The organism is Helicobacter typhlonius (genome assembly GCF_001460635.1).
Classification (GTDB): Bacteria; Campylobacterota; Campylobacteria; order Campylobacterales; family Helicobacteraceae; genus Helicobacter_C; species Helicobacter_C typhlonius.
On sequence record NZ_LN907858.1, the window covers coordinates 1,727,764 to 1,784,611 of the forward strand.

Sequence of the window (56,848 nt, forward strand, 5' to 3'; positions counted from 1 at the left end):
AGAATGCGGGACGCCATATCGTTTTTATAGATATAAGTCTGCACAATAATGCTTTTTTCCGCCATACGAGCCAAATGCGCACGATGCAAAAATGCATCGAGTCCATCGGTTACAAGCATACCACCTGTGATATGAGGATTGTCTTTTAACTTTTGTGCATAAGGCAAACCAATTTTAGTTTGCAAAGGGTCAAAAATGGGTGCGGGATTTGAATGCAGGATTTGAGGATTCTTAATATCTTTGGTCGATGCCACAATAGAGGAACAACCAGCAAAAATAAACAAGCATAAAAGTGATAATATTGCAAAATTTGATGATGAAAAAAAAATGGATTGGATAAATTGCATACTTTACCTAGAGAATCTGCCCTCGCAGATTTACACAAGGGCAGAAAAAGGGGATTATTTCTTCATACCAACGCTTACCATTTTGCGGCGCAAATAAGCAATTTTGCTTTGCAAAGGAAGCTCTTTTGGACAAGTATCGTGGCACGCAATAAGGCTCATACAGCCAAACACACCATCATCATTGCCCACAAGCTCATAATAATCCTCATCGGTGCGCTCATCGTGTTTATCAATCATAAACCGCACTACACGATTCATACCCGCAGCACCTACAAAATCCTCACGCATAATCTTTGTCGCACAGCTTGCAATACAGCAACCACACTCAATACATCTATCAAGCTCAAATACCTCATCTGCCTCTTTGGGCTCAATAGGCATTTCGATTTTAGAAATATCTGGTTGATGTTGCGTATGAATCCAGCTCTCAACGCGTTTAGTCATACCTGCAAACCACTCGCCTGTATTAACGCTCAAATCTTTGATAAGCTTAAACGCAGGGAGCGGCATAAGTGTGATAACGCCATCTGGGAAATCTTGAGTGAGTGTTTTACACGCAAGTCGTGGGCGTCCATTAATCATCATAGCACAGCTTCCGCATATACCAGCACGGCACACGAAGTCAAAGCTCAAATCCGGGTCTTGCTGCTCTCTAATCATGCCAAGCGCAATGAAAACCGTCATAGAGTGAGCCTCTTGGACTTGATACTCACGGAAGTGTGGTTTTGAAACCGCACTTTGAGGGTCAAACTTTAATGCTCGAATGGTGATTGTCCTTCCTTGTTGTTGTGTTGCACTCATTTTTTATCTCCTAGTCGTTGATTTTTTGCTTTGTAATGTGGCTGGAGATTAAAAGGCATAAGAGCTTCTTGTAATGCGTATCTATCGCCACCTTTTGCTTGAATCTCTTGTGTGATTTTTTCAATCTCTGCTTGGCGAATGGCACTATTTGGGTGCTCAATAATCATACCCTTAGCCCCATATCCACGGAATCCCGGAGCAATCTCCATTTTCATAATATCCAAATCTTCATAGGTAACTGTTGGCAATGTTTGACTTGGATCTTCCCAGCTTGTAAGTGTGCGTTTTAACCAATTTGCATCATCGCGTTTTGGATAGTCTTCGCGTGTATGCGCACCGCGAGATTCTGTTCTATCAAGCGCACCTTTTGCTACACACAGCGCGATTTTAAGCATTTTTGGTGTGCGGTAAGCATCTTCAAGCTCTGGATTGTTATGAAGCTTTTTGTTTTGCACACGCACATTTTTACTGCGCTTATAAAGCTCTTCAAGCTTATCAACCGCTTCTTTCAAGCTATCGCCGTGGCGGAAAATACCCACATCATTATCCATAATATCTTTCATTGCATTCTTTAGCACATACACATCTTCGTTGCCTGTGCTATTGAGTAATGAAGCAATATAATCTTGCTCTTTTTGCACGAATTTTTCTAATGTAGCCGTTTGCACATCAATTTGCGCACCTTTGCAGTATTCTGTGAAATATTCACCGATAATCATACCAGATACCACAGCTTCGCTTACAGAGTTACCACCCAAACGATTGAATCCGTGTAAATCCCAGCACGCTACTTCGCCTGCCGCAAATAAGCCTTTGAGATAAGTCTCGCCTCTGTAATCTGTACGGACTCCACCCATAGAGTAGTGTTGCATTGGTCGCACAGGCGCCCAAACTCCCGGAGTAGCAGGGTCAATACCCGCAAAAGTCTTACAAATATCTTGCACATCGCGCAAGTTTCTCTCCACGTGAGCACGCCCTAGAATTGAAATATCAAGCCACAAGTGGTCGCCATAAGGAGATTTTACACCCTTACCCTTGCGGATATGTTCAAGCATTCTTCTTGAAACAACATCACGACTTGCAAGTTCTTTTTTTTCTGGCTCATAATCAGGCATAAAGCGATAGCCATCAACATCACGCAACACACCGCCATCACCACGACAACCTTCAGTAAGCAAGATTCCGCTAGGCACAATTGGAGTTGGGTGGAATTGCACCGCTTCCATATTGCCAAGTTTTGCAACGCCTGTTTCCATAGCGATTGCCGCACCTGTTCCCTCGCAAATTACGGCATTTGTAGTATTGCGATACACTCTACCATATCCACCAGTAGCAAGGAGAGTGCCTTTTGAGACATACGCGCTTAGCTCACCTGTTACTAAATCACGCACTACGGCACCATAGCATCTACCATCTTGGTGGATAAGAGAAATTGCCTCTTTTCTGTCTTGAATATCTACACCGAGCTTATAAGATTCATTTGCCACCGCGTAAAGCATTGTATGCCCTGTCGCGTCAGCAGTGTAGCAAGTTCTCCATTTCTTTGTGCCACCAAAGTCGCGAGAGTGAATGTAGCCGTGCCTAAAGTCATCTTCTGTGATTGTTACTTTTTCACCATTAATGACAGCAGGTCTATCACCTTTTTGAATCCTCGTCCAAGGCACACCATACCCAGCTAATTGACGAATCGCCTTAGGTGCGGTTGTAACAAACATTCTTGCCACATCTTGATCACAACCCCAGTCGCTCCCTTTTACCGTGTCTGCAAAGTGTAAATCTTCATTATCACCATCACTCTTTACCGAATTACCAAGACTCGCTTGCATTCCACCTTGAGCCGCTGCGGAGTGGCTGCGCTTGACAGGCACGAGAGATAGCACAATAGTATTCAATCCCGCTTGTTTTGCTGCAATAGAAGCACGAAGTCCTGCTAGTCCTCCGCCAATAATTAATGCGTCACTATAAATCACTTTCATTATTTACCCCCAAATTCAATTGCATCGTAATGCTTGTAGTTGATATCAGGATTTGTTTGACTGATACCATACATCATATAAGCAGCAAATGTCGCTAATCCTAAGATAATGAAAAATGCGCTCATAAGCCATTTGATTGTGCGGAGTGCCTTTAATCCTAATCCATCGAGCCAACCCCATTTAATGCAAAGACGATAAAGTCCAATAGAAGCGTGAAGCTCTACTGCAAAGAGAAGCACGATATATAGAATCCAAAAATGCTCACTCCAAAAACGATACGCAGAGCCATTTGGTCCAATTGTATCAGGCTGTGTAAGCATAATAAAGAGATGCACGGTCGCTGTAAAGAAAAGCACAAAACCAGTGAATGCCTGAATCGCCCAAAGCGATGTATCGCTATGTTTCATAAGACTCTTATGCACTTTCAAAGCCAAAAACTGCCTATAATTTATAGGGAATTTCCTCACAGCCAAAAATGCGTGTGCCACAAGCGCGATAATAATCACTACTGCGACTACACTTACGATGTAAGGATTCCCACCTTCTATGAGGAAGCTACCCTCAAAGAATTTCGCAACAGCATACATCGCATCACGACTAATAAGAATAGAAGCGACAAAAAACATATGCAGAATCATAAACAAAGCTAGGAATAATCCCGTTGCACTTTGCCAAAAATCAAGCTTGGCTGGATTTTTACTTTTCTTTCTTTGAGGTGTTACTCCTGCGTAACTCTCAATTACCTTATCCTCTCGCATGTATCCTCCTGTTTGTAGTTTGACCCATCAAGCTCACACAAGCACTCCAAAGAAAGCTAATAAAAGACTTTATAGGCTTACCTTAAACCCTTGTGAGACTCTCAAAAAAGGTTATGTTTTTATTATAGGCAAATAATTATTAAAGTTTTTTTATACTTCATATGCTTAATATTTCTCACATTACTTTATGTGATATATTTTGCTAAACAATAAAAATATGTATAAAAACGCATTGTGCTAGTTTGCAACATAAGAATGTGGGAGATAAAATCCCGTAAAATGAAGTTGTGCCTATTTAAAATCCTAAAAATATGTGTATTACAAAAAGAAGCACAAGGCAAGATTCTCATTTCCGCATAAAGCATTGCACCACAGAATCTTGCCCCTAATTTTATAGAATCTGTAAAACAGAATCTAGAGTTTGTTATTTCAATGGCGCTTCAAGGGCAATTTCTACCTGCGACCAAGTCAAGCCCTCGTGCAAATCCGCTACCGCCGCTTGCAAACTCGCTCTTGCGTTCTCCGCACCAAATGCACCTATATCAATCACGCCTTTTACGATAAGTTTCTTATTCTTATCGCTTGTTACCTCAAACTGCATAGGTACTTTGTTTGTTTTGCCATTCATACGCACATTTGCTAGAAGTGTGCCCTTGTTTTTACCCTCAATCACTTCTTTGAAAGTTACCTTAATGGGCTCTTTCTTTTGAAAATGCCCGAAAAAATGCGTGCGTATCGTATCGTCTCTGTCTTTGTCGGCGGTGTTGATTTTATTCACATCAATGGTCGCCGTGGCATTGTTGAGCTGGGATTCTAAACTTTGTGTCTTGTTTGGTGTGCCGAATTTAAACTGCACATCATCAAATTTGCCATTAACTCCTATTTTCGCTGGCGTTTTGAAAGCCGTCCATTTTACCTCTGCCTTTGAAGTATCAATGCTTGCACCATATACCAAACCACCTGCAAGAATCATACCCACAATAATCTTTTTCATTCCGTCTCCTTTAAGAAATATTAAAAACACATTCAAGTATAGGATAAAAAAACAAATAGTTTGCACAAATTCTAAACTTAACAGAATCTACATAAGGTTATAAAAACGATTTAAAAGGGGTTGCTATAATGCACCCATATCTTAGGGCTAAAAGGATAGCAAAATGAATATGTTGCAAAGCATTAATGACTTCAACGAGGCAAAGCAGGTAATTCCCGGTGGGGTAAATTCTCCTGTAAGGGCATTTGGCTCTGTGGGTGGCACACCGCCATTTATCGCTAGGGGCGAGGGAGCATACATATATGATGAGGATAATAATGCCTACATCGACTTCGTGCAGAGCTGGGGACCACTCATATTTGGACACACTGATAAAGATGTAGAATCTGCACTCGCAATGGCAATAAAGGACGGACTAAGCTTTGGCGCGCCCACGCAAAAGGAAACTACGCTTGTTAAGCAAATTATCTCCCTTACGCAAAGTGTGGAAAAAATGCGCCTTGTCAATTCCGGCACAGAGGCGACAATGAGCGCGTTGCGTTTAGCTCGAGCCTACACAAAAAAAGATGATATTATCAAGTTTGAAGGCTGCTATCACGGACATAGCGATTCGTTGCTTGTGAGTGCGGGAAGCGGCTGTGCTACATTTGGGACACCAAGCTCACCGGGTGTGCCAAGCGATATATCAAAGCACACGCTTGTAGCGCGATACAACGATATAGAATCTGTGCGCGCTTGCTTTGAGAGTAGTAAAAATGTAGCCTGTGTGATTATCGAGGCATTAGCTGGAAATATGGGCTTTGTCCCCGCCGATAAAGATTTTATGCAAGATTTAAGGGCAATATGCGACAAACACAACGCTCTTTTAATTATCGATGAAGTGATGAGTGGTTTTAGGGCTGGGTTTGATGGCGCGATTGGTATCTATGGTGTAGAGGCGGATTTAGTTACTTATGGTAAGGTGATTGGTGGGGGTATGCCTTTGGCTGCCTTTGGCAGTAGAGCGGATATTATGGATATGCTCTCCCCTGTGGGTGGCGTGTATCAAGCCGGAACACTAAGCGGAAACCCTATCGCAGTAAGCGCGGGAATTGCCACACTTGCTAAAATCAAGGCAAATCCGCATTTATATAAGAATCTCAACGCTCTTGCACAAAGACTCATCAATGGTTTGAAAGACGCTGCATTAAAGCATAAGATTCCATTACAGGTGGATTGTAGGGGCAGTATGTTTGGATTTTTCTTTAATGAAAATGTGGTGAAAAACTTTGATGACGCGAAAAAAAGCGATACTAAAATGTTTGCAAAATTTCATCAAAAAATGCTTGAAAAGGGTGTGTATTTCGCCTGCTCGCAGTTTGAAACAGGATTTATTTGTAGCGCAATGAATGAAGCAATGATTGATGAAGTCATAGCAAAAGCAAATGAAGCCTTTAATGAAATCGTATATGAGGGCTAAAAGAGGCAACAATGAGTGAAAAAAGCACATCTCCCAAGCAAGATTCGAATCTCTCCATAGAATCTCAAGCACAAGATTCTACAAACGCGCAGGAGCGCGGACATAGCACAAATGAGGACAAAGCTTTAGAATCTAAGCACAATGATGTTTTAGATTCAAAGCCGACTTTAGGTATTGTCGCAAGTGGAGCAAATGAATTAAGTGTAGGGATTTCTATCGTTGTGGCGGTGCTTTTGGGTATAGGTATTGGCATACTCTTAGAGCGAGTAAGCGGACAAAAATGGCTCTTTTGGCTTGGTGTTGTTTGGGGCATTGCCGCAGCGATTTTAAATCTTTACCGCGCGTATAAAAGAGCGCAAAAAGAGGCAGAAGAGTTAGCCGCACACCCTCGTTATAGCTACAAAGGCGCACAAAAAGATGATGAAGAAGATTCACAAAATGGCGTATATTACTAAAACATCGTGCAAATTTTTAGGCATACTCATTATTATCGCGTGTGTGGGTGGAGCAATCGCCTTGATGCAGAGCGTGGCATCTTTAGCGAGTTTTGAAGTAGGCTTTGTGGGCTTTTCACTTATCGTAGGGGGTTCATTTATCACTTTATTGAAGCGTCTAAAAAATCAAGATTCCACAAAAGACAATGACAGAAAAGAATCTAAAAAACAAGAGAGCAAGGAGCAAGAAACACAAGAAGCGCAGGAGAAAATGCCAAGCTTTTCAACGCGTTTTGTGATTGGTGCACAGATAAGCTTATCATTTTTACGACTTGTAAGCTATGTGCTTTTTGCCCTTATGCTGATAGCATTGTTTGAATATCAGCTTTTTGCCCTTAGTGCGTTTTTTGTTGGGTTGTGTATAGCGGTGGTTGTGTTTGTGGGGCTAGGGCTTTGGAGCATTAGACAAGCTAAGGTGCAATAGCTTTGGGATTATGTCATTTTTAGAAGCATATTTTTTGCTCCTATTAATGATGTAAATACACCACTTTCGCCTACATTTAATCCTATACCTAGCATAACAGAGCGCAAATACAAAGCCTCTTGCAAATGCGCTTGTTTTTGATGCACACTTGTGTTGCGGATTTTTTGGAGGATTCTAATATGTTGTGGCAAAGTAACACTAAGGTAGAATTTCAATGGATTTTTGCTAAAAAGATTCTCAATATGTGCTTTTATAGAATCATTTTTGAGTAATGTATTATAAGTGGCTAAATTTGGTTTAGACTTAAACATATCCTTTATGCGAAAGCTAACGCCCTGCACTTCATAGGGAATATCTAAAACACTCTCATCTTTTGTGCCAAGAAATGCAAAAAGCCTTTTAGCAAACTCCCACATTTCTTGCTCAAAACTTCGCGCATAAAAAATGATAATAGATGAGCAATCTGCACCATTTTGCTTCTCTAGCTTATCATTGTTGCAATTCTAGCTCGGCTTTTGTGAGGTTTTCTAATGTGCTTACAAGACAATGCTTCATAAAACTCTCGCCTAGATTCAAATCCACAAGTGCTTTTTTCATCTCTATAAATTCCTTGCTTTGCAAGGCGTCAATATAATATTTTTTTGATTCTATAAAGTAATTTTCAGGCTTTTTAAGCTCTATATGCAATGGATATTCATAAGGATTGCCATAAATGGTAAAAGTGCGGTTATTGTATGTGGGCGTGGTGAAGTTTGCCAAATATATATCACGCACTTTAGCAAAATCCCCGCGCACCAATTCACGCAAATCCTCTATGATAAACCACACTTCAACATCAAGCTTTTGATAATAATCTGGCGTAATGTGTGGATTCTCTAAGCTTTCACAAACGCGGGAAACCTTTGCGACAAAGAGATGCTCATAATCTGTGAGGAAAAGCTGCAAAGGACATATATAGTCATTAAGATGTGAGATTTGCTTAGAATCTGCATTGTCTGTGCGCAGTTTTGAACGCACTTTGCCAAAAGCTACCTGCCCTTGAGATTTGAGAATCTCCAAATGCTTACCAATCACATTTGATTCATAATATGGATTGTAAAGAATGAGGTAGTTTTGCATAGGGATTCCTTTACAAAATGAGAATCCAATCGCAGAATGCGGAGATTCTGCAGTATTGTATCAATATTATGGCTAATGCTTTAGAAAGATTTTCCCAGCAAGATTGCCTATGAAGCCAATTACGCCGCTAACTACTTTTGGGACAAGCATTGGCACTACCGCAGATGCCACATCTTTTATCACCTCTGCAATCGAACCCCAAAAAGATGATTCATTTTTACTACCATATTCTCCTTTATAGACTCCTTCAGTAGCACTTTGGTTAAGTACAGCTACTTTACGTGGGGGCAAACCCTTTTGGATATAATAAAATAGCTTATCTATATTGTATGATGGATAGTGTTTGTTTTCTTTCTCATCATAAAATCCTGCACTATAATAAATAGGCTCTGTTTTTAATCCAGTAGTCTCTAAGATTCTATATTGAATCTCCGCTACTTTTTTACCCAGCACCAGTTTTAGAAAATTATTAGGCTCTGCCTTTTCATAATCAAATTTGGCTTCTGGGTGAGAGCCTGCTTTATCACATTTATTAAGAGCTATAAGGATTCTCTCTTGTCTATCTTCTGTTTTAAGAACCTGATCTACGACTTTGATAGTTTCATAAACACTTCCCAAATCGCGCTCTGCTGAAGCATCAATAAGAATGAGTGCTAAGTCAATGAGTGCATCGCCGTTGTCATCTTCGGCGGTAAGAATATTTTGAATCTTGCGTTTATGTTCTTCGTCTTTTTGTCCATCACCTAGCCCCGGACTATCGTATATGGTGATATTATCACTTACTTTATATTCTTTTACCTCCATAGTTACGGGACTTCCACCACTTTTTATGGATATATCCATTTCTTTTTCTGGATTGCAGTGTTTAAATAATGCCTTGATAGTCGTGCTTTTGCCAACACCAGTGCCACCTACGATGAGTATATTAAGCCGAGTTTTTCTTATTTCTTTCTCAAATGCTTCTTTGAGTATAGAAACATTCTCTGCGCCAATATCTCCCAAATGCTTCCACAGATTATCATTACCTACATTTCTTGTTTTTATTTCATTTCCCATTTTCTCTCCTTTGATTTTGCTAGCATTCTCCTCACCAAATATGCTTGCCACGCTAGTCAAATTTTTAGTCAAATTTTTGATTACATTTTCCGTTTCGAGGAAACTTTTTATTTCATTAACGATTTTCTCTCCTTTAAGATAAATTTTGTATTACCCACAATAAAATGTGAGCACTATCAAATCTGTCTCCTATGGCATTTTAAAGCCACTCATTTATCCACCATCGCCCCATTCACCATTTTTACAACTCTCTAGGCTTTCTTTATCCTCTGTGATAATCTCGCAGCGCCCCATATCTCCAATAGTGATGTTGTTTTTATCTATGCCAATAGCATTTAAATCCAATGTATCAAAGTTGCTTTTAAGCCCACAAGCCTTACTTGCCCATATATCAAGCAGCATTTGTTGTTTTAGCATATAAACATCAACCCCTTGTTCGTTAGCCATTTGGGTAAAAAAGGTTTGTGCCACTTTTTTGCAATACCAATTATCTAAGCCCGTATTTGCTAGAGAGTGAAGTGTATGGACATATTCTTTAATAGCGTTACTTAATGCCTTTTCATCTTTATAGTTGCCTGATACATAGAGGTCTAAATCACTTGAAAGCCTAGAATTAAGCTCTGATTCGTCCTCAATGGCATTTGTTCTTAACAATAAATCAGCATACACTAAATCACAAATTTTAGCTCCCCTTGTCTCTAGACATTTATTTGAGATTCTTTCTATATCCTTTTGCTTTAACTCCTCATCTGCACCACAGATTGAGATAAACACAAAAGCTATTACCAACACTTTGCATATATTTTTCATAAGCATTTTGACTCCTTTTTAAGAAAATAAATCTTTTATGTTTTTGCGTAGCATATCAAGCCCATTAGGAGTTTGTTTCTCACTCATTATTTGCCCACATTTTGGGCAAATGGGCATATCTTGTGCAGTGAGTGCATCGCTTTTTGGCGAGACAATCTTGCTTGTGCCACATTTTGTGCATATTACTTTGTAGGGTTGGGGCTGCATCATAGAGAATCCTTATGCTTATTTGATTTGCTCATCTTTTTAGTCAAACTTGCGGTGAATCTATCCTCCATTTTCTGACTCCTTTATGCTTGTGATGAAAAAATACACTATCCCCACGCACACAAGGAATACGCCAAGTGGAGGAATAGCTATGGCAAGTATCAACGCGAGTGCAACAAAAAGTGTTTTTGCATTTGGCAAACTTGAGTGATAAAGCAAAAAGAGCAAAATCGCTGCTATAACACCGAGTATGAAGACACTCATACAAGACTCCTTATGATTTGAGATATATCTGCTTTTTTGTTTTTTGCCACGAAAAAGATAGAATCTAATACCTCTTCAAAATCTGCTCTATGGGTATCTCTATATGAACCTATGAGGTTGATGATTGCTAAGATATGCTCGTGTTGTTCATCTTGTGCGCCCAATCCTTGCAAATGAGGCTTTATTTTGAGCCATAAACAAACCAAAGGAAACATTTTGGTTACCTCCCAGATTTTAAAGCTTGAAGCTAAGCTAAAAATTGCCTTTAGTAACTCCATAAGTTCTCCCTCGCTCATATCTTTAAGATTCATCAACTCTCCTTAATCTAGTGCTTACTCTTTGATAATATGTCAAGAATCTCATCTATGTTTGATTCGTATTTATCAAATGCACGACCAAGATTTTCCAAATCATCTATTTCTCTGCCATCAATTGCTTGAGTGCAACTTGCAATATCTCCTTTAAACTGCTCCCATTTTTGAAACCATTCATTTGCTTTGCTTAGGGCTTCTTTGTCATCATAATTCCCTTCAGCAATCCCTCCCGCTACACTAAGGGCATAAGCTGACTTGTCTGAAGGGTCTAAAAATGAGCTTTTGGCTACAAACTTATCAACAGCATTAGAACCCGCATCTACAATCTCGCCCACACCTTCTAACATCTTAGTGATTTTCCCGCCAAGGATAGAATCTATCTTATCCAATGTGCTAAAGTCCGCATTTTCAAGATAGCCATCTACCTTTTTTGATATATTTTGGCATTTGCGTTCAACAGATTCAAGTAAATCCAAACCTTTTTCGCACACATAACTCGTGGTGTCTATACAACCTGCCTTTTCTGCCTTAGAATCTAAAAACTTCTTTGCTACCAAAGTAACTGCACCAATTGCGATACTGCCTAATATTACCTTTTTCATCGTTGCTCCTTAAGAGTGAAGTATTCGCTTTAAAAGCTTGTGGAATAATAAACAAGCCTTGCGACACATAATGTCGTTTCGATACAAACAAGTGCAATTTGTAAAATATATTGATATTTTGGGCATTTGTAGATTCATAGAATCTGCCTTTTAGCTTTTTGTAAGTAAGTTTTTAAAAGATTTTCAAGGTGTGTTTGCAATTCTTTTGGTTCTAAGATTCTTATTGCGGGTAGCCACATTTTTGCGAGATTAATCACCTCATCTTTAAAGGCATAGCTCACTTCAAATATCGCTCCACTCGAATTTGTACGTAATTGTTTGAGATTTTTTGGCATACCTTTGCGCGTGAAAAACTCTAGCGCACTGCTGGATATATGGATAGTTGCTTTGTATGAGCATTCATTGCGAAACTCTGTATTTTGAGAATCTATGAGGGCGAGGATTTCTTTCTTTGGTTTAAATTGTGTGCTGTTTTGACGCAAAGAGTGTATTTTGCTTAATGTAAAATGCTTTAATTTGTCTTTTTCCGCAGCTAAAAGATACCAAATACCTTTAATATGGATAATTTTGTAGGGTTCGACAAGTCGTGTTTTGTCTTTATAGGCAAAGCTTATTTTATGCGCAGTAAGAATGGCTATACTTAGCTTTTCAAATGTATCATAATCTGGCATTTGGCGATTTGGCGGAGTGATAATAAAAGATTGAGTGATGTTGGGATTGAGCAAATCCACAATAAAATCAGCATCTAGCTTTGGATAGAGATTTGCAAGTCCGCTTTGCTTGGCAAAATGCTTTAGGTCTTTATAGCTAAGTCTTCCTAAAGCGTAAGGTTCTAATGTATAGATTCCATTAGATTTTTGGATTGGTAGATGTTTGCACAGCTTTTCCATATCGCGCTGTATTGTGCGCAATGAGACATTAAATTCTTGAGATAATGCCTTAAGGTCTATACTTTGCCCAAGTAAAAAGAGCTTTAGAATCTCAACAATGCGCGTTGATGTATTGTCCTTGTGTGCCATTTACCAACTCTTAATTTTACCTTATGTATAAAAAATCATACTACAAAAAAAAAAAACGAGTCAAGCTTAAAACAATGAATGTTTTTGTTTTATTCTATTAAGGATAAATGATGTAAAATGTTAGCTTTTTATCAAAAAAGTGCAAAATCAAAAAGAATGAAAAAAGGAGAAAGTTATTATGGGCATTGAGAAATTTAAGTTATTTGTTGATGAATACCAAAAGTCAGCAACGTATAAAGAACCATTAGGTTTTGGTATTGCGCGTGTGGAGATTGGTAAAAAGTCTAAGGCAGTGTTGTGCGCAACTTATCCTACGATGAATTGGAAAGGAGAGAATCTCGGCACTTATGCCGTGCTATGTGAGAGTGCAAAAGCTGGTGAACTCATAGCTCAAAGTGATAATGAAGCGGTGTATGGCATTAATCAGGAATTTGTGCATAAGGCACTTGAGCTTTACACTCCTTTCTTAAATGAGGCATTAAGCGATTCTCAAACGCACAAAAATATTCAAGTGATTTTGGAGCTTCAAAAACAAGCAAATAAAGGCAAGCTAAAAACAAAGGGTGGTAGAGCTCGGTATAGATTCTGTGTTATCTATAAAGATGAAAAATGCGAAAGCGTAGAATCTGCATATCTTAAACTTTTGGCTTTATCTTTAGGCAAAGCGCCTTTGCGTTCTTTGCAACTTGATGGTATTTTTGGATTACTGCAAAATGTCGCTTGGAGCGGCAATAAACCCTATGAATTGGAATGGCTAAGAGAAAATGAGGTGCGATTAAAAATAGAGGGCGAGTTCCCCGCAATCGATTTTGTCGATAAATTCCCGCGCTACCTTATGCAAGTCATTCCACAATATGACAATATCCGCCTTTTAGATTCTGCTAAAACGCGCTTTGGTGCGTATCTTGGCACAGGTGGCTATACGCAAATGCCCGGCGCGAGTTATGTGAATTTTAATGCCGGAGCAATGGGAGCTTGTATGAATGAGGGGCGCATTAGCTCAAGCGTAGTAATAGGCGAAGGCACAGATATTGGTGGTGGTGCGAGTATTTTAGGTGTGCTAAGCGGTGGTAATAGCGATCCTATCAGCATTGGCAAAAACTGCCTACTTGGCGTCAATAGTGCCACCGGTATTAGCTTGGGCGATGGGTGCATTGTCGATGGTGGCATTGCTGTTTTAGCCGGAGGAGTATTCTATATCAAGCCCGAAGAGGCAGAGAAAATCGCCGAAATCAATGATACTTTTGTCGTCAAAGAAAGCAATCTCTACAAAGGTAGGGAGTTATCGGGCAAACACGGCATTCATTTTCGTTGTGATAGTCAAAGTGGCAAGATGATAGCTTTTAGGAGTAATAGAAAAATTGAGCTTAATACAGCTTTGCATTAAGAATCTAAAAGAGTGGTATTATTTTTGCTTCTAAAGCCTTGTCTTTAGTGCAAATTATAGATGAAGAGGGTATATGATGAGAACGATTTTTGTGCTTGTGTGGGCGGTGTGTGTCGCCGTGATAGGTTTTGGTGAGCCATTAGAAAGTGAGGGCGCACGCGCAAGTATTTCTAATGACTTTGATAATACCGCATCAAATCTCACAGATTCTAATACAATCCCACCTACGCAAAATGCCTCTCCCTCTGGGCTTTTAGGCTCTGCCCCCCTCACTCCCGCAAATCAAATTGGTAGCGAACCAATTGAAAATATGCTTGATAATGTAAATCAATCAAATACCTTACTTAAAGCCGCTATGGGCTTTGCAAAAGATGGTGATTATGAGAGTGCATTGGGACTATTCGCACAATCTTGTGAGCAAGGTAATGCCGCAGGTTGCTTTGGCACAGGACTCATCTATATGTATGGCGCAAATACCGGTATGCCTAATCCCCAAAAGGCAGTAACTTATTATTACAAAGCTTGTGTGGGCGGAGATGCGGTAGCTTGTGCAAATCTTGCAATGGCATATGATAATGGAAATGGCATCAAAGAGGATAAAGAACAAGCCGCACAACTCTACGAAGTAGCGTGTCAGGGCGGAGATTCTCTAGGTTGCACAAATGCTGGTTGGATGTATGCTAATGGTGTGGGAGTAAAAAAGGATTATCAAAAATCACTCGCTTATTATAGTAGTGCGTGTCAGCTCGGCAGCGATTTGGGCTGCTACAACTTGGGGCTAATGAGCAATACTTATAATGTCTATGGAATGACAAAGGATAAAATGAGTTATGTAGAGATGAACTATGTTGCTTGTCAGCAGGGAGATATTGTTGGTTGCGGGAATCTCGGCTGGATGTATGCCACAGGCTCAAATGGAGCGGAAAAAAGCTACTACAATGCTGCTAAATACTTTACTCTAGCGTGTGATAGCGGATATATCCAAAGCTGCAACAATCTCGGTGTGCTGTATGATGGCGGACTTGGTGTGAGACAAGATAAACGCAAGGCAATCGAACTTTTTGGGTTGGCGTGTGATTATGGATTAGAATCTGGTTGCAATAACTACTCACTAATGAAAACAAGAGGAAGTGTAAGCGCGGGTAACAATATATTCTCCGGCTTAAAATAATGCGCCTTAATCAATACATCGCTCATCACAGCACCTATTCGCGCAGAGAAGCGGACAAACTCATACAAGAAGGGCGCGTAAGAGTTGGGCGCGTAAGGGCAGATTCACACTATGTGCTAAAAGAGGGTGAAAATGTATTTATAGATAGTAAAAAGCTCGTGCCAAAGGAGCATTTTACCTGTATCGTGTATCATAAGCCAAAGGGCGAACTCGTCAGTAAAAGCGATACGCGTGGCAGACGCGTGATATACGAGAGCTTAGGGGAAAAATTTAAGCACTTTACTTATGTGGGGCGATTAGACTTTGCAAGTGAGGGTTTGCTTATTCTCACAGATAGTGTGCCTGTGGCAAAAGCCCTTATGGAATCTCCCCTAGAGCGAAGCTATATTGTTAAGATTAATGCCCCAATCACCCAAGAAATAATAAAGGCTATGGAAGAAGGTTTTTCGTGTGAGAATGCGCGCACTGGTGGGCATAGCAAAAGCAATATTACGAGTATGGACTTCGCACCCTTTTCATCTTATAAGATTCTAAAAAATAATCCCAAACATAGTCGCATTAAAGTGAGTATCACGGAGGGAAAAAACCGCGAGTTGCGACGATTTTTTGGTGCATTTGGCGTGGAGGTGCTAGACCTACGTCGCATAAGCTATGGCTTCGTGAATCTCAATGCACTCCCTTGTGGCAAGAAGCGATTTTTTACCAAAGATGAATATAAACATCTACATACATTTTTGCACGAGAATAATGTAAGCACTGCGGGTAAAAACTACAATAAAACTAAAACAAATCAAAGCTAAATTCTAATAAATGCAATTTTTTGGATATTTTTACATTTTTATAGAATCCCTTACGCATTTTTGTGCCTTTGTTTGCAAAAATATAAATTTACATATTGTATTTTAAAAATTTTGTGATATAATCTCGGCTCTTTGTGCTTAAATTTATATCAAACACATATAATTTAGCAAGAAGTGCAAATCTTTAAGGAACGCGAGTGATAAGCTTAAAAGGCATTCATAAAACTTACCCCAATGGATTTGTTGCCCTTAAAAATATTGATTTGGAAGTATCAAAGGGCGATATAATGGGGATTATCGGCTATTCTGGTGCGGGGAAAAGCACACTTATACGCATTATTAATCGCCTTGAAGAGCCTACAAGTGGAACATTATCTATTGATAGCGTAGATATGCTTACACTCAAAGAAAAAGAACTACAAAAACAAAGACAAAAGATAGGTATGATTTTTCAACATTTCAATCTTTTGAGTGCAAAAAATGTCTTTGATAATGTCGCTTTTGCTTTGCATATTGCCAAATGGGACAAAAAGGCTATAAAGCCGCGTGTTGATGAGCTTTTGGAGCTTGTGGGTTTAAGTGAGCGAGCCAACTTTTATCCGAGCCAATTAAGTGGTGGACAAAAACAGAGGGTAGCGATAGCAAGGGCATTAGCCAATCACCCTAAAGTGCTACTTTGTGATGAAGCTACAAGTGCACTTGATACAAAAACGACACAATCCATTCTCGCATTATTGCGTGAGATACAACAAAAACTAGGTTTGAGCGTGGTGCTTATTACGCATCAAATTGAAGTTGTGCGCGAAATTTGTAACAAAATGTGCGTAATGAGTGATGGTGAGATTGTAGAGAGGGGCAATGTGAGCGAGGTATTTGCTGCACCCAAACATCACATTACACGCGAACTCATTTCTTTTCTCCCTCAAGATGAAGAGCATATTATCTCGCATTTGGAGGATTTGCATAATGTGTATAGGGTAATTTTCACAGGTCCTTACGCGCAATCTCCGCTTGTGAGCCAAATGATACGCAAATTCGATATTGATGTGAATATCTTAAGCGGACATATTGATGAGTTTGCTACGAGTAAAATCGGGCATTTGGTGCTTAAAATCGTTGCTTCAGATTCTAAAAAAGATGAGGCACTAGCGTGGCTTAAAGGGCAAGGAGTGAGTATTATAGATATAGAATCTAGCAAAGATTCTAAGCACACTTTAGAATCCATTCTCATAAATACACAAGATTCTGTATCTGTGGCGCAACAAGGAGGGGGCAATGCTTGAGTTTTTGGATTTATTCGAACGGCATTTTCTACTTTTTTTACGCGATATTTTTACCAACCCAATCGCCTTTAGCCTCGCAAAAAGTGTGTGTGAAACTCTCTATATGGTGAGTTTTTCTGTATTTTTTGCTTGTGTGTTTGGGCTGCCTTTAGGCGTGTTTTTAAGCGCAATTAAACCTTCAGGCATTATGGCAAATCCTATGCTGTATAGAATCTTAGGCTCACTTGTGAATATCGTGCGTTCATTCCCTTTTATTGTGCTTATTTTCTTGCTTTTGCCTTTATCAAAAGCTCTCATTGGCACGAGTATTGGAAGCACAGCAGCGATTATCCCACTTGTAATTGCGGCTACGCCTTTTATTGCACGGCTTTTTGAGGGTGCATTTGATGAAGTAGATAAAGGACTCATCGAAGCTACAATAAGTATGGGTGCTAGTAAAATGCGCGTAGTTATGATGATGATTAGCGAGAGTTTGCCCTCACTCACAAATGCTATTACCATTACGGCAGTAAGCCTAGTAGGATTTTCAGCTATGGCAGGGGTTGTAGGTGCTGGAGGTTTGGGGGATTTAGCCTACCGCATAGGTTTTCAGTCTTTTAAACCTGATATTCTTACCTATGCGGTGATATGTATTATCATTTTGGTGCAGTGTATTCAGTCATCAGGCGATTTCATCGTCAAACGTTTGCGCGCACATCGTTAAATCTAATATAAAGGAGAAGTATGAAAAAATTTGTTAAGTTAGCTCTTTTAGGGGGCTTGATTGTGGGCTTTGTAGCCTGTGGTGAAAGTGGTGATAGTGCCAAAAATACTACACAAACAGAAAGTAAAGCAGAGGTAAAAACACTCAAAGTTGGTGCTACACCTGTGCCTGCTGCGGAGATTTTGGAATTTATTAAACCACAAATGTTAGCAAAAGGCGTGGATATGCAGATTCAAGCTTTTACAGACTATGTTGTGCCTAATGTGTCTTTAGCAGAGGGAAGCAGTGATACAAATATGTATCAGCATAAGCCATTTATGGATAAGACAAACGAGGAGAAGGGCTATAAGCTCGTGGCATTAGCACCTATTTATGTTGTGCCACTTGGATTTTACTCTCATAAAGTAAAACATATTGATGAGTTGCCAGAGGGTGCAAATATCGCAATTCCGGGTGATGCGTCAAATATGGCGAGGGCTTTTATATTGCTACACGATAATGGTGTGATTACACTTAAAGATTCACAAAATCTTAGTGCAACAGAAATGGATATTATAGAAAATCCTAAAAAACTTATCTTTAAGCCTATTGAAGCAGCTTCTTTGCCTATGGTGCTTGATAGTGTTGATGGTGCAGTGATTAATGCAAACTACGCACTTCAGGCAAATATGAGCATTAAAGAAGCACTTTTTCACGAAAATGATAAAAGTGCTTATGTAAATGTGCTTGTCGCGCGCGAAGACAATAAAGACGATGAGCGTATAGCCGTGCTTAAAGATGCGCTTTTGAGCGATGAAACAAGGGATTTTATCCTTGAAAAATATAAGGGTGAAATTATCCCTGCAAATACAAAGGAGTAAATAATGAAAAAACTAGCTGCATTATTATTAGTAGGATTGGCATTTGTTGGCTGCGGTGATGGAAAAAAAGATGGAGAATCCACCGCACAAGAACAAAATGTAGGGCAAGATTCAAAAGTTATTCTCAAGGTTGGTGCTACGCCTGTGCCTCACGCAGAGATTTTGGAAGTTATTAAGTCTGATTTGGAAAAAGAGGGCATTGACTTGCAAATCGTGCAATTCACGGATTATGTAACGCCAAATAGCGCACTTAATGATGGCTCACTTGATGCAAATTTTCATCAACATAAGCCTTTTTTGGATTCACTCAAAAGCGACAGAGGATACACACTAGAGCCGATTGCAAATATCCACATTGAGCCTATCGGGCTGTATGCAAGTAAGTTTAAAAATATTGATGAGTTGCCAAATGGCGCAGTTGTCGCTATTCCTAATGACCCAAGTAATGGTGGGAGGGCGCTTCTTTTGCTTGAAGCAGAGAATCTTATCAAATTAGCAGATTCTGCAAATCTTCAGGCTACCGAGCTTGATATTGTTGAGAATCCTAAGGAATTAAAGATTAAGCCTGTGGAAGCTGCACTTTTGCCACGCACATTAGATGATGTTGATGCAGCTGTAATAAATGGTAATTATGCCTTACAAGCAGGTTTAAGCAGTGCTAATGCGCTTATTTTGGAAGGTGCGCAATCCCCTTATGCAAATATTCTAGTTGTGCAAAGCACAAGAGTGAATGATGAGAATCTCCAAAAGCTTAAAAAAGCTTTGCAAAGCCAAAAGGTAAAAGATTTTATTCAGCAGCACTATCAAGGCGAGATTGTGCCTGTATTTTAATATTCTTAAGAGATATAGAATCCTTAAAGCTAGATTCTATATCTCAAGGCTAACTACACCTATTTTTTCTCTCGCATTTATGCACTTTATAAAGTCTTTAAAAATGCTTCTAAAGCTTCAATTTCATCACTTGTAAGGTTAAGTTTTTGTAAGAGTGGGTCAGTGTGAGGAAATGGCAAACTTTTAAGTGCCTTTGTGTTTTCTTGATTGTCTATATTTTTGGGTGGCTTAGGGTGAAACATACCTGCATTGTAGGCATTAAGCACCCCTATTAAATGTGGGAATAATCCGTTGTGCATATAAGGAGCTGTCCTTGATACACCTCGCAAACTTGGAGTTTTAAATTTGCCAATATCATCATTATTATGTGTTACTTCATATCTCCCTAAATCCTCATATTTACGCCCGATAAAATGTAATCCTAGATTATGATATGTCCCATCGCTAAAGCTTACTCCATTGTGGCAATTCATACATCTACCTTTTGTACGAAAAAGATGTAACCCCCAAATCTCCTTGTCTTTAAGGGCATCTTTTTTACCATTTAAGAATCTATCAAATCGCGTGGGATTTAGCATAGTGGAGCGTTCATAGGTAGCTATGGCTTGTGCCATAAGCTCGGGAGTGATTTTCTCACTCCCAAAGGCTTCTTTAAATTTTTGCTTGTAAGCTTTAATCTTGGCAATTTTTTTAGCAGCAGATTGTGGATTGTAAGCCATTTCTTTAGGGTCAGATATGGGAAAAAGGGTTTGAGATTCTAAAGTGTCTGCTCTGCCGTCCCAAAATAGCTCCTTGCTAAAGGCACTCATCGTTATACTTGGAGCATTGCGCTTACCACTCTGACGATTATGTCCATAGCTTACCTTTCTACCATCGCCAAAGCCTAATTCTTTCTCGTGGCAAGAAGCACAGGCAATTTGATTAGAAACAGAAAGTTTAGGGTCATTAAAAAGCATTTCGCCAAGTTCTACCTTGGCTTTTGAGTAGGGATTAGAATCTGGATAGGGTGGGGTTTTAGGCAATGGAGCAAGTTCTTGCCATTTTACTCCCTCATCAACAAAAGGCTTTTGCCATTGTGATGAGGGTTTGAGATACATTTGTCGCAAAGATTCTATATTTTTTGGCAGGGCATAGACATATGTTACCCACAGCATTAAAAGATAAATGCAGTATTTCATATTTGCTCCTTTATTAATACTTGTATCCTACTTGCATCCAAAATTGTCGTCCTATTTCATATACGGGCACAGCGGTGCTAGTTGAATATATGAGAGTATTTAAGGAACTTGTTGTGGTCATATTTTGTGTATTAAGCATATTATACACATCAAGATTCATAAAGAATATATTGCCTTTATAAACATTGACTTCAAAGCCTATACGCATGTCCCAAGTAAAAGCACCCTTAAAGTGCATTTTTCCATATTGATTACCACTAAAGCTAGGGTCTCTATCGGGGCTATTGTTAGGAATAAGCACCATTCTGTCATATCCTGCCCTGTATCTAAAAAAGTTATTCAATAGCCACTTAGTGCGTCCAATGCTAAAACTATGCGTAGTATTAAGACGCAGGGTGTATGGACGCGTGTAATTATCTGTGGGTCTATCGCGGTATTTTATAATCTGCCCATTATACATAATATCCGTATCATCATAATAAGCTTCATCAGCAGCAAAAAGATTGTAAGTGCGTTTGGTATTTGTCAAATCAAATGCTAAAAAATAATAATGTTTAATATTGAATATATTAATAGGGGCAATATTGTTGAATGTAAGAGTGATAATATCGCTTTTTGAACTGCCGTCATTGGTATAAAAATTATAGCTGTTGCTATATCCGGGAAGTGCAGGGGCATTGCCACTTGATGCGCTTCTTTGTCTGCGCATTATCTCATCTTTACCATTACGATGAATATACTTAAGTGTGGTGGTAAAATGATGTATATTTTGGGAGATTCCTACCATTAGCTCATCATCATAAGGCACATTGAGTTGGCTAAATTTTGTGCCTTGAGTGCTTGTGTAAGCTGTGTTGAGTTGCCAATCACTAAGGACATTGTTGTTTAAGCTTCTTGTATATCTGTTTTGTTGTGAAAGTGTAGAATCATAAAGACGATAAGAGAAAAGATTGCGTCCATAGTAGCGATTTACCCCAAATATAAAGGTGCTTTTATAGGCATTATCCCAAGGCGCAGTATAATTCAGCGAGAATCGAGGCGCTAGGGTATGCTTATCCATATAATTATCACCATCAAGCCTAAGCCCAAAGCGCGTATTTACCTCCCCATATCCTTGCAAATCAAGCTTTACATCATCTTCAGCATAAATGCCATAGGAGAGGTTATGGAGATTTACTTTACCACCATTGTATATTATGATGCCATTTATATATTGCCCTAGATATAAAACACCATTTCTTGAAAAAGGAGCGTTAGAGCAGGTATCCAAGCCAAAATTATCTATTCCACAATTTGAAATGTTTTGAGTAAAGCCTTGCGGTGCACCATTGCTTGAGTATGTATTGCCTAATCTATGCTGACTCACATCTTGGTAGATTAGCTCCCCACCTACGCGGAGGGTATGTGCGGTTTTCCATAACTCTAATGACTCAAAAGTCATATCACTTTTATAGTTTAGAGTGTTTTGTAATTGATCTATATTTCCATATCCACCCTCATATACGTATCCTGTATTCGTATTTGTAGGGATTGTCCAATTCTTATCTCCTGCACTATAATACCACCAACGATAAAAATCTGAATCACTGCGCCTTGAATTTTGCAGTCGTGAATAGCCTAAGCTATTTGTCCATAGCCCTCCTTTTGTATCCAACAAAGTTTTAACCCCAGCTTGATAGCCGCCCATTTGTATAGTATTATAACTATCCCTTGCAAGATTATTGTAGTAGGTATTAAATTGTGGCATATAGCCCAAATTTGCTTCTAAAGTAAAGTTTTCTGTGGGATTGTAATGTGCCTTGATATAGTAATTATCGCTAATGCGCTTTTGTTCGCGCTTACTATTTAGCTCTGTGCCACCTACAAAACGACTCACATTATAGCTATTAAGCGGAATATAACTTTGTATGGTTGAAAATGAGCCAATAAGCCCTAGATTCTTTGTTGCATATCCCTCTGCATTTGTCCTTATCAAATGCTTTATAAAATGGGGCTGATAATTTTCATCGCTTGAAGTGGCAAAGGCAGATTCCTCACTCTCTTGGATATGATATTGCGTGAGTTTATCACTTGTGTATTGATAGCTAATGTTCCCGTGAAATGAATCATTGCGAGGTTTTCGGATATTTGCTTCTACTACGCCACCAGTAAATCTCCCATAGGCAGCAGAGACATTAGAATCTTGCACAATGATGGATTCTAAGAGTGAGGTATCTATATTTATTCCTTGTGGGCGTGAGCTAGGCAGCCCGATTAAATTGTTTGAATCTGTCCCACCAATAGTATTCAAATCATTATTCATATTAAATCCATCAAGCATAAAGTTGTTTTGATAAAAAAGCCCTCCGCTGATGCTAATATTTGCGGGGTCTATTTCTCCAGGAGTTGTGCTTTTTAGCTGTGCATTATCATATTGCACATTAGGAAGGATTCTAAGGATTGAAGTTATATCGCCATTGCCACTAGGATTAGATTCTAAAATATTTTTTGAGAGAGAATTACTGCTTTGATAAGACTTTGTTTCATCTGTGGTAGTTATAATTGATGTGGGGAGTTCAACTTGTTTTGTCTGTTTATTTGTTTGTAAAAAGGTTGGAATCGTAAGACCATTGTCTGCATACATACTCACTTGAGCTATAAAAAGTATATTTATAGTATTTATTTTCATTACTTTTACCTTTATTAATAAAATATCGCATACTAATATATTATTCTTAAATATAAATAAAAATCATTCTTATTTTATATAATAGAATCTTATTTTTTACTTTATTATTATCTTTCATAGTGTAAAGTCAAAAAATATATTTATAAAAGGAGTTCATATTGAAAAAAATTGGTTTATTTTATGGAAGCGATGGTGGCACTACGCAAGAAGTTGCTCAAAAAATTGCTGATAAATTAGGCGATTGTCAAATATTTGATGTTGCTTCAAGTAAAGCTGATGATTTAAGTGCATTTGAGAATCTTATTTTTGCTACACCTACTTATGGTTCAGGTGATTTACAAGATGATTGGGATAGTTTTCTTTCTAGTATTGATGAAGCTGCTTTTTCAGGTAAAACTATCGCTCTTGTAGGGCTTGGCGACCAAGAAATTTATAGCGAAACTTTTTGTAATGGTATTGCACATATTTATGAAAAAGTATCAAAACAAGGAAAAATTATTGGACAAACAAGCACAGATGGCTACACTTTTGATGAGAGTTTGGCAGTTGTAAATGGAAAGTTTGTAGGCTTAGTCATTGATGAGGTTAATCAAGAAGATATGACAGATAGCAGAATTCAAGCGTGGGTAAAGACACTTAAAGGTGCTTTTGCTTAATATTTATTTATACCCTAGAGATTTTTGATTCTAGGGTATAAAATCTAAAATTGCATTTTGTATTAATATCATATAAGTGATAGTTCCACATACAATGCTTAAAACGGGAATCTTAAACACTATATGTATGTAGCTTACTACTAAGACAGCAATAATTTCATTAAGTCCATATGGAGAGTGCTCTAAATCCATATCTTTAAGGCAATATATAATAAGCATTGCAATAATTGCACTTGGCAGCACTTTACCTAAAGAGACAATGAATGTGGGTGTAGATTTAGCAAAGATAATAAAAGGCAAAAAGCAACTTAAGAGAGTATTAAGCGCAATAAGTGCAATAAGAAGGACCGAGTGCAAAATTTCAGGCGACAATGGGTTTTCTCCATAGGCTTAATATAACACAAATGCCCACAAGTGAGGGGATTAAAAATTGTTGTGCCCCAAAAATATATAAACATATTAAACTTATTATAATGCCAATGAGTGCAGGAATACGCATTGTTTTATTACGCCATTGTTCAATAAAAATCACAACAAAAATAGCACTCATCACAAAATCAAGTCCATTAGAATCAAACTCAAGCTTTCCACCAAGTGCTGCTCCAAGAGTGCAGCCTATAACCCAATAGCTTTGATTGAGCGCAGCGATAAAAAAATCAAACCATTGTTTATCTACTCCTGTTTTGGGAGACTTAAGATTAAGAAGTGCAAGGGTCTCATCAGTGAGGGAATAAATCATATAATAACGCTTTTTGCCCATACGTTTAAACCTCTCTAACATACTTATAGAGTAAAAAATTTGTCGTGCATTAATCATAGAAACAAGCACAAAGCTCTCCCATAAGCCAGCTCCACTTGCTATGAGCCCGACAGCAATAAATTGTGTCGTTCCCCCATAAATAGCCACTGCCATTATAGCTGCCCATATCGCACCATAACCTGTTTTTTGCAATAAGATACCAAATACTGCACCCATAAAAATATAACCAAGCATAATAGGAATTGTATGTGGAAAAGCATCTTTAAGAGCAATAAATGCTTTTGAGCTCTGGCACATATTACATTCTTGTTTTTGCTTTAATTCCAAGCAGAGATAATCCAAGTGTGAGGCTTTGGCTGACAATCATTAGCACATAAAGAATACTTGATTCATTTGGACTTTGCAAGATTTTGTGTGTATTATAAAAGCTGTGAAATGAAGCAGAGAGGCTTTTAAGATAATCACATATTTTTTGAATCTCTCTATCGCGAAAGCTAGATTCTATTTTTTAAATTTCTTAAATTATGAGGATTTTAAGGGCTTGAAAGATTTTTAAAAAAGATATAAAAGCCCCATTAATGCTATTTTATAAATCCTTTTAGAAACTCACATATTTCTTTATTCAAAAACTCAACATATTTTATCATCATCTCGTATGCGGTAGTGGAGACTTTGATACTTCGCATAAACTACCTGTGCGCCCGGTGCTGCCTTGACAAATTTCCTCCTCGTATAATCTACCACAAAATCCCCTACGCCCTTTCGTGCCGCATACAACCCTACTAAAACACTTCCGGCTTTGCGTAAAATAGCCTCACTCGGGGCTTTCTTGCCACAATGGATAATCATATGCGCACTTGGCACATCGCGTATATGCAGCCACATATCATCAGCCCGTGCAGATTCTAAAAGTCGCTGATTATCTTTGACATTGCGCCCCACACTCACTTTGAATCCCTCTATAAAAAAACTCTCTCCCTCTTTTGAATGCAAATCTTTTTGCTTTTTAGGCGGAGGCGCAAAGACTTCAGCCATCTCGTCAAAACGTTCTATACAGGCGATTTGATGTGCGATAAATTGTATCCGCTCTTCTAAATTTTCAACCTGTTTATGCAAATGTGCCGCCTTTTTTTGATATTTTTTGCTTTGATTAAAATACCAATTCCCCGCCTCTTGCAAATCTCGTAGCTCGGGGAGTGGCACACATACATTGTTTCCATTCACATCTTGCAAAGTAATAGAATCCGCAGTGATTTTATGTGTAGGCAAAAGATGAAGTGAGCTAAAAATAAGCCCACCATACTCGGCATATGTTTTTGCAGATTCTAAAAGCCCTTCCTGCTTAGGCAGCGTCTCTAAGCTCCGCATAAGCGCATTTTGCTTTGATTTGAGGGATTTTAGAATCTGCCCTCTTTTGCGCTCCTTTGCCTTAATATATGTCGCCTTGTAAGCTTCATAAAGCAGAGTCTCCACAGATTCTATTGCGATAGGCTCATAAGGCTTAGGATTTGTAGGCTGTGACAGAGGTTTTAGAATCTTACCCACGCGCACTTCACGACTTGACTTATGCTCGGGGATATGGCGCAGAGCCTCACACACGACAAAATTCTTATCGCACAAAACCACATTAGTATGCTTACCTGTAAATTCACATACAAGCCAAAAATACTGCTTTTTATACTGCTCCTTTTGCTCCAACAAAAAGCGCAGGATTCTATTCTCCCCATCAACACTGATAGATTCTATACGCGCCTTTGTCGTGCATTGCGCGAGTTTAGCATCAAATGGCGCACAAAAAACCTTTGGGCTTATAACTTCCTCATCACTCATAAATATGCCACTCTGTGAGCGCGTCATATCAAAACAAATTCTGCTTCGCGCGCCCTGCGCGTTTTCGCATACAAGCACAAAGAGATTATCACCCTTGCGCTTAAAGCTAATGATAGTTTTCATTTGCTGCATATAGTTGCAAAAGCCTTTGAGTAAGGCAATATTCACGATTTTGCACCCTTATTTAAATGCGCTCGTGCAAACTCGAGGGCTTCATCTGTGATATTTGAGCCACTAATAATACGAGCTACTTCGCGCACACGTCCTTCAAAATCAAGCTTGGTAATCACGCTATTGCCCTCTTTTTTCTCCACTAGATAATGCGTATCCGCAAGGGAGGGCATATGCGTTTGATGAGAGATAGCAAAGATTTGATAAGTGCGTGAAAGTGTTTTGAGAATCTGCGCCACCCCCTCGCTCTCCTCACCACTTAAATTCGCGTCAATCTCATCAAGCACCAAAATACCGCTTCGAGGTTCAATCTCCATTTGGATACACATCATCGCAAGGCGCAAACGATTGTATTCCCCAGAGGAGAGGACATTCGCATCGCTTTTTCCTAGCATAATCGCGCATTCACTTATGCCATTTTGGCTTAAAGGCACTTGCGTGAGATATAGCACACTCTCTTTAAGGCGCAACTTCGCGCAAAGCTCGTTAATACGCGTGTTAAGCTCTGCGAGGTGCTTTTGGCGATTTGTGTGTAATGTGAGTGCATTTACCTCACAAGATTTAGCAAGTGTTTCAATCTGCTTTTGCAAAGCTTGTTTATCAAAGCTTAGATTCTCATACTCTTGCAGTTTCTGCTTCTGTTCCGCGAGATACTCCAAAGTCTGCGTAATGCTCCCAAAACGGCGAATAAACTCGGCTAAGGCAGCAATTCTATCAAGCACTTCTTCGGCATTAAGCTCATCTAAACTCTCTAGCTGCTCCTCGTGCATTTGCACGATAGATTCAAACTCATTCAAGCCTTCAACGAGGCTAGGGCAGGATTTATCCACGAGATTTAAAAAACCCTCAAAACTCTGTGTTAGCTCAAGTGCTCGGCGCACCTGATAGAGTTGCTCTTTAATCTTTTCCTGCTTGGAGAGCATTTTTTTGAGTGATAAAAGCTCCTCATACTCACCCTCTTTAGGCTTTAAAGATTCTATTTTTGAAATTTCAAATGTCGCAAACTCCTTTAATGAGGCAATATGCGCCTCTTTAGATTCTAGATCCTTAAGCTTATTTTGAGCCTCATTAAGATGTTTAAAATCCGCTTCATATTGTGTTAAAAGCACACTATGCTTAGAATCTTTGCTTCCCACAAACACATCAAGGATTCTTAAAATATTGCTATTTTTAAGCTCATCTGCGCCCTTGGTGCTGATATGCTTGGCAAATCCACTCACAATCTCATTTAATCTTTTTTTCGAGCTTGAGATATGATTTAAAAAATAGCGCGTTTTATCCTTTTTAAGAATACTAAGCACGATTTCATCATCATCGTTTGGAATCCCATTTGTCTCCCAATCAAAGTCAATGCTATCTAGCGCAATATTTGCCTCAATGAGGTCTGCATTACTCTCTTTGATACCAAAAATCGCAAGAAGAGATTCCATAAATACCGACTTACCGCTACCACTCGCGCCGCTGAAGACATTAAAGCCCCCCTGCATATACAATTCTACATCTTTGAACGCGGGAGAATTGTGGATAAGAATCCGCTTAATCATTAATGCTCCTTCATATCACCTTAAAATATGCCAGATTCTGCCATTATAAAATCCTTTGGCAAAGTCTTTATTTTAGATTAAAATTCATCGCCCCATTTAAATTTTTCTTTCAACACACTAAAATAATCCCTCGTGCGCGGATAGATGAGCTTTGCCCCCTGTGAGAGAGCCTGAATCTGCACGCGATGAGAGGGTGTTATATCTATCATTTCTTGCCCATCGATAATAAGCTTTGCTCTTTGCTGTGCCTGAAATTCTAACACAAATTCATCATTTAGCACCAATGGACGCTGTGTAAGCGAGTGTGGCGCAATGGGTGTAAGCAAAATATTGCGACAATAGGGATAAATCACCGAGCCACCCGCGCTAATATTATACGCAGTCGAGCCTGTGGGTGTGCCGATGATAAGTCCATCACAACCATAGGTATTAAAATGCTTGCCATCAATGCTCGCGCCAATTCGCACCATACCGCTTAACTCGTGCTTTGAGATGAGGAATTCATTAATGGCAATAAATGTATGCAAAAGATTTTGCGCTTCATCATACACATTTGCTTGAAGCAGTAGATGCTCTTGCAAAATGTAGTCGCCACTTTTTAAGCAGGGGATAAAGGCACTAAGGTGTTGAGGCATAAATGCTGTGAGGAATCCTAATCGCCCGGTATTTATCCCCATACAAGGCAGCTTATACTCAAAGGTGCGGCGAAGCATAGAAATTAAAGTCCCATCGCCACCTAAGCTAAAAAATGCATCACATTGCGCAGCAATCGAGGCAAAATCCTGCCCCAAAAGTTCTATCATACCCCCACTAATGCTTTCTAGCACTACCTCAATACCCGCGTTATCAAGCTCTTCACGCACCTGCAAAAATGTGCTTTTAAGCTCTGGTGTGGAGGGACGCAAGACAATGCCGACTTTTTGAATACTTGGATTTATCTTATCCATATCTCCCCCTATTTAGTTCTCATAGCAGATTCACAGCGCATAGCGACTTTACAGAATTTTGCACTTAAGACTTTGGGGATTCTATCAAAACTCCTCTAATGTGCGCTACCCTTACTCCACATAAAACGCCCGAACAACAAAGCCCCGCTCTCTTGCTTTTTGCTGACTTAAGCCCTCAAAGACCGCGACATTAGGTAGCTTTTTGCCAACAACATAAATTGCCTCTCGTGCGCGAAAACTTGCTAAGCCCTCTTGCTTGAGCTCTGGGCTTGAACCCGCATAGGGGAGATTATCCACGATGCCAGAAACTTCAAAGGCGACAATTTTATTATCCTTTTGAATCATATCTATAATACCGCTACTTAGCTCACTAAAACATTCTTGTGGCATACCCCAACGTCCTATTTTCATATTTTTACAATACGCAACAATTTTATCCTTTGGCTTGATTGAATACTTAAGTTTCACAGAAATATTATCACGTTCTTTTTTGAGGGCATTACTCTGTGCTTTCAAAAGCTCAATTTGATTATCTTTGGCATCAAGCTGTGATTGCTTGATAGAATCTTGCTCAAGGAGGCGAGATTCTATATTTTGTGTAATCTCATCAAGTGTTGAGTTTGAAAACGCTGCCATATAGTAATATCCGCCACCAAGCACACATAAAAGTATGATAATAGCAACTAAAAAATACCATTTCGCTCTACTTGCGTTATTTGCACTCCTTGCCATCAATAACTCCTTTACAAATCCTGTCCTGCCGTGAGGCTTGTTTAGAGTGAAAGTAGCAAAAGTCATTCCTTTTGGGATAATGCCTTGTTATTTATAACGAGGTAGATTTCTAAAAATTATAGAATCTTATAAGAATCCAAAAATTGCGAAATTATGCACAGCTTGTTTCTAAATGTAAAAAGATTAAAAAAAATTTATCTAAAGTGTAGATTTTCTACACATCAAAAGCAGCAAGCCTCTTTTTACACCATAGCATTAAACACACTTGTTTATGATTAAAACATCTCAATATTGAATCGGAGGAAATACTATGAGTTTTATCGATAGGCTCAAAACACAGGCAAAGCAACGAAAAAAGACAATTGTCCTGCCAGAAACCACTGATGTGCGCACGCTTGAGGCGGCAATAAAGATTCTAAATGAGGATTTTGCCCATCTCATCTTGCTCGGCGATAAGGAGGAGATTTGCGCCAAAGCAAAAACAGAGCTTGGCAATCTCCCCACCGATTTACTGCAAAAGGCAACTTTTCTTAGCCTCAAAGATACCACGCTATTAGACGAACTTATAACACTCGTGATCAAACTACGCGAACATAAGGGCGTGGATAGCACGAAAGCAAAGGAGCTTTTACTCAATGATTCTTTGTATTTTGGTGCGGCTCTTGTGAGGGCAGGAAAGGCTGATGGAATGGTGGCTGGAGCTACTCGTGCGACTTCTGATGTGCTACGCGCCGGACTACAAATCGTAGGCACTGCACCAGATTCCAAACTCGTCTCAAGCTTTTTTGTAATGGTCGTGCCAAATTGCGACTATGGGCTTAATGGCACACTTGTGTTTGCCGACTGCGGATTATGCCAAAATCCAAATGCGGAGGAACTCGCACAAATCGCACTCTCAAGCGCAAAGAGTTTTGAATCCATTATCCACAGCGAACCATTTGTAGCTATGTTGAGCCATTCTACCTATGGCAGTGCGAAGCACCCCGATGTCGATAAGGTAGTAGAGGCGACAAAAATCGCAAAATCCCTAGCCCCCAACATTAAGATTGATGGCGAATTGCAACTTGACGCGGCAATCGTGCCAAGTGTAGGCTCATCAAAGGCAAAAGGTTCAAATGTCGCAGGAAAGGCGAATGTGTTGGTATTCCCGGATTTAGATTCTGGAAACATCGGCTACAAGCTCGTGCAAAGATTTGCTAAGGCTGAAGCTTATGGACCAATCACGCAGGGTATGGCTGCACCAATCAATGATCTCTCAAGAGGGTGCAGTGCAGATGATATTGTAGGTGTGGTAGCTATTAGCGCACTCCAAGCAAAATAAATACAAATTAAGGAAAAAAAAATGAATGTTTTAGTTATAAATTGTGGCAGTTCGTCTTTGAAGTTTCAACTCATCAATACAAATACTGAAAAGGTCCTTGCCTCAGGTATTTGCGACAGAATCGGTATTGAGGGCAGTGTGCTTAATTACAAAACAGGTGAAGGCAAGAAATATGAGAAAAAAGAATCTATGCCAAATCACACAAAAGCCATAGAAATGGTGCTAGAAGCCTTGACAAACAAGGAATATGGCGCGATAAAATCGCTTGATGATATACGCGCTATCGGGCATCGCGTGGTGCATGGAGGAGAGTTTTTTAAAGAATCTGTGCTAGTAAATGACTATGTGATTGAACGCATTAGAGAATGCTCCGACCTAGCACCCTTGCATAATCCCGCGCATTTAATGGGGATTGAAGCGTGTAAGGCAAAAATGCCCCATACACCTATGGTGGTAGTTTTTGATACCGCATTTCATCAAACTATGCCACCAAAAGCATATATTTATGGTGTGCCTTATGAATGGTATGAAAAACACAAAGTGCGCAGGTATGGATTCCACGGGACAAGCCACAAGTATGTATCGCAAAAAACAGCGGAATTTTTGGGGCTTGACTACAATGAGTCAAAAATCATCGTGTGCCACCTAGGGAATGGCTCATCAATCTCGGCAATCAAAAATGGCGAGTGTGTAGATACAAGTATGGGACTTACCCCACTTGAAGGCTTGATTATGGGAACGCGCAGTGGGGATTTAGACCCGGCGATTATAGAGTATATCTCTAAGCGCGAAGATTTAGATATACAAAGCATTCTTAATATTCTCAACAAAAAATCAGGTGCGCTTGGTATTTCTGGCATATCGAGCGACTTTAGGGATTTGCTTGATGCGGATTTGGGAGGAAATGAGCGCGCTAAACTTGCTCGCCACGCCTTTGCTTATCGCGTAATGAAATATGTCGGTGCGTATTGTGCGGCAATGAATGGTGTCGATGCGGTAAGTTTCTGTGCAGGCGTGGGAGAAAATGCAAAATTTATACGCGGTATGATTGTTAATAATCTTGCATTTTTAGGTGTAAAGCTTGATGAGGAAGCAAACAATGTTTGTGGCAAAGAGGCAATTATCTCTACACCAGATTCTAAAGTAAAAGTATGTGTAATACCCACAAATGAGGAACTTGTAATTGCACGAGATACGAAAACAATCGTTTCCCAACTCAAAGATGAAAAATAACTCTACAAAAGGAAAATAATGCGAAGCATACTAAAAACCAAACGCACACTTTTTGTGTGCGTAGATGTGCAAGAAAAGATCATAGAGCATATGGCATATAAAGACAAGGTGATAAAAAATACCAATATACTTTTAGAATCTGCCACACAACTAGGTATCCCTACGCTCGTTACCGAGCAGTATCCAAAGGGACTAGGTAAGACACATAGCACAATTACAATCCCCAAAAATGCACGAGTCTTAGAAAAAACAAGCTTTGGCATATTTGGCGATGAGAAAATCGCCTCATTTATCGCACAAAGTAAGGCAAAAACGCTTATATTCTTTGGCATAGAAACGCATATCTGTGTGCTGCAAAGCATTATAGAAGCGCGCAATCTAGGCTATGAGTGCCTCCTTGCTGCTGACGCGTGTAGCTCAAGAGATGAGCAAAGCCACCAACTTGCCCTTAATTTTTTCAACACACAAGGCGTAGTAATGCTCCCCACCGAATCTATTTTATTTAGAATCTTGGGCGATTGCAAACATTCTTCATTCAAAGCAATCTCCGCACTTATCAAGTAGCAAAATTCTTATTATGTGATTTTTATTTTGCAAAGTGCATATTTTAGAATCTATGCTTATTCAATCAGGATAGAGGGAAAATGATAAGTTTGCGCACATATCAAGTAATATGGATTCTATGCTGTATTCTTGCACTTTTTGGCTGTGCGCAGACTAGCCCTCAAGCCCTCACTACCACTACACCCAAAACTTTCTCTCAAAGCAAGGCAGAGCTAAAAAAAGCCTATATTGCACAGAATTTTATTGCGGGATTGATTTTAATCCACACACTCTTACTCTCTTGCCTACGCAAGATTATACGCCGCGTAGAGCCACCACGAGTAAGGACAAGAAAAATGTGCGTGCCAAGCACATTGAATTTGAACATATAATGCCCGCGCACCGCTTTGGCAAAGATTTGCAATGTTGGAAAAATGGCGGACGCAAAATGTGTGCAAAAGACAAACAATTTACACAAATGGAATCCGATAAACGCAATCTCGTCCCAGCCATTGGCGAGATTAATGCTGACAGAAGTAATTTTGAATATGCAGATTTAGATTCCAAAACTTCGCAAAAATTAGGGCAGTATGGCAAATGCGCTGTTTATACGGATTTTAAAAATAAAAAATTCTATCCGCGTGAAAGCGAAAAGGGTATTATTGCGCGCATTTATTTGTATATGAGTGAGCATTATGGTATCACGCTTACAGAGCAAGAAGAAGCACTAATGCGCAAATGGGATAAAGCCCATCCACCCACAGCATACGAAAAATATCTCCTTGCGACACAAAATCCATAGAATCAACAAAAGCACAGAATTGTGCTCTAAGGATTCTCACACAACAGATACAAAATACAAAATCTGTGGAACTTAAACAAATCTTTGGGAGATAAACCCCACAGCCCCAAAATCCCATAAGAGATTGGATTCTGTAGGTAGGAGTGGAAAAATAGAATCTACGCCAAAAAGGCGCAATTAGAGCAGAGGATTAAGCTTTATGCTCTTTGCGATATTCTATAATCATCGCATAAGCTTCGTCTTTTAAACGCAATTTTTGCTTCTTAAGCACCTCAAGCTCCATATCACCCATCACTTCTTCACCTTCTTCAATTTTTTTGATTCTATCATCAAGCTCATTATGCTCATCAAAAATCTTTGCAAAATGTGCGTTGTGCGTCTTTAGTGCGGTAACCTCATCTCTATATTCGTGAAACATAACTACTCCTTTTATGTAAAATGATTTTTATATTGTAGGATATTTTCGATAATAGCCCACTTAAGATTTACTTACCGCAAAATTATTGAATCCATAAGCCTAATTAGCTACGATAATCTGCATTAATCTTCACATAATCATAGCCCAAATCACAACCATAGGCGACAAAACTCCCGATTCCTACACCTAAATCACAGCTTATCCTAAAGCTTTCTTTTTGCATAACCGCCGCGGCTTTAGATTCTGTGCTTTCATCAAAAAGAATCTGTCCCTTATCAAAAACCACTACATTTTCAAAGCTGATACAAAGGCTCTCCTGCGCACATTCTACACCACTCGCACCGATTGTAGAGGCTATCCTCCCCCAATTTGGATCTCCACCAAAAATAGCAGTTTTTACCAAAAGCGAATTTGTAAGAGCCTTAGCTGCCCTCATTGCCTCATCTTCATTTTTTGCACCCTTTACTTCAAAGGCTACAAGCTTTTTTGCTCCCTCGCCATCGCGCACCATATCGGTGGCAAGTTTATGCATTACTATTTTGAGCGCCTCTTTGAATGCTGCCTCATCATACGCCCCACTGCGCCCATTTGCAAATAAAAATACTGAATCATTCGTACTCATATCACCATCTACGCTAATGGCATTAAAGCTTGTCTTTACGCATTCTTGTAGGATTCTATCCCCGTGCACTTTGGGTAGTGCCGCGTCTGTGGTGATGAAACACAACATAGTCGCTAATGCCGGCTGTATCATACCCGCGCCCTTTGCCATTGCGCCAATGCAAAATCTTTGACCAGAGGGAAGTTTCACTTGTAGAGCAATTTCTTTGCTAAAGGCATCAGTCGTGCGTATCGCATCGGCGGCACGAGTGTGGGCGTTTTCATCTTTTGCGTGAGGATTAAACGCACCAAAAGAAGCAATAATTTTCTCCTTTGGCAAATACTGCCCTATCACACCTGTGCTTGACATAATGGGATTTTGCACAAAAGGGAATTTTTGTTGTAAGACATTTAGAATCTCACTCACATCATCTATGCCCCTTTGCCCCGTCATTGCATTTGCATTTTTGGTATTAATTAACACAAAATTACTCTCCTTGCCCTCCACAAACCGCTTATAATGCGTGATTGGCGCAGCTTCAAAGGTATTGCTCGTAAAAAGTGTAAAGGGCTTGAGCTTATCCTCGCTATACAAAAAGGCTACATCAAGTGCGGGCGTGCCATCAGTCTGCTTTGGCTTTAGTCCCGTACTTACACCATCGGCATAGAATCCTTGCGGTGCGTTAATGCCACCCTTGATAGGAATAATATCAAACATAATCAACCTCCCTTGGTTTTTGCTTTTTCATAATCAATCGCTTCGTATCACGAATATTATCACCCGAGCCAATCACAAGGAGTTTGCACTCGCTCGAAACAATCGTATTGCCATTTGGCATAGTGATGTAAGTGCCGTCCTTTTGTGTAAGTCCCACGACAGACACATTTGTAATATCTCGGAAATGTGCCTCCTTGAGCTTTCTTAACACAAGCCACGAATATTTAGGGACAATAATCTCCTCCAAATCAAGCGGTGTATCGTGGCGATACAAAAATCGCTCAAGCAGATTCTCCATATCAGGACGCACTGCCATAGCGGAGATTCTCTGTGCCATAAGTTTAGGAGCAGAGATTACAGAATCACAACTTAACTTTTTGAGCTTTTGGCTCTCTTCCTCGGAATTTGCAGTAGCGATGATATAGTAGGGTTTTCTCTTTAGCTCCTCCTCAAAAAGTCGCGCACTCACTACCATTGTAATATTATCTGCTGCATTCTTAGAAAAGCTCACAATACCCTTTGCACTTGAAAGATGAGATTTCAGCATAGCAATGTGTGTGTGCGGGTCATCAACGATATAATGAGGATATTTATGTTTTTTAGCCTGAATCTCAAAATCCGGCGCATTATCCACCACCACAAATGGAATATGAGACTTCAAAAACTGCTGGGCTAACTGCATAGTAAATTCATTGTGATAGCAAATCACATAATGATTCTGCAAACGCGCAATTTTATATACCATTTTCTGCTCCTTAATCAATGCTATGAGTACGCCATTATTTACCACACCCATAATAAATGCCACACTAAATGTTACAACACCCGCGCCACCTATCATAAGTAGCACCGTGAAAATAATGGTGATTGTGTTAAAAGTATCCTCGTTGAGTGAGCCAAACCCGGTGTTTGTAAATGTGTAAGAAGCCTGAAAAAATGCGTGCATTAAATCATAATCTTCTAATATCAAATACCCCAAAGTTCCAAAAAGAATAAAAAGCTGGACGAGAATAAACGGGAGACGAAAGGGTTTGAGCTGTTCATACAGCTCCCCTGAAAGTGAAATATCCGGCTTGGGTCTATTACCCCAATTAAGAAATTTCTTAACCTTTAAAAACAAGGTAAATTATAGCCCTATGAGTATTTTTTCATTGTGCGTAGTGTAGAGGCTGCTACTCTTACACGCACACTTGTGCCATCTTCAAGCTTGAGTGCAATACTGCGGAGATTAGGAAGTGAGCGTCTTTTTGTCTTGTTATTAGCATGGCTCACATTATTGCCTACCATTGGTCCTTTACCCGTGAAAAAACATTTCTTCGCCATAGAAATCCTTTATATGAAATAAGGCTGGATTGTAATAAAACTAAGCACAAAACTACCTTAATCCTAATCAATAAGCACACTCATACCAACTCTTAACCCATCAACAGGCATAAGCGGATACGCCTCTACTTCAAAAGTCCTCACATCATAGCCTTTATGCGCACTTGTCGCTCTCCAAGTCGCAAAATCTCCCATAACAGACACAAAAGTTACTTTAAACTCCACTTCTTTGTTGAGTGCGGGAATGTATGCCTTAAATGTGCGGTCTTTTGGGAAGTCTTGGAGCCGATACTCTGGCACATAAAAGCTAATCCACGCGTCATTCATATCAATCATCAGCACCACTGGGAATCCACTAGGGGATAACTCACCCTCGTGTAGTAAAACATTGCTAATCTCACCATTTGCAGGAGCTATGGCTTGGGTATCTTTTGCATAGCTTTCTACCTCGCTCACCTGCCCTGCTGCAGCGTCCTCTTTAGCTTGAGCGGCAATTTTTGTCTCACTACTTGCGCCATCAAGGGCTAGTTTATACTGCTGATAGGCTACACTTTCGTTATGTTTAGCTGTCGTATAATTTGCATATGTTTCATCACGTCTTTGTTGGCTCACTACGCCGTCTTTATATAAAGATTCTATGCGCTCATAGGTGCTTTTAGCGAGATTTGCCATAGTTCTTGCACCCTGCCATACATCTTTTGCAGACTGAATCGTCTCCACCCTCGCACCCCGATTTGTCTCTGTGCTTAGAGCCTTTGCCGCTTCGTATCCTGCCCTTGCCTGTTCAAGTTTCGCCTCAAGCTCTGGAGAATTAATGCTATATACCAAATCACCCTTTTTTAGCATATCTCCCTTTTTAACAAAGATATTCTCCACACGCCCCGCGACTTTCGAGCTAATAGCATACTCGCGCGCCTGCACTTGGGCGTAAATTCTATTCTCTTTTGGTTCATATGCTCGTGTAAAGCTAATAATAAGCCACAGCACAAAACATAGCGCAATAACAGCCAATGCAACATACTTTAACGATATTTTCATTCCATTTCTCCTACTTTGTTAAAAAAGCCATAGAATCTTTCTATTTCATCACTAAGTGCGAATAAACGTGATAAAGCGATAACATAGTTATACGCCACGCTTTGACGCTCAATGATTGCAAGAGATAGGGCATTTTGTGCATCACTTACCTCTGTGCTCGTGCTTAAGCCTTGCACAAACGCGCTTTTTCGTAGCTTCAAATTCTCGCTTGCAAGCTCAATAGAGGAGCTAAGGCTAAAATATTGTGTCTTATAAGAAAGCACCTCATTATAGGTTTTTTCACAAAGCGTTTTTAAATCTTTTTGCGCCTGTGTAAGCGCGTATTGCGCTTCAAGGGAGGCAATTTTACTCGCTTGATATTTTTGAATCCGCCCATTTGGGCTAAGGAGTGACCACCGAGCCCCTACACCCACATACCAATTAGGCAAAGCCTTCTCAAACAAAGAAGTGTTATCAGTAACCATATAACTACCAAAAAGCCCTACATCTGGTAAAAATGAAGAAAATTCAATGCGTGAAAGTTCGTCTGCACCTTTCTTTTTATTATCTATCATACGCAAGGCGGGATAGACTTCAAATGTCTTATTCACAAAATAATCCACCTTTTCTAGCCAAGCCTCCTGCTTAATATCAATATTTTTGACGAGATTTAAAGCCCCTGTGCCATTGCGTCCAAGCATTGCATTAAGTGCTATATAGGCAATATCAAGATTATCTCTTGCTTTCTGCACTTCAATATTTGATTTATCATAATTCACTTGTGCTTGAAGTGTCTCTAACCGCGCAATCTGTCCTTTTTCTTGCAATTTCTGCGCGTTTTGATAATGCGCTAAATGCCCCGCATTTGCCTCCTCGAGCGTGTTTAGAATCTGCTGGGCTAAGACCGCACCATAGTAGAGCTTCGTGCAGTCCTCAAAAAGGCTTAATTCTTTGAGTTTTAATGCCAAAGTGGCGTCCTCTAGTGCGATTTGGGATAATTTATTTGCAAAATACCTCTTCCCACCCGTGAAAAGTGGATACATAATATTAAGCACACCAAAGACAATATTTTGGTCTTGCAAGGCAACAGGTTTAAGTCCAGCCAAAAGTGGCGGCAAAGCAGAGGTATCAAAAAACGGCAGGTGCATTTGTTCGTTTAAATGTATATACGAGGCATTCAATGAAATCTGCGGGAGATAAATCATTTTCGTGGCACTTCTTAGCTTTTCTTGTTTTTGGAGCGCACTCTGGGAGCTTTTTAATCCATCATTTTGGGCTAAAACCTGATTATAGGCAGATTCTAAACTCAAATACTCTGCGTGTGCATATGCGAATATCATAAGAAATATCCACTTTTTCATCGTGTGCCTTTTGTGTTAAAATGCCGAGATTCTAGCGCAAAAACATCAACAAAGGTTCGCTGTGCAAAAGCTTAAAAACACACTTGATGAATGCTATACGCGCCATAATACAGAATGCGAACTCAATGAGGATAAGCCTGACCCGCTGCTTGTAGTAAAATCTTTTGAATCTAGCTCCATTGTCGCAGAAATCGCCCTTATATGCGCCCTACTCTCCTATGGCAACGCAAGTCTTATTGTCAAAATGCTTCAAAGCCTTGATTTTTCGCTTTTAGAATCTAAGGATAAGATTAGGCAGAGTGATAAGGAAAGCTTCCCCTATTACAGATTCCAAACGCGCACAGATATAAAACATCTCTTTCTCATCATCGCTACTATGCTCGAAAAACAATCTTTAAAGGCACATTTTATCAATGCCTTTAAGAATCCTCCCACAAATCTCACACATTGGCGACAAAGCAAAAATTTCTATCACGCGCGTATGCTTTATAGCATCTCCTCTTGCATAAATTTATTTCACCATTATGCAAATAAGCTTAATATTCCCATAAGTAGCGGACTAAGCTTCGCACTCGGCACATCTTGTAGTGAGATTCTAAAAATTAAAGGCAATCCGCCTAGTGGCACAGGCGCATTCAAAAGGTGGAATATGCTACTTCGATGGCTCGTGCGTAAGGATAAAGTCGATATGGGGCTATGGCAAGATTCTTTATCCCCTCGTTATCTTATCTTGCCCCTTGATACACATACTTTCAAGCTTTGCAAGAGGCTTAACATCATAGATTCAAAGCAATACAATCTCAAAAGCGCATTACAAGCTACCGACAACCTCGCACTTTTAGACGAGAATGACCCTGTGAAATACGATTTCGCGCTTTATCGCTTGGGGCAAAGTGGCGAGTATAAACATATCCTTTCTTAAAAAATTATACTTAGAATCTTTAAAATCCCGCACAGATTCTAAAGATTCTACAAATCGCTACTTATCTAAGATTCTATCGCCAAGCTCCTTACACAAAGGTGCAGAGAGGACACAGGATATTTTTGGATTTATTGCGAGATTTGGCGGGTCTATGCGGAAAACAACATTCTGTGCGCCAATATGCGCAATAAGTGTAGAATCTTGTAACACAAAGGCGCATTGATGTTTTGGATTAAGAGTAAGCTGATGAAACACATTTCGCGCGTGAGCCATAGATATAGAATCTCCGCGAATGAAGCTATCCGCGTAATAGGCACTCAAAATATACTGCGTATGTGAAAGTTTAGATTTGAGGTGCAAAATGCACTGCCTCTGCGTGATGTGTCCCATATAGCGCACTCCCACACCTGCGACAATCGCTACGATGATAATCACACATAGCAACTCAAACGCACTAAATCCCGCCCTACTGCAATATCGCACCTTAAAACTAGAATATTGCATTTGATGTGCTTAGTGGCACTTCTCGGCGCGTTTTGTGTCGCTCAAGGAGTTTGGCACAAAGCGTAGAATCTGCCTTTGGTTGCACAAAAAACACAATCTTACCTTGTTCTTGGCTAAGGTGAATACAATCATTTTGTGAATCTACCGCGCCATTTTTGGCAAGCTTTATACCATTGCCCTGTGCTATCCAACGCGAATGGCTAAGCCCAGCTAAATCAATCATCTGCGCCCCGTCAATACTATTTGGCTCAAGGTTTTGACTAAAAACCTCTCGTTGAATAGCATTAATTGCACTGACAATATCATTCTCTACTGCGATAAGCTGTGCATCAGCGCGAGTAAATGAGAGACGCGGAATGGCGATAGCCGCAAGGATTCCGAGTATGATGATGACAAACACGAGTTCAAGCATACTAAACGCGCCACGCGTGATGCTTCGCCATTTATTTCTGCGCTTAGACAATGCTTTCATTTACGAATCTATTTCCCAAAGCCTTCAAGCATAAATGGAGGCACGATAAAATCAAGGCTTCCCATACCCTCGAGCGTGTCGCCCTCCGCCTGTATAATAAATCTCATTAGCACACCTTTAGGCACAAGAGCGCGAAAAGAGGGGCAAAGATAAGTAGCAAAGCTTTTTAAATCAGGTTGGTGTCCTACAATAAGCACATTTGAAGCCTTTTGAAATGCTTTTGTTTGTGTTAGCTTCATATATCCATCAAGCCCACAATCTGGCGCAATATCATCACTTATCACAATATAGCTTGATTTAATGTATTTTCTTAGCGGTTTTAAAGTCTGCGTTGTGCGCTTGGCAGGGGAGCAAAATACCATATCAAAACCCAAATTTTTCTTAGCAAAACGCGCAATGTCCCTACTTTGTGCCTTGCCCAATTTGCTAAGAGGACGAAAAATATCGCTCTTATCTTTTGTGCTATTTAAGCGATATTCTTCCCTACTTATCGTATCAGCGTGTCGCAAAAGTGTAATTGTTTTCATAGCCTACTCCTTTAGTTAAAATCTATCTTGCAAATCTTATCTAGCGTAAAATCCGCTCACACATACTCGCCACAAAATCTGCACTTCTCTTTGCAGAACTCTCCAAAAACTCATCAAAACTCACATCAGCACTTCCATCAGCACTATCGCTAATAGAGCGTAAAATACAAAATGGTATCCCGCACGAATCACACACGACAGCCACCGCTGCGCCCTCCATTTCTACCGCTACCGCATTAAAATGCTCCACAATCCACTGCTTTTTCTTACTATCTGCAATAAAACTATCGCCCGAAGCGATAATGCCCTCTTTGAGTGCAATACCCCGCGCTTTGGCGACTTCTTTTGCAATATCATTTAGCTCTGTGGCAGATTCCATATAGAGCTTACTCTCTGGTATGAATCCTAATGCGTGTCCAAAGGCGGTAATATCCACATCATATTGACATAGTTTGCTGCCAAGCACCAGATTACCCACCTTTAAATCTGCGCTTAAACCTCCCGCCACACCGCTAAAAATAATTTTCTCGCAGTTAAATTTAAGAATCATTACACTTGCGCTTAATGCCGCGTGAACCTTGCCTATCTTGCTATATGCGATAAATATCGTGTGATTTTCCCGCGAGATTTCATAATATGTATTACCCCCGATAGAATGCGTTTTGTGTTCGCCAAATCGTTCAAGTAGTGGTGTGATTTCCTCTACCATAGCACCTATGATACCTATTGTCATACGAACTCCTTTTGTGTTATTGTCCTTCAAGGCTACTTAAGCTTAAATTTGAGAGAAAATTCTATAAAAACAAGAGTATTTTTAGAATCTGCACCTTAAGCTAAATTAATTTAGCCCTACGCGTTTTCTATGCCCTCGATACATTCTTTCAAAGTCGCGAGATTGCTTACATTCCAAGTCGGTGCTTGGCTTAGACGCTTATTAAGCCCTTTTAACACACTGCCATTGCCAAATTCTATAAATGTATCTATATTATCTAGCTTTAAAATTGATTGCTTATACAGCACGGGCTTTGTGAGCTGACTGCTAAGCAGCTCTTTTGCCTTTTGCTTTGTGTCATAAAGCTCAAGGGTAGCGTTTGAAAGGATAGGGGTATTGAGGCTTTCATTCAGGCTAGATTCTAAAAGCGCGCTAAAAGGTGCGCTCGCAGATTCTAAAAGCGGACAATGACTTGCAACAGACATTGGCAAAAGCAAGGCGCGTTTAGCTCCTAGTGCCTTTATATCTGCCTCTAATGCGCTTAAATCATCTTTCTTGCCGGCTAAAACGATTTGTCCATCGCCATTATAGTTCGCACACCAAATGCTTTTACCCTCCTTTTGCTTATTTTCACAAAAAGATTCTAATTTCTTGTCATCAAGACCTACAACAACCATCATTCCGGCGTTTTTACCCTCACACGCCTCCGCCATAAGCTCACCCCGCCTGTATATCAGCTCTATGCCCTTTGAAAAACTCGCTCCACCACTTAGCACGACCGCGCTTACCTCACCAAGTGAATGCCCCATCGCTACACTCGCCTTAAGTGGCATTTCATTTTGCAAAACATTATAGGCAATCGCACTCACAAGAAAAATCGCACTTTGTGTGTATTGCGTGAGATTAAGCTTGTCATTTTCCTCAAATAAAAGTTGCTTCATATCTAAATGTAATGTGTCTCCTGCCTCCTCAAAAAGTGTCTTTGCGATGGCAAAATTATCGTAAAACTCTTTACCCATACCTACACTTTGTGAGCCTTGTCCGGGAAATATAAAAGCATATCTCATCATTTAATCCTTTAGATTCTATTTTATCCTCACAGAGAGATTCTAAAAAATGTGATTGTAGCAAACTTCATATAAACCAAGCATTAAACATTTTTTTACCATTGCTTTAATGCCTTTTTATGCCCTTAGTAATTTAAAGATATAAAATCTCAAGCAAAGGCTTTGGTTAAGTGTAGTTTTATGAATTTTTCCATACAATAACGCTCCTTTTTGTTTCTGCAATTTTGGTTTCTATAAAAATTTTAGATTCTGTAAAAGCGCAAAAAGTCTATGGACAGGTGGGTGAGTTGGCTGAAACCACATCCCTGCTAAGGATGCATAGCCGCAAGGTTATCGAGGGTTCGAATCCCTCCCTGTCCGCCACCCTCTTACCTCATCACTTTTTCACATATATTTTTAGTGCGCAATCAAGTCGCGTGAGTTAGATTCTGTGCATTTCATAAAACTACACAAATTCATTGATAATTTGTGTATAATCACAGCTATGAATAAACAAGTTAGTATGAATTTTGCCAAAGTGAATATATGGCATTTAGCCGCCACAATAGGCATTTTTTGCCTTATTGTTGGTATGTTAAGAATCTTTGGCTGGAGTGAGCCGGAAGTATATCCGCAGATTCAAAAGGATATTTTCTTAGCCATCAATTCGCTTTGGTCCAATGTCCCATCTCTCGCACACAATCTTACCCAACTCGGTGATGCGAGTGTAGCATTCGCACTCTTGCTAGTGTTATTCATCGCACCTAAGCTTTGGGAAGCACTTATCGCAAGCTCCTTGCTTTCCCTTGTGCTTTCTGCATTATTCAAGACAATCTATGCAATGCCACGTCCAGCACGCGCTTTTGAGAATACTTTTAATATCATCGGTGAGCGACTAGCAGGCACAAATAGCCTACCATCAGGGCATTCGATCACTATATTCACGATACTTTCTGTGCTGCTTTTTGCTTTTATGCCAAGCACTCGCAAATGGCGTTTGCCTTTTATCATAGGTATCACTCTTTTGGGTGTATTTGTGGGGCTTTCACGCGTGGGCGTGGGAGCACACTATCCGCTAGATGTCCTTGTGGGCGCGTCCCTTGGGTGTGTGTGCGGAGTCTTTGGTGTGCTTGTGGCGAGTAAGACGCGTATTTTTGCTTGGCTAGATTCACATTTTGGTTTGCTTATTTTTGCTACTTTGGGCGCAGTTGCCGTGGTGATGGCGATTCAAAATATCAGCAAATATAATCTTGCGGTATTTTATCTTGCACTTATTTGTGCGTTAGGCTGCTTATTTATGATACTCCATAAGTATTTTACTAGCGCTCAAAGATTGGATTTACAATGCACCATTCAACCCCCCCCAAGCCAATCTATTGTATTTATTTTCGTCATCTCCGCACTTCAAGTAGCGTTTTTCCATTTTCCTTTTTTAGGATTCGTGTGGGTAAATCTCACTTTAGATTCAATCAATGCAATTGTGCTATTTGTCTCACTCGTGCTATTTTTGTTCGCACTTACTACACTTATGCCACTCTTATTAGCACTCATCTCTTTCAATCTCACCAAAATATGGTTCGCAATTACCTCAATCACAAACGCCATAGCGGTGTATTTTGTCTCTGTATATGGAGTGTTTTTAGATAAAACGATGATGGGCAATCTCTTTAATACAAACCCAGCAGAAGCAGGAGAATTTCTATCTTTGAAAATGGCACTATTTATAATTATACTCGGTATTCTCCCAGCGTGTTTTCTGCTCTTTGAAAAGGTGGCAAGACCTACACGCAAATCACTTGCTAAGAGCTTAGGCTTGATATTTTTTACGCTTATTGTGCTTGCTGGAGTTAATTTTCAAAATCTATTGTGGTTTGATAAATACTCTAAACAACTTGGCGCACTTATTATGCCTTGGTCATATATAGGTAACTCGGTGCGGTATTTTCAAGGGGAGTTAGCAAAAAATAAAAAAGAGATTCCACTCCCTGATGCACGCATTACAAATGACAAAAAATCTGTAGTCGTGCTAGTGATTGGTGAATCTGCGCGTGCAAAAAACTTCTCATTCTATGGTTACTCACGCAATACCAACCCTCTCCTTTTAGAAGTGTCAGGACTTCGACATTTTTATGCAAAATCAAGCACGACATATACGAGTGCATCTGTGAAAAATATGCTTTCATACAAGGATAGCACGAATCTGTATGAAATATTGCCAAACTATCTTGCACGCACTGGGGTAGATGTGATGTGGCGTTCGACAAATTGGGGTGAGCCTCCGCTTCACCTACCGAGTGAAAATATTATGCGATATTCGCAACTTGCAGAGAAATATACTCATCTTGATGATAGCTATGAATCTGCGCTTGTGGCGGGACTAATTGAAGACATTGAGTTAGCAAAATCGCCTAAAGTGCTTATCTTCATTCATACAAGCACGAGCCACGGACCAACATATTATAAGAAATACCCTCCTCAGTTTGAAGTGTTTAAGCCTGTGTGTAAAAGTGTCGAACCAAAGGGCTGCTTACAGAGTGAAATTATCAATGCGTATGATAATACAATCCTCTATACTGATTTTTTATTGCACTCAGTCATTAGTCAGTTAAGCAAACTTGATAAATACGACAGCACAATGATTTATGTAAGTGATCACGGCGAGAGCTTGGGTGAAAATGGTGTATATATGCACGGGATACCATTAGCATTTGCACCAAAGGAGCAATATGAAATACCATTTTTTGTGTGGAGTTCTAATGCTAGTAGGATTAAAGATTTGAATGAAGCAACACACTTTCATATCTTTCATAGTGTTTTGACATTTTTAGATGTGGAGAGCGAAGTGCTTGATGAAAAGATGAGCATATTTACTAAGGAGGAATAGCAAATTACTAGCGTTTGTATAATTTTTGCATTTTTGGTAAAAATTCCCACACAAATAAGGTAAATATAAAATCAACAATGCGCAATAATACTTTGTTGATATTTTTCATTATTATGTGTATTTCCCCTTGACAAACACTAGGTATCAGGATTTATAATTACATTTTCAATTTTAGTCATTTAAGGAGTATTTATGCTATTAAAAGAGAATTTGACACAAGCACAAAGTGGGCAGAGAATCACTGCCAAAGGCTATGCAGTCGCACATAAAAGTGATACTTTTAAACCCTTTAGTTTTTCGCGCCACGCTTTGGGAGAAACTGACATTTTGATTGAGATTCTATATGCTGGAATCTGCCATAGCGATATTCATAGCGCGCGTGAGGAATGGCATAAGGGAATTTTTCCAATGGTGCCCGGACACGAGATTGCGGGTAAAGTCGTGGCAGTAGGAAGCAAGGTAAGCAAATTTAAAGTTGGCGATTACGCAGGGGTAGGCTGTATGGTTAATTCTTGCGGTGAGTGTGAGGCGTGCAAAAGAAGCCAAGAGCAGTTTTGTGAAAATGGCAAATGCGTCTTTACTTATGATTGCCACGATTGCTTCCACGATAACGAGCCAACTTATGGCGGGTATTCAAATAATATTGTAGTGAGCGAAAAATTTGCAGTCAATGTCCCACAAGATGCGCCGTTAGAAAAAGTTGCTCCCTTGCTTTGCGCGGGAATCACCACCTATTCGCCGATCAAATTTAGCAATGTCAAGGCGGGCGATAAAGTCGCTGTGGCTGGATTTGGTGGGCTTGGTGTAATGGCACTCAAATACGCAATCAAAATGGGTGCGGAAGTGAGTGTGTTTGCGCGTAATAAAAATAAAGAAAAAGAGGCATTAGAGCTTGGTGCAAAGGCGCTTTATACTGATACAAAGGGTGTGAGCGAACGATTTGATTTTATCATTTCTACGATTCCAACCGCGTATGATGTGAATGCCTATGCGGAGTTGTTGAAATTTGGCGGAGAAATGGCGATTGTAGGCTTACCACCTGCAGATGAGAAGCTTAGCATTGATTTAACGAGACTTGTATTTGCCGCGGGTAAAAAAGTCTATGGCTCACTCATTGGCGGAATAAAAGAGACACAAGAAATGCTTGATTTTTCGCTCAAACATAGAATCTATCCCGAGACAGAGGTTATTTCTGTGGAGCAAATCAATGAGGCGTATGAGAATCTTACAAGCGGCAAGGCGAAATTCCGCTATGTGATTGATATGAGCAGTATAGAGGGGCAAGAGTAAGTATTGGATTAATTTAACCGCTCTTAAAGTATATCGTGTTACACTCTCATCTTGTGTCAAAGAAGGTGTGCGTAAAAATGAGACAATACAGGCTTTCAATTTTGTGGATAAAAATGCAAAAAATATTTTTGATAAAGCATTGGGTGTAGCTTATATACTCACTTGTTATATAGAAAATAAAGAACATATTATAAAATTTGGACAATCCCGCACTACTTTTAAAAAGCGTCTTGGCTCTTATAATTGCGGTGTAGTCAATAATTGGCGGACTGCTTCTACAACAAATATTAAAATGCTTCAATCACTAGTTGCCACTCGTGCGACTTTAAATCTTTATCTTTATGATTGTAGCGATGAAGTGATGATAATAGAATGGCGAGGCGAAAAATCTGTCCCTTTTGCCTCGCCAAAATCATTAGCCGTTGAAGATATTATGATTAAAAAATTTATGTCCCAATTTGGCACTAAACCATTAGCAAATATACAAAGTGATGCAACTCAAGTAAAGCAGGATTTACAAGATACTTTTAAAGCAGCACAAAAAAATAAGAGTATAACACTTTCTAGTGATGAATAAGCCAAAAAAGCAAAGGGACAAAAGCTTTTACACTAAATGCTCAAATACACTGCAAGTGTGGTGATAATAAATCCTGCACCTAAAACGCCAAAGGATACCTTGCGTTTGCCTTTGCAAAATGAAGTCATAATTAAGCCAGAGAGATAAAAAAGCAGCATTGAAATGCCAAAACCAATAGCAATAAAATCAAAAAAAGAGAATTTAAATCCCCCTAGCTCATATTTTGTTCCTGTGCTTTTGTGCATAAGCATTAAGATTCCATACAAACCCCTATCTATTGTGCGGATTATAGGTGTGCCATCTTTATCTTTGACTAGACTAACTCCATATTTGATATCGCCCATAGTGAGATTGCCTTTCATTGAGTGTAAAGTCGTGTCTTTAGGCACTTTGAGCTGATGTTCCTGTAGAGTTTTAATGATAAATTCTCTCTCTTCTCCCTTTTGTGGCATAGAATCTAGTTTAATTTCTATAATGTTTGCCCCTGAATTTTGACGAATTTCAAAGATATAAAGTGCTCCTGTAATCGCATAAATTAATGCTGCAGGTAAAAAAAACAAACTTAAATATAAGTGAATTTGCATCCATAGTTTGCGATGAAGTTTCATTGAAAGTCCTTTCGTGCAAGATTTGATATAGATAGTTTGGAATCGTATCTAAAGAATGTGAGATAAATGTGAAACATCAAAAATCCGCCCTAAAACTTATCCAATAATTACGAGAGGGTAAGATTCTCTGATACGCATTTTGCGCACTTTGATTGTTTCCACTTGCATAGGGTATATAATCCATAAAATACACATCAAAGAGATTATTTACTGCCAAAGTAAGAGCGTATTGTTTATTAAATTTATAAGTTGCAGCAATATCCACAAGTTGATAATCTTTATAATATTGCCCTACGATTTGGCGCACATCTGTTCGTGCATTACTTCCAGCATAAGGCGTGGGAGTTTTGTATTTGCCGCTCCAGCGGATATACATATCAAAGTTGCCGTATTGATATTTTGGCGTGATTGTGAAATTATGGCGAGGGATAGAATTAATCGGTTCTCCTTTGCCCGAGCCGCTTAGAGCTTCTGTGTAGATGTAGCCATACCCCGCATCAAGTGAGAATCCAAACATAGGTTTTATTTTTGCGCTTAGCTCTGCGCCGCTTACAAGAGATTTATCTACATTGCGATAAGTGGTGCAAGTAGCATTACTACAGATTTGATTGTCTGGAAGTGGAATGTTTGTCCCACTTAGAGTTTCAATTTGATTATTAAAATCTGTGTAATAGCCTGTGAGGATAAACATAGCATTTTGCGTATCTACAATCGCACTTAGCTCATAATTCCAACTTTGCTCGGGTCTAAGGTTTGGATTCCCATAAGTTTCTGTTGTAGTGCCTTGAGAAGTGGCTGTGGTAACTATGCCATCAATAGTTTGCATAAGTGTGGGGATAAGCATACCATTTGCCACTCCAGCTTTGAATGTAAGCCAATCTGTGGGATTAAAATTTACATAAAAGCGTGGATTAAGCGCACTCGTAGAGGCATATCTATCACTATAATTATAGCGCAAACCCAAAGTTGTGCTAATTGCTTCGTTTATAAAATATTCTCCTTCAGCAAAGAGTGCGGCTTGATTTTGGTGCATATTTCTATATTTGCTAGAGATTGTTCCTTGTAAATTTTCAAACTGATAATAAACGCCACCATTAAAAATCAAACTCCCAGCATCGCCAAAATAAAAATCATTGGTATAGGTGCTTTGAAACACTGCTGTTTGGGCGGTGCGTTTGTTTGCCCAATTAATATAATCTCCCTTGTTTGCACCTATGGGAAGCCTTCCATTAGGAGTATAGCTTGCGTGTGGTGCGATAAGATTATAAGAATGCTGTGCGTAAGTGGAGAGTTTGCCCCAATCATAATTGCCATCGTGACTCAACACAGAATTTACCTTATAGAGCTCATGCACAGAGGTAATGCTATTGGAGGAAGTATTCAAAGTCCCTAATCGTCCATTATACACTTCAGAATCTAAATAGATATAATCTTTTGTGGTGGGTGTGTAGTTAAGCCGAAATCCTGCATTCCAATTTTGTGAGCCTGTGAAAGAGTGTGCTGCATAGGGATTGCCATTACGAATCGCATAAGTTGGCTGCAAAAACGCATTTGCCTCATTAAATCTGTATGAGCCACGGAGATTAAGAGAGAGTTTGTCTTTCACAAGCGGGGTGGTAAGATAAGCATTTAGCCCATAAGCATTACCCCATTCATTGTGTGGTTCAAAAAGTTTAGTTTCTAGTTGGATTCCGCTTTGGATTTTATTCGTATGTTTTTTAGTGATAATATTAATAATCCCTCCCATTGCATCAGAGCCATAAATAGTTGAAGCCGGTCCTCGTATGACTTCAATGCGTTCAATCATACTTGCTGGAGGCATAAATGAGGTTTGATTCCCTAATCCATTTTGGATAAAGCCACGTGTGGTATTTTGCCTTTTGCCATCAATGAGGATAAGTGTATAAGCAGAGCCAAGTCCGCGCATAGCAATGGTATTTTGCCCCGTTTTATCCTGCTCCACATATACACCGGGCACATCTTGCACTGCATCACCAATATCCCTAATAGGACGGGTCATAATTTCTTCTTTTGGAATGATGGATATAGATGCTGGAGCTTCTTTAATATCCTGTTCATAACCACTTGCAGTTACGACAGAGCGCCCAAGATTAACTTTTTTTATACTATCCCCCCCCCCCCGCTAGAATCTCTAGATTCTGTGCCAGATTCTTTAAGCTCAAGTGAATCTGCAATTAATCCACTAAAGCTTATCAGCGCTACGAAAGGTATGTGTGTCAATGCTTTCATAGAAAATCCTTTTAAAGAAAGAAAATATACAAATAATAATAAGAATGATTTGTATAAATATAATATTAATGGTAATTAACTTAAATATTTATAAAAATATTGATGATTATTCTAAAAGTTTAATAAGAAACGAATCTGCACTCAAGCAGAGCATTAAGGATGTATTTGATTATAGTCTTACAATGCGCGAAAGTGCCGAATCACTGACCAAAATTCTTAAGGATGACAAAAAAATAAGAGGTAATTTTGGGGAAATGCAGCTTAAAAGTATTTTAGAATCTAGCGGACTTATTGAAGGAGAACATTATAAGATTCAATCTTCATTTAAGGTTGAAAATCAAACATATATACCTGATGTTGTGGTATATTTGGATGGAGGCATAGAAGGCAAATAAAGAAATATTAGTCTTGATTCAAAATTCTCCTTGCCTAGTTCTTTTACTCCAAATTTATATGTAGATTCTAGTGAATATGTTGAAGAAATACATCTCTCTAAAGAGATAGCTCAAAATCTTAAAAAACGCATAGATGAGCTTTCTAAAAAGCCATATGAGCAATTTTCATTATATGCTTATGATTTTGTTTTGCTTTTTATTCCATATAATAACATTTTAGATTTAGCACTTCGGGCAGATTCTAATATTTATAAATATGCGTATGACAAACAAACTTTTTATGGCACTAAAAACTATCAATATAAGTTGGGTACATATTCAACGAGACAAGAATGTCCAAGAAGCATTTAAAGAGATTGGAAAATGTTATGATGATGACAGCAAGATAACTCTTGCAGATATTTGTTATATACTTGAAGATATATATTATGCATCAAGTTCAACATTATTCGCAGATGACCTTGACACTTAAATAATTGGCTAATTTATAGTGAAAATGAAAAATAGAAAATAAATCAAAATGGTAAAAAAGCTTTTTATTATGAAGCAATTTATTAACTTTATACGAGAGGGCTTAAGCCTACTCTACCGCTTCCCTCTTGCGATAAATCAAAATCCCAAAGATTAAAAAGAGCGTGAAAGGCAAAATTTCAAGCATTGTTTTGAATGCGCCAAGAAAATCTATCCCATAGTTTGCTACTTGCACATAGAGTTTCAAATAATGGCTAATAGGCAAGATTGTATGCCAAAATGTTGCAAATGCTCCCATAGAATTAACCGGAAAGGTAAGCCCTGCAAAGGCAAAGCTTGGCGCACAATAAATTGCTGCGATACTTAAGGCACGTGTATGATCTTTAAAAAGTGCATAGACAAAAACCCCTACCCCTGCATACGCTAAAAATGTAATCAATGCCCCAAGATAAAGTGTGAGATAGTTTCCACGAAACTCAAAGCCAAGAGAATGAAAAAATATCATCATCATTATCCACCAAAATGAGAAAATTCCCGCATATGCTAAAATTTTTGTAAGGATATAGACATACGCATTAATTCCATCGGGCATTTGACTTTTTTTTCCCACCACAAAGCCCACATCACTTTCATCGCGTGCCAAAGAATTAATCACACAAACGATAATAAGCATAATCCACGAGCAAGGTAAAATCCCTGTAAGCAAGAATTGCGCGTAGCTATTATTGATATTATAAAGTGGCGTAATTTGCATTAGAATCGGTGAACTTTTTGCCAATGCGGCATCAAAATTTTGCGTTTGGATAAGATTCTTACCAAGTTTTGCCTTGACATTACTCGTGGCGACAAGCTGCTTAAAAGAGCTTTCAATAGATTTTGCTATAAGCACAAGTTGTGCGTTGTAATAGATTGGAATCTCACTTAATACAGCTTTTTTGCTTCGTGCTTCAAGCCCATAAGGAAACACAACCACCGCATAAATTTTGACATTGCTTATATCGCGCTTTGCCTCACTTAGGCTCGTGTAATAGCGCGTAACGCTTAGTGCTGGGATAGCATCTAAATTGCGCGCTAACTCTTTGCTTAAAGGGCTATTATCTAAATCCACAATGCCAATGGGTGCGCCTCGCACGAAACTTTGTGAAAACACACCCCATACAAAAAGCGCGATAAGAATAGGAGCAAGTGTGCAGAGAAAAAGTGAGAATCTATCTTGTATAAAGCCATTAAATTCGCGTTTGAAAAATGGAATGAGTGTGTGAAAATATTTACGATAAGAGGAAGCTTTCACTTATATATCCTTAAACAATATCGCAATTAGCATTATAGAATCTCAAGCCATATCCTTGCTAAGCTGAGCTTGTTTTTCGCATTTTAAAAGCCATACAAAAACTTCTACCACAGCATTATACATCTCTGGCGGAATATGAGAATCTAAGGGAATTTGCAAAAGTGAATCTACAAGCAAGGGATTTGCAAAAAGTGGCACATCAAAGGCTTTTGCCTTAGCGATAATGCGCAAGGCGAGTTCGTTTTGCCCCTTTGCCACCACACGCGGTGCGCTGTCTGTTTGCTTATCATAGCTTAGCGCAACTGCTTTTTGTGCTTTCACTGCTTTTTCTCCTTGAAATATTAGAATCTAATAACTCAAACTCTGCGCGTCAATATCGCCCCAAGATACATTACCTAAGCGATTATTGCGATGAGATGAGTTTGCACCATTGCCATTTTGCGCGAGAATGCCTAGATTCTGTAAATGTTGTGAATCTAAAAATTGTAATGTGCTAACAACACTACGCGTGATAACATCTGTTTCGATATTTACCCTCCTGCCTACTTCAAAGCGCCCAAAAAGTGTATTTTGCAAGGTATGGGGAATGATTGTGAGCTTAAAGCTGTCATTTATGCGCTCTACTATGGTTAAACTTATGCCCTCCACACACACAGAGCCTTTGGGGATAATACAAAGGAGGCTTTGCGCGGGGGCTTGTATCCAAAAATCACTTGAATCTGCATTGTGTTCTATGCGCGTGATACGCCCGATACTATCGATATGCCCCTGCACGATATGCCCATCAAATCTATCGCCCACCTGCAAGGCTGGTTCTAAATGCACGAATGCACCCTGTGCGTAATTTTCAAGTGCGATATGCTCCTGCGTGTGTTTGCTTAGCTCCATAGCCATACCACCGCTAAAAAACGACACTGCAGTGAGGCACGCACCATTTATGGCAATAGAATCTCCAAGCTTCGCCTTATATGGAGTAAATACCTCAAGCGTATTATTTGCGAAGTTTTTTACCTGCGCTATCTCTCTCACTAATCCACTAAACACAACTCGCCTTTCTTTTTGTAAAGATAATTATGCTAGAATCCTTTTCTTTGAAATTCTAGCATAATTATACACAATCAAAGGATTTTGAGATATGAGCCAAGCGCGAGTGCAGTTTGATTATATGATAGACACACATTGCCACTTAGACTTAGAACATTTTGATGATGATATAGAACAAGTCATTAGCCGCGCATTAGCCCAAAATGTGCGAAAAATCATCATTCCGGGTGCGGATATACACACATTGCCCAAAGCCCAAGCCCTAGCGCATAAATATGAGGGTGTGCATTTTGCCGCTGGTGTGCATCCTAACGATATTGATTTGTTTGATGTAGAGATTCTCAAATCCTTTGCAAAAGATAGTAAATGCGTTGCTATTGGCGAGTGCGGATTGGATTATTACTATCTACCAACAATGCAAGATTTGCTTAAAGAGCAAGATTCAAAAGAAAATGCAAAAGAACAGAATCTGCCCACATTAGAGCAACACGCGTTGGGACAGGAGCTAGAGCGACAAAAGGCAGAGATAAAGGCAAGGCAAAAGGCAGTTTTTATCGCACAAATTGAACTCGCCCTTTCACTTGATAAGCCTCTTATTGTGCATATTCGTGAGGCAAGTAATGATAGCTTTGAAATATTAGATTCTTATAAGGAGGCGCGTGGTGTATTGCATTGCTATAATGCAGATAGAATCTTACTTGAATTAAGTGAGCGATTTTATTATGGAATCGGTGGCGTTTGCACCTTTAAAAATGCAAGGCGACTTATTGAGGCACTACCACTCATACCAAAGGAACGCATAGTGCTTGAAACAGACGCACCCTATCTTACACCTCATCCACACAGAGGTAGTCGCAATGAGCCTTCTTATATACCGCTTGTTATGCGACAAATCGCACAAGTTAAAGGCATAAGTGAAGAGGAAGTGATAGAATCTAGCACACACAATGCACAATCGCTCTTTGCGCTGGGTGGCACAAAGGCGTAAGATGACGCTAGGCTATGAGAAAAATACACAAAAGGAAGATATGATGTTAAAAAAATACACAAAATATATCATTTTCGTGCTGATGGTATGTGGCACACTGAATCTTTGGGGTAATGAGGGCGAATTTTACGCGCTCAATCATAATAAGAAAGCAAACAATGTGCTTAATGCTTTCGGGGTGCATACGGCATTTATCGGCAATGTCGCAGATAGCGAGAGGGCACAGAGGATTCAAGACAAGTGGCAATATTTTCTCAAGCAGTTTGAACACAGCTATGAGTTTATCCCCACTCTCAAAAATATGATGGCAAAAGAGGAAATTCCACAAGAATTTCTATTTCTCGCTATGACTGAATCTGCATTTGCTCCCACTGCAAAAAGCTCCAAAAAAGCCATCGGTATTTGGCAAATTATGCCCGCTACTGGCAAAAGCTTGGGGCTAGAGATAAATTCTTACATTGATGAGCGCAAAGACCCTATAAGAAGCACGGAGGCAGCGATAAAGTATCTCAAATACCTCTATGATGCCACAGGCGAGTGGTATTTGGCTGCTATGGCGTATAATTGTGGGCTTGGGCGATTAAAAAGGGGGATTGAAGAAGCAGGAGGAGATATGCGTATAGAGACCTTGCTAAATGAGGAGGCGCAATATATCCCAGCTGAAACGCGCAATTATATCCGCACGATTCTAGCGATGAGTTTGCTTTTTAACGATGTGGATTTTCTCAAAGCACAAAATGCTGATTATCTCCTTAATCGTGGCGCAACCGATAGTATAGCAAGTGTGAGCGTTAAGGGTGGTGTATCCCTTAACGCAATCGCACAAAGCGCAAAAATGCCATTAGATGAGCTAAAAAAATACAATCGTCATTTTGTTAAATCCACTCTACCAAATAACAACAGACGCTACAATGTCTATCTCCCATACGACAAACTTCGCAATTTTAAAAAGCATTTTGGTGGTAAAAGCTATGCCTCCACAGATTCTATATCTATCACACATATCGTGCAAAAGGGCGAGAATCTAAGCGTAATAGCACAGATGTATAATGTCTCTATTCAAGATATAAAAGCACTCAATGGTATTGAGGGGGCGCAAATTAACATTCATCAAAAGCTCTCCATTCCTAAATCTCAAGGCAAACCTACAACTATCGCTGATAGCAGATAGGATAGAGTGCATATAAATTAAGGGAACATAATGAAAAAATATTTTTTTGTATTTTTATTTGGTAGCTTAGTATGTGGTGGCTTGAGTGCCTGTGTGGAGAAAAATGCCGATTGGAGCGAAAATACCAGCAGCACAAAGGGTTTTAACGCGAGTTTTGACGATTTAGATGCGTTTAATCAGGGCATTACGCCAAAT

Annotated in this window: 63 protein-coding genes, 1 tRNA gene and 1 pseudogene (2 of these 65 running past the window's edge); 25 read left to right on the forward strand and 40 right to left on the reverse strand. The window is 39.5% G+C overall.

Annotated elements, in window-relative coordinates; all coding sequences use genetic code 11:
* The 5 genes from BN2458_RS08565 to BN2458_RS08590 form a co-directional block, all read right to left on the reverse strand.
* Positions 1-347, reverse strand: partial view of a phospholipase D family protein gene (locus tag BN2458_RS08565; RefSeq protein WP_034327138.1) — the start only. It extends 1,210 nt beyond the left edge of the window; the window shows 347 of its 1,557 coding nt (coding positions 1-347); its start codon is at positions 345-347; its stop codon lies off the left edge, out of view.
* 54 nt (positions 348-401) lie between these two features.
* Positions 402-1,148 (reverse strand): fumarate reductase iron-sulfur subunit, encoded by a 747-nt coding sequence (locus BN2458_RS08570; RefSeq protein ID WP_034327137.1) that lies wholly within the window; start codon positions 1,146-1,148, stop codon positions 402-404.
* Positions 1,145-3,124 carry a fumarate reductase flavoprotein subunit gene (locus BN2458_RS08575; RefSeq protein ID WP_034327136.1) on the reverse strand — a complete coding sequence of 660 codons (1,980 nt, stop codon included), beginning with the start codon at positions 3,122-3,124 and terminating at the stop codon, positions 1,145-1,147. Before BN2458_RS08575 ends, BN2458_RS08570 begins: the two co-directional genes overlap by 4 nt.
* Positions 3,124-3,882 (reverse strand): fumarate reductase cytochrome b subunit, encoded by a 759-nt coding sequence (locus BN2458_RS08580; RefSeq protein WP_034327135.1) that lies wholly within the window; start codon positions 3,880-3,882, stop codon positions 3,124-3,126. The genes BN2458_RS08575 and BN2458_RS08580 overlap by 1 nt, the downstream gene beginning before the upstream one ends.
* 424 nt (positions 3,883-4,306) lie before the next feature.
* Positions 4,307-4,876, reverse strand: a complete 570-nt coding sequence (locus BN2458_RS08590) for a YceI family protein (protein WP_034327133.1) — start codon at positions 4,874-4,876, stop codon at positions 4,307-4,309.
* A 163-nt stretch (positions 4,877-5,039) separates the two neighbouring features.
* On the opposite strand from BN2458_RS08590, the gene hemL reads away from it, so the two are divergent.
* The 3 genes from hemL to BN2458_RS08605 are packed head-to-tail and all read left to right on the forward strand — an operon-like array spanning position 5,040 to position 7,253.
* Positions 5,040-6,335, forward strand: a complete 1,296-nt coding sequence (gene hemL, locus BN2458_RS08595) for a glutamate-1-semialdehyde 2,1-aminomutase (RefSeq protein WP_034343362.1) — start codon at positions 5,040-5,042, stop codon at positions 6,333-6,335.
* Between the two features lie 11 nt (positions 6,336-6,346).
* The gene (locus tag BN2458_RS09755) at positions 6,347-6,790 is read left to right on the forward strand and encodes an AtpZ/AtpI family protein (RefSeq protein WP_052082169.1); all 444 of its coding nucleotides are present in this window, start codon (positions 6,347-6,349) and stop codon (positions 6,788-6,790) included.
* The gene (locus tag BN2458_RS08605; protein WP_138117637.1) at positions 6,753-7,253 is read left to right on the forward strand and encodes a hypothetical protein; all 501 of its coding nucleotides are present in this window, start codon (positions 6,753-6,755) and stop codon (positions 7,251-7,253) included. Before BN2458_RS09755 ends, BN2458_RS08605 begins: the two co-directional genes overlap by 38 nt.
* 8 nt (positions 7,254-7,261) lie before the next feature.
* On the opposite strand, the gene BN2458_RS08610 is transcribed toward BN2458_RS08605, so the two are convergent.
* The 9 genes from BN2458_RS08610 to BN2458_RS08650 form a co-directional block, all read right to left on the reverse strand.
* Positions 7,262-7,669, reverse strand: coding sequence for a hypothetical protein (locus BN2458_RS08610; RefSeq protein ID WP_052082167.1), 408 nt, complete (start codon positions 7,667-7,669; stop codon positions 7,262-7,264).
* A 73-nt stretch (positions 7,670-7,742) separates the two neighbouring features.
* Entirely contained in the window at positions 7,743-8,372 is a 630-nt protein-coding gene (locus BN2458_RS08615; RefSeq protein ID WP_052082166.1) for an HP0729 family protein, read from the reverse strand.
* Positions 8,373-8,444: 72 nt separating this feature from the next.
* Entirely contained in the window at positions 8,445-9,428 is a 984-nt protein-coding gene (locus BN2458_RS08620; RefSeq protein WP_052082165.1) for a GTPase, read from the reverse strand.
* A 213-nt stretch (positions 9,429-9,641) separates the two neighbouring features.
* A complete protein-coding gene (locus tag BN2458_RS08625) occupies positions 9,642-10,244 on the reverse strand; it encodes a hypothetical protein (protein ID WP_034343360.1) in 603 nt (200 codons plus the stop codon).
* Positions 10,245-10,256: 12 nt separating this feature from the next.
* Positions 10,257-10,448, reverse strand: a complete 192-nt coding sequence (locus BN2458_RS08630) for a hypothetical protein (RefSeq protein WP_034343359.1) — start codon at positions 10,446-10,448, stop codon at positions 10,257-10,259.
* A 57-nt stretch (positions 10,449-10,505) separates the two neighbouring features.
* Positions 10,506-10,709: a hypothetical protein gene (locus BN2458_RS08635; RefSeq protein WP_034327126.1), complete on the reverse strand. Its 204-nt coding sequence runs from the start codon at positions 10,707-10,709 to the stop codon at positions 10,506-10,508.
* Positions 10,706-11,020 (reverse strand): hypothetical protein, encoded by a 315-nt coding sequence (locus tag BN2458_RS08640; protein ID WP_034343358.1) that lies wholly within the window; start codon positions 11,018-11,020, stop codon positions 10,706-10,708. The genes BN2458_RS08635 and BN2458_RS08640 overlap by 4 nt, the downstream gene beginning before the upstream one ends.
* 14 nt (positions 11,021-11,034) lie before the next feature.
* Entirely contained in the window at positions 11,035-11,625 is a 591-nt protein-coding gene (locus BN2458_RS08645) for a hypothetical protein (protein WP_034343357.1), read from the reverse strand.
* Positions 11,626-11,759: 134 nt separating this feature from the next.
* On the reverse strand, positions 11,760-12,644 hold the full coding sequence (locus tag BN2458_RS08650; RefSeq protein ID WP_034343356.1) for a helix-turn-helix transcriptional regulator: 885 nt from the start codon (positions 12,642-12,644) through the stop codon (positions 11,760-11,762).
* Between the two features lie 178 nt (positions 12,645-12,822).
* On the opposite strand from BN2458_RS08650, the gene BN2458_RS08655 reads away from it, so the two are divergent.
* From BN2458_RS08655 to BN2458_RS08685, 7 genes are all read left to right on the forward strand, one after another.
* Positions 12,823-14,031 (forward strand): 2,3,4,5-tetrahydropyridine-2,6-carboxylate N-succinyltransferase, encoded by a 1,209-nt coding sequence (locus BN2458_RS08655; protein ID WP_034343355.1) that lies wholly within the window; start codon positions 12,823-12,825, stop codon positions 14,029-14,031.
* A gap of 73 nt (positions 14,032-14,104) precedes the next feature.
* Positions 14,105-15,202: a tetratricopeptide repeat protein gene (locus BN2458_RS10625; RefSeq protein ID WP_034326891.1), complete on the forward strand. Its 1,098-nt coding sequence runs from the start codon at positions 14,105-14,107 to the stop codon at positions 15,200-15,202.
* Complete coding sequence (locus tag BN2458_RS08665; protein ID WP_034326894.1) at positions 15,202-16,002, forward strand: pseudouridine synthase; 801 nt, start codon at positions 15,202-15,204, stop codon at positions 16,000-16,002. Before BN2458_RS10625 ends, BN2458_RS08665 begins: the two co-directional genes overlap by 1 nt.
* Before the next feature lie 197 nt (positions 16,003-16,199).
* Positions 16,200-17,285: a methionine ABC transporter ATP-binding protein gene (locus BN2458_RS08670; protein ID WP_034326896.1), complete on the forward strand. Its 1,086-nt coding sequence runs from the start codon at positions 16,200-16,202 to the stop codon at positions 17,283-17,285.
* Complete coding sequence (locus BN2458_RS08675; protein ID WP_034326898.1) at positions 17,278-17,988, forward strand: methionine ABC transporter permease; 711 nt, start codon at positions 17,278-17,280, stop codon at positions 17,986-17,988. The genes BN2458_RS08670 and BN2458_RS08675 overlap by 8 nt, the downstream gene beginning before the upstream one ends.
* Positions 17,989-18,008: 20 nt before the next feature.
* Positions 18,009-18,848: a MetQ/NlpA family ABC transporter substrate-binding protein gene (locus tag BN2458_RS08680; RefSeq protein ID WP_034326899.1), complete on the forward strand. Its 840-nt coding sequence runs from the start codon at positions 18,009-18,011 to the stop codon at positions 18,846-18,848.
* A gap of 3 nt (positions 18,849-18,851) precedes the next feature.
* Positions 18,852-19,679: a MetQ/NlpA family ABC transporter substrate-binding protein gene (locus BN2458_RS08685; protein ID WP_034343354.1), complete on the forward strand. Its 828-nt coding sequence runs from the start codon at positions 18,852-18,854 to the stop codon at positions 19,677-19,679.
* Between the two features lie 86 nt (positions 19,680-19,765).
* On the opposite strand, the gene BN2458_RS08690 is transcribed toward BN2458_RS08685, so the two are convergent.
* Both BN2458_RS08690 and BN2458_RS08695 read right to left on the reverse strand, forming a co-directional pair.
* Positions 19,766-20,857: a cytochrome-c peroxidase gene (locus BN2458_RS08690; protein ID WP_034343352.1), complete on the reverse strand. Its 1,092-nt coding sequence runs from the start codon at positions 20,855-20,857 to the stop codon at positions 19,766-19,768.
* A gap of 13 nt (positions 20,858-20,870) precedes the next feature.
* Complete coding sequence (locus BN2458_RS08695; protein WP_034343350.1) at positions 20,871-23,525, reverse strand: TonB-dependent receptor; 2,655 nt, start codon at positions 23,523-23,525, stop codon at positions 20,871-20,873.
* Positions 23,526-23,683: 158 nt separating this feature from the next.
* Here BN2458_RS08695 and BN2458_RS08700 point away from each other — a divergent pair, with 158 nt between their 5' ends.
* Positions 23,684-24,181, forward strand: a complete 498-nt coding sequence (locus BN2458_RS08700; RefSeq protein WP_011115554.1) for a flavodoxin — start codon at positions 23,684-23,686, stop codon at positions 24,179-24,181.
* 30 nt (positions 24,182-24,211) lie between these two features.
* Here BN2458_RS08700 and BN2458_RS08705 read toward each other — a convergent pair whose 3' ends face one another.
* The 7 genes from BN2458_RS08705 to BN2458_RS08730 form a co-directional block, all read right to left on the reverse strand.
* On the reverse strand, positions 24,212-24,553 hold the full coding sequence (locus BN2458_RS08705; RefSeq protein WP_034343349.1) for a branched-chain amino acid transporter permease: 342 nt from the start codon (positions 24,551-24,553) through the stop codon (positions 24,212-24,214).
* Entirely contained in the window at positions 24,543-25,238 is a 696-nt protein-coding gene (locus BN2458_RS08710) for an AzlC family ABC transporter permease (protein ID WP_034343428.1), read from the reverse strand. The genes BN2458_RS08705 and BN2458_RS08710 overlap by 11 nt, the downstream gene beginning before the upstream one ends.
* Before the next feature lies 1 nt (position 25,239).
* Entirely contained in the window at positions 25,240-25,446 is a 207-nt protein-coding gene (locus BN2458_RS09760) for a DALR anticodon-binding domain-containing protein (RefSeq protein WP_082628722.1), read from the reverse strand.
* A gap of 125 nt (positions 25,447-25,571) precedes the next feature.
* Positions 25,572-26,903 carry an NFACT family protein gene (locus BN2458_RS08715; RefSeq protein WP_231944776.1) on the reverse strand — a complete coding sequence of 444 codons (1,332 nt, stop codon included), beginning with the start codon at positions 26,901-26,903 and terminating at the stop codon, positions 25,572-25,574.
* A 32-nt stretch (positions 26,904-26,935) separates the two neighbouring features.
* A complete protein-coding gene (locus BN2458_RS08720) occupies positions 26,936-28,486 on the reverse strand; it encodes an AAA family ATPase (protein ID WP_034326912.1) in 1,551 nt (516 codons plus the stop codon).
* A 77-nt stretch (positions 28,487-28,563) separates the two neighbouring features.
* The gene (locus BN2458_RS08725) at positions 28,564-29,433 is read right to left on the reverse strand and encodes an NAD(+)/NADH kinase (RefSeq protein ID WP_034343345.1); all 870 of its coding nucleotides are present in this window, start codon (positions 29,431-29,433) and stop codon (positions 28,564-28,566) included.
* Between the two features lie 111 nt (positions 29,434-29,544).
* Entirely contained in the window at positions 29,545-30,165 is a 621-nt protein-coding gene (locus BN2458_RS08730) for a hypothetical protein (protein WP_034343343.1), read from the reverse strand.
* 310 nt (positions 30,166-30,475) lie between these two features.
* Between BN2458_RS08730 and pta the strand changes: the two genes are divergently transcribed.
* The 5 genes from pta (at position 30,476) to BN2458_RS08750 (ending at position 34,064) form a co-directional block, all read left to right on the forward strand.
* A complete protein-coding gene (gene pta, locus BN2458_RS08735; protein WP_034343342.1) occupies positions 30,476-31,486 on the forward strand; it encodes a phosphate acetyltransferase in 1,011 nt (336 codons plus the stop codon).
* Between the two features lie 21 nt (positions 31,487-31,507).
* Positions 31,508-32,719, forward strand: a complete 1,212-nt coding sequence (locus tag BN2458_RS08740) for an acetate/propionate family kinase (protein ID WP_034326921.1) — start codon at positions 31,508-31,510, stop codon at positions 32,717-32,719.
* Positions 32,720-32,737: 18 nt separating this feature from the next.
* Entirely contained in the window at positions 32,738-33,283 is a 546-nt protein-coding gene (locus BN2458_RS08745; protein ID WP_034326923.1) for an isochorismatase family protein, read from the forward strand.
* Positions 33,284-33,363: 80 nt separating this feature from the next.
* A complete protein-coding gene (locus tag BN2458_RS10500; protein WP_231944777.1) occupies positions 33,364-33,654 on the forward strand; it encodes a hypothetical protein in 291 nt (96 codons plus the stop codon).
* Complete coding sequence (locus BN2458_RS08750; RefSeq protein ID WP_328591388.1) at positions 33,621-34,064, forward strand: endonuclease; 444 nt, start codon at positions 33,621-33,623, stop codon at positions 34,062-34,064. Before BN2458_RS10500 ends, BN2458_RS08750 begins: the two co-directional genes overlap by 34 nt.
* A 190-nt stretch (positions 34,065-34,254) precedes the next feature.
* Here the strand turns inward: BN2458_RS08750 and BN2458_RS08755 are convergent, their stop codons facing one another.
* The 6 genes from BN2458_RS08755 to BN2458_RS08780 form a co-directional block, all read right to left on the reverse strand.
* A complete protein-coding gene (locus BN2458_RS08755; protein WP_034326924.1) occupies positions 34,255-34,482 on the reverse strand; it encodes a YdcH family protein in 228 nt (75 codons plus the stop codon).
* Positions 34,483-34,585: 103 nt separating this feature from the next.
* Positions 34,586-35,800 (reverse strand): bifunctional glutamate N-acetyltransferase/amino-acid acetyltransferase ArgJ, encoded by a 1,215-nt coding sequence (argJ, locus tag BN2458_RS08760; protein WP_034343524.1) that lies wholly within the window; start codon positions 35,798-35,800, stop codon positions 34,586-34,588.
* Positions 35,793-36,920 (reverse strand): potassium channel family protein, encoded by a 1,128-nt coding sequence (locus BN2458_RS08765; RefSeq protein WP_034343521.1) that lies wholly within the window; start codon positions 36,918-36,920, stop codon positions 35,793-35,795. The genes argJ and BN2458_RS08765 overlap by 8 nt, the downstream gene beginning before the upstream one ends.
* A gap of 14 nt (positions 36,921-36,934) precedes the next feature.
* Entirely contained in the window at positions 36,935-37,123 is a 189-nt protein-coding gene (gene rpmB, locus BN2458_RS08770; protein ID WP_034343519.1) for a 50S ribosomal protein L28, read from the reverse strand.
* Between the two features lie 63 nt (positions 37,124-37,186).
* Entirely contained in the window at positions 37,187-38,161 is a 975-nt protein-coding gene (locus tag BN2458_RS08775) for an HlyD family secretion protein (protein ID WP_034326930.1), read from the reverse strand.
* On the reverse strand, positions 38,158-39,501 hold the full coding sequence (locus BN2458_RS08780) for a TolC family protein (protein ID WP_034326932.1): 1,344 nt from the start codon (positions 39,499-39,501) through the stop codon (positions 38,158-38,160). Before BN2458_RS08780 ends, BN2458_RS08775 begins: the two co-directional genes overlap by 4 nt.
* A 61-nt stretch (positions 39,502-39,562) precedes the next feature.
* On the opposite strand from BN2458_RS08780, the gene BN2458_RS08785 reads away from it, so the two are divergent.
* A complete protein-coding gene (locus BN2458_RS08785; protein WP_052082244.1) occupies positions 39,563-40,423 on the forward strand; it encodes a TIGR02757 family protein in 861 nt (286 codons plus the stop codon).
* A gap of 57 nt (positions 40,424-40,480) precedes the next feature.
* On the opposite strand, the gene BN2458_RS08790 is transcribed toward BN2458_RS08785, so the two are convergent.
* From BN2458_RS08790 to fabD, 5 genes are all read right to left on the reverse strand, one after another.
* Complete coding sequence (locus BN2458_RS08790) at positions 40,481-40,927, reverse strand: type II secretion system protein (RefSeq protein WP_231944779.1); 447 nt, start codon at positions 40,925-40,927, stop codon at positions 40,481-40,483.
* Positions 40,914-41,399, reverse strand: a complete 486-nt coding sequence (locus BN2458_RS08795) for a prepilin-type N-terminal cleavage/methylation domain-containing protein (RefSeq protein WP_052082245.1) — start codon at positions 41,397-41,399, stop codon at positions 40,914-40,916. Before BN2458_RS08795 ends, BN2458_RS08790 begins: the two co-directional genes overlap by 14 nt.
* A gap of 8 nt (positions 41,400-41,407) precedes the next feature.
* Positions 41,408-41,926: a SixA phosphatase family protein gene (locus BN2458_RS08800; protein WP_034326937.1), complete on the reverse strand. Its 519-nt coding sequence runs from the start codon at positions 41,924-41,926 to the stop codon at positions 41,408-41,410.
* A gap of 40 nt (positions 41,927-41,966) precedes the next feature.
* Complete coding sequence (locus tag BN2458_RS08805) at positions 41,967-42,659, reverse strand: 5'-methylthioadenosine/adenosylhomocysteine nucleosidase (protein ID WP_034326939.1); 693 nt, start codon at positions 42,657-42,659, stop codon at positions 41,967-41,969.
* A 116-nt stretch (positions 42,660-42,775) separates the two neighbouring features.
* On the reverse strand, positions 42,776-43,705 hold the full coding sequence (gene fabD, locus BN2458_RS08810; RefSeq protein WP_034343542.1) for an ACP S-malonyltransferase: 930 nt from the start codon (positions 43,703-43,705) through the stop codon (positions 42,776-42,778).
* A 272-nt stretch (positions 43,706-43,977) separates the two neighbouring features.
* On the opposite strand from fabD, the gene BN2458_RS08815 reads away from it, so the two are divergent.
* From BN2458_RS08815 to BN2458_RS08830, 4 genes are all read left to right on the forward strand, one after another.
* Positions 43,978-44,068: transfer RNA gene (locus BN2458_RS08815), tRNA-Ser, on the forward strand.
* Between the two features lie 121 nt (positions 44,069-44,189).
* Entirely contained in the window at positions 44,190-46,568 is a 2,379-nt protein-coding gene (gene eptA / locus BN2458_RS09765) for a phosphoethanolamine--lipid A transferase EptA (RefSeq protein WP_081951495.1), read from the forward strand.
* A 192-nt stretch (positions 46,569-46,760) separates the two neighbouring features.
* Positions 46,761-47,858, forward strand: a complete 1,098-nt coding sequence (locus BN2458_RS08825; RefSeq protein WP_034343543.1) for an NAD(P)-dependent alcohol dehydrogenase — start codon at positions 46,761-46,763, stop codon at positions 47,856-47,858.
* A 67-nt stretch (positions 47,859-47,925) separates the two neighbouring features.
* The gene (locus tag BN2458_RS08830) at positions 47,926-48,435 is read left to right on the forward strand and encodes a GIY-YIG nuclease family protein (RefSeq protein WP_034343545.1); all 510 of its coding nucleotides are present in this window, start codon (positions 47,926-47,928) and stop codon (positions 48,433-48,435) included.
* A 32-nt stretch (positions 48,436-48,467) separates the two neighbouring features.
* Here BN2458_RS08830 and BN2458_RS08835 read toward each other — a convergent pair whose 3' ends face one another.
* The 3 genes from BN2458_RS08835 to BN2458_RS10630 form a co-directional block, all read right to left on the reverse strand.
* Positions 48,468-49,043, reverse strand: a complete 576-nt coding sequence (locus BN2458_RS08835; protein ID WP_034343547.1) for a hypothetical protein — start codon at positions 49,041-49,043, stop codon at positions 48,468-48,470.
* Between the two features lie 76 nt (positions 49,044-49,119).
* Positions 49,120-51,063: a TonB-dependent receptor domain-containing protein gene (locus BN2458_RS08840; protein WP_231944780.1), complete on the reverse strand. Its 1,944-nt coding sequence runs from the start codon at positions 51,061-51,063 to the stop codon at positions 49,120-49,122.
* Positions 51,064-51,164: 101 nt separating this feature from the next.
* The gene (locus tag BN2458_RS10630) at positions 51,165-51,293 is read right to left on the reverse strand and encodes a hypothetical protein (protein WP_268902962.1); all 129 of its coding nucleotides are present in this window, start codon (positions 51,291-51,293) and stop codon (positions 51,165-51,167) included.
* Positions 51,294-51,361: 68 nt separating this feature from the next.
* Here BN2458_RS10630 and BN2458_RS10505 point away from each other — a divergent pair.
* A pseudogene (locus tag BN2458_RS10505) lies at positions 51,362-52,039 on the forward strand (DNA recombination protein RmuC).
* A 229-nt stretch (positions 52,040-52,268) separates the two neighbouring features.
* Here BN2458_RS10505 and BN2458_RS08855 read toward each other — a convergent pair.
* From BN2458_RS08855 to ribE, 3 genes are read right to left on the reverse strand one after another with little or no spacing between them, the layout of a single operon-like run.
* On the reverse strand, positions 52,269-53,450 hold the full coding sequence (locus BN2458_RS08855; protein ID WP_034325346.1) for an ABC transporter permease: 1,182 nt from the start codon (positions 53,448-53,450) through the stop codon (positions 52,269-52,271).
* Positions 53,451-53,492: 42 nt separating this feature from the next.
* Positions 53,493-53,771, reverse strand: coding sequence for an EscU/YscU/HrcU family type III secretion system export apparatus switch protein (locus tag BN2458_RS08860; protein ID WP_034325347.1), 279 nt, complete (start codon positions 53,769-53,771; stop codon positions 53,493-53,495).
* 27 nt (positions 53,772-53,798) lie between these two features.
* Positions 53,799-54,494 (reverse strand): riboflavin synthase, encoded by a 696-nt coding sequence (ribE, locus tag BN2458_RS08865; protein ID WP_034325348.1) that lies wholly within the window; start codon positions 54,492-54,494, stop codon positions 53,799-53,801.
* Between the two features lie 91 nt (positions 54,495-54,585).
* Between ribE and BN2458_RS08870 the strand changes: the two genes are divergently transcribed.
* The 3 genes in view from BN2458_RS08870 to BN2458_RS08880 are tightly spaced (at most 30 nt apart) and all read left to right on the forward strand, a layout consistent with a single transcriptional unit that may run on beyond the window.
* Entirely contained in the window at positions 54,586-55,482 is an 897-nt protein-coding gene (locus tag BN2458_RS08870; RefSeq protein ID WP_407081051.1) for a TatD family hydrolase, read from the forward strand.
* A gap of 1 nt (position 55,483) precedes the next feature.
* A complete protein-coding gene (locus tag BN2458_RS08875; RefSeq protein ID WP_231944781.1) occupies positions 55,484-56,653 on the forward strand; it encodes a lytic transglycosylase domain-containing protein in 1,170 nt (389 codons plus the stop codon).
* Between the two features lie 30 nt (positions 56,654-56,683).
* A protein-coding gene (locus BN2458_RS08880; RefSeq protein WP_034325349.1) for a septal ring lytic transglycosylase RlpA family protein crosses the window boundary here: on the forward strand, positions 56,684-56,848 show its start. Its footprint extends 732 nt past the window's final position; only the first 165 of its 897 coding nucleotides appear in the window; its start codon is at positions 56,684-56,686; its stop codon lies off the right edge, out of view.

Excerpts from the sequence above, each read along its gene's own strand:
- BN2458_RS08795 (WP_052082245.1), bottom strand. The coding sequence starts at position 41,399 with ATGAAAGCATTGTCTAAGCGCAGAAATAAATGGCGAAGCATCACGCGT.
- hemL (WP_034343362.1), top strand. The coding sequence starts at position 5,040 with ATGAATATGTTGCAAAGCATTAATGACTTCAACGAGGCAAAGCAGGTA.
- BN2458_RS08870 (WP_407081051.1), top strand. The coding sequence starts at position 54,586 with ATGAGCCAAGCGCGAGTGCAGTTTGATTATATGATAGACACACATTGC.
- BN2458_RS08710 (WP_034343428.1), bottom strand. The coding sequence starts at position 25,238 with ATGTGCCAGAGCTCAAAAGCATTTATTGCTCTTAAAGATGCTTTTCCA.
- fabD (WP_034343542.1), bottom strand. The coding sequence starts at position 43,705 with ATGAGATATGCTTTTATATTTCCCGGACAAGGCTCACAAAGTGTAGGT.
- BN2458_RS08625 (WP_034343360.1), bottom strand. The coding sequence starts at position 10,244 with ATGCTTATGAAAAATATATGCAAAGTGTTGGTAATAGCTTTTGTGTTT.
- BN2458_RS10630 (WP_268902962.1), bottom strand. The coding sequence starts at position 51,293 with ATGAAAGCATTGACACACATACCTTTCGTAGCGCTGATAAGCTTTAGT.
- BN2458_RS09755 (WP_052082169.1), top strand. The coding sequence starts at position 6,347 with ATGAGTGAAAAAAGCACATCTCCCAAGCAAGATTCGAATCTCTCCATA.
- BN2458_RS08680 (WP_034326899.1), top strand. The coding sequence starts at position 18,009 with ATGAAAAAATTTGTTAAGTTAGCTCTTTTAGGGGGCTTGATTGTGGGC.
- BN2458_RS08580 (WP_034327135.1), bottom strand. The coding sequence starts at position 3,882 with ATGCGAGAGGATAAGGTAATTGAGAGTTACGCAGGAGTAACACCTCAA.
- BN2458_RS08690 (WP_034343352.1), bottom strand. The coding sequence starts at position 20,857 with ATGAAATACTGCATTTATCTTTTAATGCTGTGGGTAACATATGTCTAT.
- BN2458_RS10625 (WP_034326891.1), top strand. The coding sequence starts at position 14,105 with ATGATGAGAACGATTTTTGTGCTTGTGTGGGCGGTGTGTGTCGCCGTG.
- BN2458_RS08695 (WP_034343350.1), bottom strand. The coding sequence starts at position 23,525 with ATGAAAATAAATACTATAAATATACTTTTTATAGCTCAAGTGAGTATG.
- BN2458_RS08575 (WP_034327136.1), bottom strand. The coding sequence starts at position 3,124 with ATGAAAGTGATTTATAGTGACGCATTAATTATTGGCGGAGGACTAGCA.
- pta (WP_034343342.1), top strand. The coding sequence starts at position 30,476 with ATGAGTTTTATCGATAGGCTCAAAACACAGGCAAAGCAACGAAAAAAG.
- BN2458_RS08730 (WP_034343343.1), bottom strand. The coding sequence starts at position 30,165 with ATGGCAAGGAGTGCAAATAACGCAAGTAGAGCGAAATGGTATTTTTTA.
- BN2458_RS08790 (WP_231944779.1), bottom strand. The coding sequence starts at position 40,927 with ATGCAATATTCTAGTTTTAAGGTGCGATATTGCAGTAGGGCGGGATTT.
- BN2458_RS08620 (WP_052082165.1), bottom strand. The coding sequence starts at position 9,428 with ATGGGAAATGAAATAAAAACAAGAAATGTAGGTAATGATAATCTGTGG.
- BN2458_RS08605 (WP_138117637.1), top strand. The coding sequence starts at position 6,753 with ATGATGAAGAAGATTCACAAAATGGCGTATATTACTAAAACATCGTGC.
- eptA (WP_081951495.1), top strand. The coding sequence starts at position 44,190 with ATGAATAAACAAGTTAGTATGAATTTTGCCAAAGTGAATATATGGCAT.
- BN2458_RS08780 (WP_034326932.1), bottom strand. The coding sequence starts at position 39,501 with ATGAAAAAGTGGATATTTCTTATGATATTCGCATATGCACACGCAGAG.
- BN2458_RS08720 (WP_034326912.1), bottom strand. The coding sequence starts at position 28,486 with ATGATTAAGCGGATTCTTATCCACAATTCTCCCGCGTTCAAAGATGTA.
- argJ (WP_034343524.1), bottom strand. The coding sequence starts at position 35,800 with ATGTTTGATATTATTCCTATCAAGGGTGGCATTAACGCACCGCAAGGA.
- rpmB (WP_034343519.1), bottom strand. The coding sequence starts at position 37,123 with ATGGCGAAGAAATGTTTTTTCACGGGTAAAGGACCAATGGTAGGCAAT.
- BN2458_RS08755 (WP_034326924.1), bottom strand. The coding sequence starts at position 34,482 with ATGTTTCACGAATATAGAGATGAGGTTACCGCACTAAAGACGCACAAC.
- BN2458_RS08640 (WP_034343358.1), bottom strand. The coding sequence starts at position 11,020 with ATGAATCTTAAAGATATGAGCGAGGGAGAACTTATGGAGTTACTAAAG.
- BN2458_RS08645 (WP_034343357.1), bottom strand. The coding sequence starts at position 11,625 with ATGAAAAAGGTAATATTAGGCAGTATCGCAATTGGTGCAGTTACTTTG.
- BN2458_RS08715 (WP_231944776.1), bottom strand. The coding sequence starts at position 26,903 with ATGCAGCAAATGAAAACTATCATTAGCTTTAAGCGCAAGGGTGATAAT.
- BN2458_RS08725 (WP_034343345.1), bottom strand. The coding sequence starts at position 29,433 with ATGGATAAGATAAATCCAAGTATTCAAAAAGTCGGCATTGTCTTGCGT.
- BN2458_RS08740 (WP_034326921.1), top strand. The coding sequence starts at position 31,508 with ATGAATGTTTTAGTTATAAATTGTGGCAGTTCGTCTTTGAAGTTTCAA.
- BN2458_RS08630 (WP_034343359.1), bottom strand. The coding sequence starts at position 10,448 with ATGATGCAGCCCCAACCCTACAAAGTAATATGCACAAAATGTGGCACA.
- BN2458_RS08570 (WP_034327137.1), bottom strand. The coding sequence starts at position 1,148 with ATGAGTGCAACACAACAACAAGGAAGGACAATCACCATTCGAGCATTA.
- BN2458_RS08610 (WP_052082167.1), bottom strand. The coding sequence starts at position 7,669 with ATGTGGGAGTTTGCTAAAAGGCTTTTTGCATTTCTTGGCACAAAAGAT.
- BN2458_RS08665 (WP_034326894.1), top strand. The coding sequence starts at position 15,202 with ATGCGCCTTAATCAATACATCGCTCATCACAGCACCTATTCGCGCAGA.
- BN2458_RS08840 (WP_231944780.1), bottom strand. The coding sequence starts at position 51,063 with ATGACCCGTCCTATTAGGGATATTGGTGATGCAGTGCAAGATGTGCCC.
- BN2458_RS08775 (WP_034326930.1), bottom strand. The coding sequence starts at position 38,161 with ATGAAAATATCGTTAAAGTATGTTGCATTGGCTGTTATTGCGCTATGT.
- BN2458_RS08745 (WP_034326923.1), top strand. The coding sequence starts at position 32,738 with ATGCGAAGCATACTAAAAACCAAACGCACACTTTTTGTGTGCGTAGAT.
- BN2458_RS08825 (WP_034343543.1), top strand. The coding sequence starts at position 46,761 with ATGCTATTAAAAGAGAATTTGACACAAGCACAAAGTGGGCAGAGAATC.
- BN2458_RS08615 (WP_052082166.1), bottom strand. The coding sequence starts at position 8,372 with ATGCAAAACTACCTCATTCTTTACAATCCATATTATGAATCAAATGTG.
- BN2458_RS08675 (WP_034326898.1), top strand. The coding sequence starts at position 17,278 with ATGCTTGAGTTTTTGGATTTATTCGAACGGCATTTTCTACTTTTTTTA.
- BN2458_RS08835 (WP_034343547.1), bottom strand. The coding sequence starts at position 49,043 with ATGAAACTTCATCGCAAACTATGGATGCAAATTCACTTATATTTAAGT.
- BN2458_RS08875 (WP_231944781.1), top strand. The coding sequence starts at position 55,484 with ATGACGCTAGGCTATGAGAAAAATACACAAAAGGAAGATATGATGTTA.
- BN2458_RS08635 (WP_034327126.1), bottom strand. The coding sequence starts at position 10,709 with ATGAGTGTCTTCATACTCGGTGTTATAGCAGCGATTTTGCTCTTTTTG.
- BN2458_RS08805 (WP_034326939.1), bottom strand. The coding sequence starts at position 42,659 with ATGACAATAGGTATCATAGGTGCTATGGTAGAGGAAATCACACCACTA.
- BN2458_RS08685 (WP_034343354.1), top strand. The coding sequence starts at position 18,852 with ATGAAAAAACTAGCTGCATTATTATTAGTAGGATTGGCATTTGTTGGC.
- BN2458_RS08650 (WP_034343356.1), bottom strand. The coding sequence starts at position 12,644 with ATGGCACACAAGGACAATACATCAACGCGCATTGTTGAGATTCTAAAG.
- BN2458_RS10500 (WP_231944777.1), top strand. The coding sequence starts at position 33,364 with ATGATAAGTTTGCGCACATATCAAGTAATATGGATTCTATGCTGTATT.
- BN2458_RS08800 (WP_034326937.1), bottom strand. The coding sequence starts at position 41,926 with ATGAAAACAATTACACTTTTGCGACACGCTGATACGATAAGTAGGGAA.
- BN2458_RS08590 (WP_034327133.1), bottom strand. The coding sequence starts at position 4,876 with ATGAAAAAGATTATTGTGGGTATGATTCTTGCAGGTGGTTTGGTATAT.
- BN2458_RS08655 (WP_034343355.1), top strand. The coding sequence starts at position 12,823 with ATGGGCATTGAGAAATTTAAGTTATTTGTTGATGAATACCAAAAGTCA.